This is a genomic window from Phaeodactylibacter xiamenensis, from assembly GCF_000759025.1.
Taxonomy (GTDB): domain Bacteria; phylum Bacteroidota; class Bacteroidia; order Chitinophagales; family Saprospiraceae; genus Phaeodactylibacter; species Phaeodactylibacter xiamenensis.
Map to the genome: position 1 here is coordinate 1 of NZ_JPOS01000080.1, position 57,671 is coordinate 57,671.

At 45.0% G+C, this 57,671-nt stretch carries 36 protein-coding genes, 1 pseudogene and 1 CRISPR repeat array (1 of these 38 running past the window's edge); of the genes and pseudogenes, 34 read left to right on the plus strand and 3 right to left on the minus strand.

Annotation, left to right across the window (positions count from 1 at the left end):
• Positions 1 to 88 precede the first annotated feature (88 nt).
• The 3 genes and pseudogenes from IX84_RS34175 to IX84_RS21185 all read left to right on the plus strand — a co-directional run bounded on the left by IX84_RS34175 (position 89) and on the right by IX84_RS21185 (position 5,204).
• Positions 89 to 556 (plus strand): annotated as a pseudogene (locus tag IX84_RS34175) (ISL3 family transposase).
• A 1,661-nt stretch (positions 557 to 2,217) separates the two neighbouring features.
• On the plus strand, positions 2,218 to 2,850 hold the full coding sequence (locus IX84_RS21180; RefSeq protein ID WP_044225501.1) for a hypothetical protein: 633 nt from the start codon (positions 2,218 to 2,220) through the stop codon (positions 2,848 to 2,850).
• 608 nt (positions 2,851 to 3,458) lie between these two features.
• Positions 3,459 to 5,204, plus strand: a complete 1,746-nt coding sequence (locus IX84_RS21185; protein ID WP_044225503.1) for an AIPR family protein — start codon at positions 3,459 to 3,461, stop codon at positions 5,202 to 5,204.
• A gap of 45 nt (positions 5,205 to 5,249) precedes the next feature.
• Here the strand turns inward: IX84_RS21185 and IX84_RS34690 are convergent, their stop codons facing one another.
• Positions 5,250 to 5,444, minus strand: a complete 195-nt coding sequence (locus IX84_RS34690) for a transposase (protein ID WP_081968875.1) — start codon at positions 5,442 to 5,444, stop codon at positions 5,250 to 5,252.
• Between the two features lie 3,076 nt (positions 5,445 to 8,520).
• Here IX84_RS34690 and IX84_RS21195 point away from each other — a divergent pair.
• The 24 genes from IX84_RS21195 (at position 8,521) to IX84_RS21305 (ending at position 47,755) form a co-directional block, all read left to right on the plus strand.
• A complete protein-coding gene (locus IX84_RS21195) occupies positions 8,521 to 12,270 on the plus strand; it encodes a fibronectin type III domain-containing protein (protein WP_152605179.1) in 3,750 nt (1,249 codons plus the stop codon).
• A 427-nt stretch (positions 12,271 to 12,697) separates the two neighbouring features.
• Positions 12,698 to 13,006, plus strand: a complete 309-nt coding sequence (locus IX84_RS21200) for a hypothetical protein (protein WP_044225513.1) — start codon at positions 12,698 to 12,700, stop codon at positions 13,004 to 13,006.
• 70 nt (positions 13,007 to 13,076) lie between these two features.
• On the plus strand, positions 13,077 to 14,066 hold the full coding sequence (locus tag IX84_RS33075; protein WP_152605180.1) for a hypothetical protein: 990 nt from the start codon (positions 13,077 to 13,079) through the stop codon (positions 14,064 to 14,066).
• Positions 14,067 to 14,187: 121 nt separating this feature from the next.
• Complete coding sequence (locus IX84_RS31310) at positions 14,188 to 17,229, plus strand: BspA family leucine-rich repeat surface protein (RefSeq protein WP_052516264.1); 3,042 nt, start codon at positions 14,188 to 14,190, stop codon at positions 17,227 to 17,229.
• A gap of 50 nt (positions 17,230 to 17,279) precedes the next feature.
• Positions 17,280 to 18,503 (plus strand): hypothetical protein, encoded by a 1,224-nt coding sequence (locus tag IX84_RS31315; RefSeq protein WP_052516265.1) that lies wholly within the window; start codon positions 17,280 to 17,282, stop codon positions 18,501 to 18,503.
• A gap of 109 nt (positions 18,504 to 18,612) precedes the next feature.
• Positions 18,613 to 18,987: a hypothetical protein gene (locus IX84_RS21215; RefSeq protein ID WP_044225516.1), complete on the plus strand. Its 375-nt coding sequence runs from the start codon at positions 18,613 to 18,615 to the stop codon at positions 18,985 to 18,987.
• A 636-nt stretch (positions 18,988 to 19,623) separates the two neighbouring features.
• On the plus strand, positions 19,624 to 21,393 hold the full coding sequence (locus IX84_RS21220) for a CFI-box-CTERM domain-containing protein (protein WP_044225519.1): 1,770 nt from the start codon (positions 19,624 to 19,626) through the stop codon (positions 21,391 to 21,393).
• The gene (locus tag IX84_RS21225) at positions 21,390 to 22,355 is read left to right on the plus strand and encodes a coiled-coil domain-containing protein (RefSeq protein ID WP_044225522.1); all 966 of its coding nucleotides are present in this window, start codon (positions 21,390 to 21,392) and stop codon (positions 22,353 to 22,355) included. The genes IX84_RS21220 and IX84_RS21225 overlap by 4 nt, the downstream gene beginning before the upstream one ends.
• 10 nt (positions 22,356 to 22,365) lie before the next feature.
• The gene (locus tag IX84_RS21230) at positions 22,366 to 24,888 is read left to right on the plus strand and encodes an Hsp70 family protein (RefSeq protein ID WP_044225525.1); all 2,523 of its coding nucleotides are present in this window, start codon (positions 22,366 to 22,368) and stop codon (positions 24,886 to 24,888) included.
• Positions 24,889 to 24,930: 42 nt separating this feature from the next.
• Positions 24,931 to 25,563, plus strand: a complete 633-nt coding sequence (locus tag IX84_RS21235; protein ID WP_152605181.1) for a hypothetical protein — start codon at positions 24,931 to 24,933, stop codon at positions 25,561 to 25,563.
• A gap of 17 nt (positions 25,564 to 25,580) precedes the next feature.
• Positions 25,581 to 27,386 carry a protein kinase domain-containing protein gene (locus tag IX84_RS21240; protein ID WP_052516268.1) on the plus strand — a complete coding sequence of 602 codons (1,806 nt, stop codon included), beginning with the start codon at positions 25,581 to 25,583 and terminating at the stop codon, positions 27,384 to 27,386.
• 16 nt (positions 27,387 to 27,402) lie between these two features.
• A complete protein-coding gene (locus tag IX84_RS21245) occupies positions 27,403 to 27,921 on the plus strand; it encodes a hypothetical protein (protein ID WP_044225532.1) in 519 nt (172 codons plus the stop codon).
• 232 nt (positions 27,922 to 28,153) lie between these two features.
• Positions 28,154 to 28,384 (plus strand): hypothetical protein, encoded by a 231-nt coding sequence (locus tag IX84_RS21250; RefSeq protein ID WP_044225535.1) that lies wholly within the window; start codon positions 28,154 to 28,156, stop codon positions 28,382 to 28,384.
• Between the two features lie 3 nt (positions 28,385 to 28,387).
• Positions 28,388 to 28,918 (plus strand): J domain-containing protein, encoded by a 531-nt coding sequence (locus IX84_RS21255; protein WP_044225539.1) that lies wholly within the window; start codon positions 28,388 to 28,390, stop codon positions 28,916 to 28,918.
• A gap of 265 nt (positions 28,919 to 29,183) precedes the next feature.
• Positions 29,184 to 36,386: a T9SS C-terminal target domain-containing protein gene (locus IX84_RS21260; protein WP_044225542.1), complete on the plus strand. Its 7,203-nt coding sequence runs from the start codon at positions 29,184 to 29,186 to the stop codon at positions 36,384 to 36,386.
• A 154-nt stretch (positions 36,387 to 36,540) separates the two neighbouring features.
• Positions 36,541 to 37,479 (plus strand): NARF domain-containing protein, encoded by a 939-nt coding sequence (locus IX84_RS21265; RefSeq protein WP_044225543.1) that lies wholly within the window; start codon positions 36,541 to 36,543, stop codon positions 37,477 to 37,479.
• Between the two features lie 182 nt (positions 37,480 to 37,661).
• Positions 37,662 to 38,045, plus strand: a complete 384-nt coding sequence (locus IX84_RS21270) for a hypothetical protein (protein WP_052516269.1) — start codon at positions 37,662 to 37,664, stop codon at positions 38,043 to 38,045.
• Complete coding sequence (gene cas10, locus IX84_RS21275; protein WP_044225545.1) at positions 38,038 to 39,837, plus strand: type III-A CRISPR-associated protein Cas10/Csm1; 1,800 nt, start codon at positions 38,038 to 38,040, stop codon at positions 39,835 to 39,837. Before IX84_RS21270 ends, cas10 begins: the two co-directional genes overlap by 8 nt.
• A complete protein-coding gene (gene csm2 / locus IX84_RS21280; RefSeq protein ID WP_044225547.1) occupies positions 39,830 to 40,228 on the plus strand; it encodes a type III-A CRISPR-associated protein Csm2 in 399 nt (132 codons plus the stop codon). The genes cas10 and csm2 overlap by 8 nt, the downstream gene beginning before the upstream one ends.
• Before the next feature lie 2 nt (positions 40,229 to 40,230).
• Positions 40,231 to 41,085, plus strand: a complete 855-nt coding sequence (gene csm3 / locus IX84_RS21285; RefSeq protein WP_044225549.1) for a type III-A CRISPR-associated RAMP protein Csm3 — start codon at positions 40,231 to 40,233, stop codon at positions 41,083 to 41,085.
• 4 nt (positions 41,086 to 41,089) lie between these two features.
• Positions 41,090 to 42,181 carry a type III-A CRISPR-associated RAMP protein Csm4 gene (gene csm4, locus IX84_RS21290; protein WP_044225552.1) on the plus strand — a complete coding sequence of 364 codons (1,092 nt, stop codon included), beginning with the start codon at positions 41,090 to 41,092 and terminating at the stop codon, positions 42,179 to 42,181.
• Positions 42,168 to 43,403 carry a type III-A CRISPR-associated RAMP protein Csm5 gene (gene csm5, locus IX84_RS21295; protein WP_044225555.1) on the plus strand — a complete coding sequence of 412 codons (1,236 nt, stop codon included), beginning with the start codon at positions 42,168 to 42,170 and terminating at the stop codon, positions 43,401 to 43,403. Before csm4 ends, csm5 begins: the two co-directional genes overlap by 14 nt.
• A gap of 10 nt (positions 43,404 to 43,413) precedes the next feature.
• A complete protein-coding gene (locus IX84_RS21300) occupies positions 43,414 to 46,962 on the plus strand; it encodes an NACHT domain-containing protein (RefSeq protein ID WP_044225557.1) in 3,549 nt (1,182 codons plus the stop codon).
• Positions 46,963 to 47,059: 97 nt separating this feature from the next.
• Positions 47,060 to 47,755, plus strand: a complete 696-nt coding sequence (locus tag IX84_RS21305) for a CRISPR-associated endonuclease Cas6 (RefSeq protein ID WP_044225559.1) — start codon at positions 47,060 to 47,062, stop codon at positions 47,753 to 47,755.
• Positions 47,756 to 48,237: 482 nt separating this feature from the next.
• A CRISPR array of direct repeats spans positions 48,238 to 49,037; the repeat unit is 36 nt; unit sequence GTCAGAGCGAGCATCCAGAATAGATAGGACTGCGAC.
• Positions 49,038 to 51,689: 2,652 nt separating this feature from the next.
• On the opposite strand, the gene IX84_RS31320 is transcribed toward IX84_RS21305, so the two are convergent.
• Positions 51,690 to 52,376 carry an SPOR domain-containing protein gene (locus IX84_RS31320; protein ID WP_160213869.1) on the minus strand — a complete coding sequence of 229 codons (687 nt, stop codon included), beginning with the start codon at positions 52,374 to 52,376 and terminating at the stop codon, positions 51,690 to 51,692.
• A 63-nt stretch (positions 52,377 to 52,439) separates the two neighbouring features.
• Positions 52,440 to 52,979 (minus strand): hypothetical protein, encoded by a 540-nt coding sequence (locus tag IX84_RS21320; protein ID WP_044225563.1) that lies wholly within the window; start codon positions 52,977 to 52,979, stop codon positions 52,440 to 52,442.
• Between the two features lie 209 nt (positions 52,980 to 53,188).
• On the opposite strand from IX84_RS21320, the gene IX84_RS21325 reads away from it, so the two are divergent.
• The 7 genes from IX84_RS21325 to IX84_RS21355 all read left to right on the plus strand — a co-directional run.
• Positions 53,189 to 53,533 (plus strand): hypothetical protein, encoded by a 345-nt coding sequence (locus IX84_RS21325; protein ID WP_044225565.1) that lies wholly within the window; start codon positions 53,189 to 53,191, stop codon positions 53,531 to 53,533.
• Between the two features lie 38 nt (positions 53,534 to 53,571).
• A complete protein-coding gene (locus IX84_RS21330; RefSeq protein WP_044225566.1) occupies positions 53,572 to 53,994 on the plus strand; it encodes a hypothetical protein in 423 nt (140 codons plus the stop codon).
• A gap of 212 nt (positions 53,995 to 54,206) precedes the next feature.
• Positions 54,207 to 54,824 (plus strand): RNA polymerase sigma factor, encoded by a 618-nt coding sequence (locus IX84_RS21335; RefSeq protein WP_044225569.1) that lies wholly within the window; start codon positions 54,207 to 54,209, stop codon positions 54,822 to 54,824.
• A gap of 53 nt (positions 54,825 to 54,877) precedes the next feature.
• On the plus strand, positions 54,878 to 55,261 hold the full coding sequence (locus IX84_RS21340; RefSeq protein ID WP_044225572.1) for a hypothetical protein: 384 nt from the start codon (positions 54,878 to 54,880) through the stop codon (positions 55,259 to 55,261).
• A gap of 55 nt (positions 55,262 to 55,316) precedes the next feature.
• On the plus strand, positions 55,317 to 56,360 hold the full coding sequence (locus IX84_RS21345; protein WP_044225575.1) for a reverse transcriptase family protein: 1,044 nt from the start codon (positions 55,317 to 55,319) through the stop codon (positions 56,358 to 56,360).
• An 11-nt stretch (positions 56,361 to 56,371) separates the two neighbouring features.
• Complete coding sequence (gene cas1, locus IX84_RS21350; RefSeq protein ID WP_044225578.1) at positions 56,372 to 57,349, plus strand: CRISPR-associated endonuclease Cas1; 978 nt, start codon at positions 56,372 to 56,374, stop codon at positions 57,347 to 57,349.
• A 72-nt stretch (positions 57,350 to 57,421) separates the two neighbouring features.
• Positions 57,422 to 57,671 carry the start of a PDDEXK nuclease domain-containing protein gene (locus tag IX84_RS21355; protein WP_052516271.1) on the plus strand. 620 nt of this gene lie beyond the right edge of the window, so only the first 250 of its 870 coding nucleotides appear in the window; the start codon lies at positions 57,422 to 57,424; the stop codon falls past the right edge of the window.

Genomic DNA, 57,671 nt, shown 5'->3' on the forward strand with positions numbered 1-57,671 from the left:
AGGGGGGGGGGGGGAGACCATGATTTTTTTAAAAGCATGCAATATTACAGGCTGAAATGTCTGGTGCCACTGACATTTTCAGTCACGGTTGACCGGGATTGCACGAAGCGGGGCCAAGGTCAAAGCCCATAAGTACACCTTATTTAAAAGGAGAGAAGAAGTTGAGCACAAGGCACAAAAAGATAAGCCGGATAGCTTGTTTAAGCTATATCCAACTCTTGGCGAAGCCTACTGGCTTAAAATACCATTTGATGACTTCTGGGAAATGAAGGAAGAACAACAAGCAGAAATGTTTTTAGCTGATTGGTGTGGCCAGGTGGGGGAGAGTAACATCTTCCCATTCATTTAATTCACCAAAACCCTGAAAGCTCACTGTTATGGAATAATAAGTTTTACTACATCTCGGTTAACCAATGGGATATTAGAAGGCATTAACATAAAGATCCAGCTGGCAAAAAGAAGAGCGAGGGGATACCGGAATATCAATAATTTTATCACTATGATCTATTTATTAGCAGGTAAACCCGACCTTAAGCACCCACACAATTCCGCATAGAGCCATTCGTTTTCTACCTGGAAACCTAAGCAAACCCATGGCTGTGAAAACAGAATTAACTTATACTTTACAGAAGTTCCCGTAAAAGTAAGACTAACGGTTCCACAGCCACATAAAAGCAATAAAGAACCATTGTTCAAATAAATATGCACACTTCAAAAAAATCGCAAATATGTAGAAGTTGGAACCGGAAGTCTCACAAGGGCTTATGCGTTCATAAGCCTTTCCCAATTTAAACTAATGCAAACTAAAAGGTGCACAAAGCACACTCACTTAATTTACCCTTCGTTTGACATGCCAAAAATCAGAAAAACCAGAGGGTGCCGTAAAATATATTCTTACTTTTTGTGACAGTTAATTGGAATTATTTACACGTAAAAAACATGATCTCGATATATATTATTCCGAATTACGATTTAAAAAGGAATAATATTCTAAATATCTCAGATACGCTTCCTATATCCCAGCTTTATAAGAATCAAATATATGAAAATAAATTAAATACAAGTAACACATATCCTTCGCCACAGTATGCGCTGAAATAACGCTCAGGTCCCCCATTCATCGAGCAGGTACATAGGGAAATGAGCTACACTATTTTTCAACCTGATTCCAATCTTTAATGCACTGAAGGATCAAAGAACCGAATGATGCAAAAAGCAGTAGCCTTTGGCTACTGCTTGAAGAGGATGTAAAGAAAACAGTCTGACTGGAGCGCTATGTGCTTTTGCCTTGAGTTAAAAAGGTCATGGGCATGTATCGGTTCAGCTGGGAGACTGGAAGAATAAACACACTGGGGGAACCAGCTCGATAGTGTTGAGGGAATTGCTGTACAAACAATTTTATTTTCTTCCTACAAACCTAAACATACCCATGACAACTACTGAATGAACAAACAATACTGATTTAATCTTAGATTGTCAAAGTGTTAAGTGAGACTAACGGTTCCTGTACTTTACAACATTAGCATAAAAAATAAACGATTTCTCAATAACTATACACCAATGAAAGAACAATGTATTGCTAAAGTTGGAACCGAAAGCCTCACAAGACTGATTGGATTCATTAGACCTCCTATAGTATTTGGCTGACAGAGATATGAGACACAAACGGACACACAAGAAAGATTGTACCTCATTCCCTTTCAGATAAATCAAAACAAAGAAGAATCACAATAGGGTGCCATGTAACTAATTGTTTTTTGTGACAGCAAATTGAAATCTGTTACTCAGGCAAATTCTTCTTAAAAGCCTTTTTAATTCGGATTTGTGCTATAAATCCAAATGTTGTTCTTTTTAACAGGTTGAATAGTTTCCAGTTGGTGTTCTCTTTGCTTTATAAATATAAATCACTATAATATGAGTGACATTGACCTTCCCTCATAATGCGCTTTAACAGGACATTTTTTAAACTTTTCCCAATAGGCAGATGCTATTCGGGCTCAGAAAACCCAATAGCGTACGCCGAAACAGTAAGCTCCTTGTACAGGGCGCAAACGGCAGCGTAGTAAAAAGTAAGAGGGGGAACCCGAAAGTCTCCACGTGGAAGGTTATGTGGTTTATCGGCTTGATTATTAGATTTTTTTAAAAAAAGACATAAAAGATTAGCCAAACTCCAAGATTTCCCGGATAAGCTCTTACATAAGTCAAATAATACCGCCCATGATGAACAACAAAAGCTTAGCAAGTATAGCTGCTATAGTGTCTATGTCTACCGTTGTAACATACTTTGGGAGTGAATCATTGTTTATATTTTTGCATGGCTACGGTCTTGACCATTGGTTGTACAGACTCTCAGGTCTGTTAGTCTTATTTTCTGTTTTGGCATTACTGTTTGGACGGCTGCTTCACAGCCTCTTTTGTACTTTTTCGCTTTTATTCTATTTTCCAATAGCCTTTTATGGGGTTAATTCAGTTGTTTTAGCTCCCCAGGCGAATGAGCCAATAACTTGGGTTGAGTATTCTGCTGTAGCTGTATTTTATCCGCTTTTATTAGCGCTTTTACCAGGGTACACATTGTTCTTGCTGTATACAGAGTATTCTAATGCTATGCCAGATAAAACAGACAAGCATTTATTGCTTTTACTAGTTGTAAGCATTTGTTTTAGCGCTATCGCTTCGTTCTTATTAGCCTCTTTATTTCAAATCATGCCTAGATCTGCTTTCTCAGGGTTCTTTTCTCATGGTTACACGGAATATAGCAGACTATTCATTCAATCGTTACTATTTCCTTTTCTTTCAATTGTCATTTTCCCAATTATTATGAATTTTTCAAAGCGGTTTTCAAAGTATTAGTGTAACAGCCCCCAAAGCGTACCGGAATATGGAGCCGCTGCTTACGATGCACCAAATACTGCAACACCAACAGCCACGCTACTTCCAGCGCTCGCGGCATTATGGGCTGCATGCAGGGCTAACCCATAAACGCCCGGAGGGCCGTTGACCCAGCATTGTGCAGCAGGAAGGAGCAACGGTGCGCACCATCATCCAGATACTGTGAATGCCTGCCTGAAAGTGCCGGGCAGTAAAATAGGGCCTTCGGACTTTGAGCGGTGCGCTAAGTTTGACAGGGGAGAGAAAAAAGTATATTTTACAAGCACTTTGTTCGGGAGGAAGGCAAGCGCGTTTCCCCTAAGGCAACCGGACAGCGAGGCAGGCTGGCTTAGTCCAACGGCTCGTCGCCAAAGGCTATGGCCGTCGTCGACTGAAATGTCTGCGCGGGCTGGCTCGGATGCCTGGCGCTCGGGATGTGGGGCGCAGACATTGCTTTGAGTTAGCAGTAGTCAAATTGTTGATAACGAGTTGATTAGCCAAAAGTGACAAACTCTCATTGACTCTTTGAATAAAACTTATATTTGCATTTGATAGCCGTACACTCTTTGCATTAGAAAAGCATAAGGAATATGAGTAACAAAGATCTTTTTTTAGAAGGGTATATAGATAAAATCTCATCAAGTTTTCAGGTAGATAGAGATACTGCTTTTGAAATATTTTCAATTGCAGCTGTATTGGATAGGTCATTTCAAGATGTTTACGATGACACTATCATCAAGGGAAGTAAAGACGGTGGGATTGACGGTGTATACTTTCAAGAGCAAGGTGATTACTACATTATGCATGTTTTCCAATGTAAGAACTCGAATTCCTTAAAGCCAAATCAAATTGATAAGTTTAGAAATGATTTTAACGATATTTTCATTCATGGAAATCAGGTGGGGAAACCAAATGTAGAAGATCTTATCCCTAAGATCAATGAGTATAAGCAACTATCTACTTCAGGATATATAATTGATCCAAGACTATATTTTCTGTATAGTGGAGAAAATGATAACTCTAATTATGCTGGAAATACTCAAGCGTTCAATGCTTACCACAATGTAGATAATGGCTTTGAAATTTGGGATTCGAATAGTATTTACAGTAAGATAAGTGCGTTAATAAAAGCGCAAAATAGAAGAAATGATATTAGATTTGTATTCACACCTGAAAACTCTAATGTTGCGTTGAGGGATAATCAGGCATTATATAGTTATTCTATTCAAAATGTTAGGGCGACAAATTTTCGCATTAGTGCTCTACAACTCTGCGAATTAGTTGAAGAAGAACTAAATTCTAATTCTACATATGACTTTTTATTTTCCGAAAATATTAGGGGGTACTTAGGGATGCGAGCCAGAGCAAATAAAAAAATGTCCCAAACAATTGACGATGCTAACGATGCGATTTATTTCCCTTTCCTGAACAATGGAATAACAATTATTTGCGAAAAGCTAAGTTTACCTAATGGTCCTCAAGATGGAGAATACATAATTCCAACAACTAATCCAGTCATAGTAAATGGACTACAAACGACTAGAGTGATTTATTCTAAATTTAAAGAATCGCCAGCCAAAGTTAGGGATATATTTTTAAACATTAGATTATACGAAACAGATGATCCGACTCTTATTGATAAAATTACAGATGCAACGAATACTCAGACACCGATAAATTTTAGGGATAAAGTTAGTAACAAAGATTTTAACTCTTGGACAAAAGAGTTGTTTGAATTAAATGACATTGCTTATATTACTAAAAGAGGAGAGACCTTCTCGAATAAGTTGAGTAAAGACGGTAAGGAATCAATAAATAGTGATACAGTAATTAAGTATTGGTATGCTACATTTTACGAAAAGCCAGAAATTGCAAAAAACAGTATATCAACAGTATTGGAGACAGTTTTTGATGCTACTAATTCTAATAATCCTTTAAATAAATTGTTCGATGGAAGCGAGGAGTCTCCTTTATATTCACAGTTATTAATTGCTTATAAAATATATAAAAAAGTGCAGGAAAAAAAGAAAGTTAAAAGGAATGAAAATCAATTTGTCCTGTACGCAGATGAACTACTATCATATGGAACTTATAAAAACCTGGAATCAAATTTAACTAAAGTTGATTCAAGTTCAGAATTAGATAGAGCCTATGAGGATGCCTATTCAATTGTGGAAAAAATCGTAAAGGAAGACATAGAGGCACATAATAGAGTAAACAAGACTTTTTCATTTCCAGGATATTTTAAAAGACCTAAATCAAAGGTAGACTATAATAATAAATCCAATATTATAGAAGAGGAGGACTTGGTTGCTGACCTATTAGAGAAAAAATGATGCTGCTAATATTAAAGGCTGAAATGTCTGGTGCCACTGACATTTTTAGCCCCGGTTGACCGGGATTGAACGAAGCGGGGGCAGGGGTGCACGGCGCATCTTCCGGAAGTGTGGGGGCAGTATATGGAAGCAAAACCTGCGGATGAACTCCGTTCCGGGCAGGTCCATCTCCTTTTTGCGTGCGCCATCGGCATAATCCTGGTAGGCAAAGCGTACCGTGTCTTGGCCGATATCCAGGATGGACTTCTTAACTGGGGACTTGTGAAGTTATTTTGAGGCTTAGCAACCATAAAGGATGTCACATTCCCAAATGATTTACATTGTCAATCATGGAAAAAGGCCTACATTTACGCATAACCCAAATGAAAACATGAATTTTATGGTTCGATTATTTAGAAAGCTCTTCTTGGATACTCTTAAGCGTTCAATAATACTCTTTAATTTAGTATTCAAGAAATCATCTTCTATTCTGATTTTTAACCGCTCTAAATTCATTAACGAAAGAGGCGTCATAGAAAAAGGAGTGCAATACACATTTATGCATATGAAAGCTATTTCAAAGGCAGCACTCGTAGCCCTGCTATTATTTCTAATTGTAAAGCCTAATTTTGGACAAAAACAGTTAGGTGAGATTATAACGGGAAATTCAGAATATGGCCTCCTTGGCTCGGATGTAAGTATATCTGACCAAGGGACAGTTGTAATTGGTATACCATTTGACGATTTTTATGATTCTAACGCAGGACTGGTCTATGTATACAATTTAGAAACTGAGGAGTTCGATACCCTAATGGCAACTAGTTTCATTGGAGGCCTACTAGGTGGGCAAGGAGGTCTAGGTCATAAAGTTTGTATTTCTGATGATGGACTAGTGGTTGCAGCAAGTGCACCTTATTATGATGAGGACGACCTGTATGATATTGGTTTAGTTGTAATTTGGGAAAACATAAATGGTGTTTGGCAGCAAAGAGGGGATGCATTTATCGGGAGCGGTTCAAATATTAGGTTTGGAGAGGCAATAGACCTATCCTCTGATGGCTCAGTGTTGATTGTTGGATCACCAAGAAGTGAAATAGGAGGTGATGTGAAGGTATTTGATTGGGACGGTAGTTCGTGGAACCTGAGAGGACAAGCAATTTTAGGGGGGGCAGGAGATCAGTTAGGTACCACAGTGGCCATTTCTTCTGACGGCGGTACCATAGCATGTGGTGCCCCAGGATATGGAACACCTTCAGCTCCTGGTATCATAAGGGTCTACGATTGGACTTCTGGTAATTGGCAACAGAGAGGGAACCAAATAAGTGGAAATTCGGGCTATAGAGTAGCGGGGAGGGTTTTGGCAATGTCTGGAGATGGCAATACTATTGGAATTAATTTAGGGAATGAGGATTTAGTACGAATATATTCATGGGGCTCATCAACTTGGCAGCAGGTTGCGGAAGTGGCAGACACTTGCTGTGTCTATTTTGGTCAGGAGATTTCTTTTTCGTATGATGGAGCCAAAGTCGCTATAGGAGACCCATTTGTTGATATATATGAAAACATCTATGGAAAAGTTAATATTTACAGCTGGGATGGCAACAACTATGTAGCTGAAAAATATTCACTGTCTGGTGAAGTTATAGGAGATAAATTTGGATACTCTGTAGATTTATCTACTTCAGGCGATACGATTGCCATTGGTTCTCCGTTTTACGATGTACGGAGGAATAAGGGGGCAGTAGCGATATTTGATATTGGAGCCTTACAAAAAGAGCAAATATCAGTTTATAATGAAAGTAACAGGTTTCTAGTGAATTCGGATGGAGAACCTTCTGTCTCTAGAGGTACTTATTTCGACTATTCAACAGACAATTCTAACCATGCTTTTAAAATAATTAATACGGATTCTGTAGCTGCTTATATTGATACAATAATTGTTACCAATGGAGGCTTTATTATAAATGGTAGCACCAATTATCATCTTCTGCCTGGAGAGTCCGAACTATTTGATCTTTTTTTAGTTGATCCATCCTCCTATAGTTGCGGAGATACTTTAAAAGGTAATGTTAAGGTGTTATATAACAACTATTTTGGCGAACAAAGAATATATTCCATCCCAATTGGTGCAATTTTTGATTCCTCTCCTCCTGTTGCCCTCTGCAAAAATGCCAGAATATATATACCTGCGGGAGCCAATGATGTCAACATAGATGAAAGTTTAATTAATAATGGGTCGTTTGATGAATGCGGAGATATATCAATAAGCTTATCCACGACAACACTGTCTTCTCAGAGCATTGGCTGTCATGAACTGATAATGAATGTTTTTGATGAATCAGGGCTCCAAGATAGTTGTTCAGCTGTAGTAGAACTTATTGATTCCTTGACTACTCCACACACTACTGGGCTTATATCAGATACAGTAAAAACCATCTGCATGGGGGATAGTATCTCAATATCGTTGGTCAATGATCTTCGTAAAGCATTAATGTTGGATGGTAAAACAGACCTTGTTACAGCAATTTATAGATTCAACGGAAACACATTAAATGCCCAAGGGAAGTATCACTTGAGTTCCAAGCAGGCAGCAGCGTTTTCCGCTGACAGATTTGGCTATGAGAATAAAGCCCTATATTTGAGTGGGGCAAAAGATACTCATTTTGAGCTTTTAGAGCCCATTCTCTTTAACGAAGAAAAAAGGAATGAATACTCATACTCTTTTTGGTTTAGCACCTTAGATAGCCTCTCTGCTGGAAGGATTTTAGGCGGTGCCCCGAGAGGTCCTCACTATGATCTTTCCACTATGTACTATTCAAATAGTGGCATTAGCTTACTCAGAGGAGATGAAATTTTTGGATTCTCAGATCAATTATTTTTTTCTTTACCTAATAATGTAGTTTCTATAGAGCCCTCTAGTATTGACAACTCTGTGTGGAACCACGTTACTGCTGTAAAAAAGAATGACTCCTTAAGTATCTTTCTAAACGGTCAATTAGCAAGCTCGATCGAGTTGGACTTATCTCCATATACAAGTTGTAATTGGTTCACAGGAGCCAATGACTATGATTACTACGACGTTAATGGATGTCACAGTCCCGATGACTTTTTCTTTAATCGAGTAGGAGCTTCTGAAAGTACATCATACTCTGAAAATAGAGAATTAAGAAACGAGTTCTTATTTGATGGTAAACTAGACGACCTAATTATTTGGAATAAGGCTATAGATCCAAGCGATGTAAGTCTTCTATACAGCAATAGTATAAGAATAAATTGGTCTACAGGTGACACATCTTCATTAATAAAAATTACGCCCTCAACTTCCACTACTTATTACGTGACAGTTACAGATGGAGTTTATGTCTTATCAGATAGTATTGAGGTTAATGTGACAGATTTATTTCAAGCTGGTTCAATATATGAATCAGGAGAAACCCTCTGCTACGAGGGCTTTCCATCAGAAATCGGCAGTACGTCCGTTGCTAGTGGCGGTGACGGTAATATCAACTACACCTGGCGATCTTCGGTCGATAACTTTACATCAAATATCGCCGGCGCTACTGGCGCAACCTATACTCCTCCAGCAGGTATTACGCAATCTGTTACATATCGTCGTTATGCCAATGATCAGCTGTGCAATACTGAACCTATTGCGTCTACCGGTGAGTGGGTACTAACGGTACTACCGGAGTTTAACCCAGGCGAGATCAATAACACTGGTGAGACCATCTGTTACGAGGGCTTTCCATCAGGAATCGGCAGTACGTCCGTTGCTAGTGGTGGTGACGGTAATATCAACTACACCTGGCGATCTTCTGCAGATAACTTTACATCAAATATCGCCGGCGCTACTGGCGCAACCTATACTCCTCCAGCAGGTATTACGCAATCTGTTACATATCGTCGTTATGCCAATGATCAGATGTGCAGTACTGAACCTATTGCGTCTTCCGGTGAGTGGGTACTAACGGTACTACCGGAGTTTAGCCCAGGCGAGATCAATAACACTGGTGAGACCATCTGCTACGAAGGCTTTCCATCAGAAATCGGCAGTACGTCCGTTGCCAGTGGCGGTGACGGTAATATCAACTACACCTGGCGATCTTCGGCAGATAACTTTACATCCAATATCGCTGGCGCTACTGGCGCAACCTACATACCGATGGCAGATAACCCACAGACAATCACATATCGCCGTTACGCTTACGAAGGCACATGCAGCACTACTCCCTTAGTATCGTCCGGAAAGTGGATGTTGACCAAACTGCCTGAGTTTAGTTCAGGCAAGATTGATAGTGCTGGAGATACCTTATGCTATGGCGGTACACCTAAAACTATAGGGAGTCTATCGGCAGCTACGGGGGGAGATGGGAATATTAGTTATCAATGGGTTGCTACATCAGAAGAATTTACTTTTTCTACAAGTGGTGGGGATGTTGGTGCTACATATACGCCCTCAGAAGGAGATTTTACGGAAACTACCATTTTTCGAAGATATGCGTATGATGGCACATGTAATACCTCTCCTGCTTTGTCAGAAGGAGAATGGGTACTAATGGTCTTGGATAATAATCCAAGTCAAATTAGTGAATTATGCCAGGATGTTAGCTTTCAAATTTTTCAAGACCAATCTGTCATTTTAGATCCATTGGACCTTATAAGTGATGAACTTCAAGCGGTATTTTGTACGGAATGGGAAGTGACGGCTTCTCTCAATATACTAGACTGTAGTAAAGTAGGTCAAAATGAGGTGCAGGTATCTTTGTTTACACCTATTGATACGTTCAACTGTATCTCTACAGTCTATGTAGAAGACAGTTCTGCTCCAACTTTGGCCTGTAATGATACAGTAGTTAACATTACAGATGGAACACATCTACGTTTGAGCCTCGACCTACTCCAAGCTTCCCTAACCGACAATTGTACCCTAACCGATACCATTATCCTCCCCGGAAAGCTCTCTTGCACCGATATCGGCGATAATGAAGTCGTTATCCTGGCTGAAGATGCGAGTGGCAATATCGGTATGTGCACCGCCACCGTTACGGTCATTAATGAAGAGGTGCCGGTGGCACAGTGCCGCGACCGGGAGGTGAGCCTGAATCAGGAGGGCATGGCGAGCCTGACCGCTCTGGATTTAGATGATGGCTCTTATAGTAACTGCGGTACATTGAGCTATACGGCAAGTCAGCTGTCGTTCAGCTGCGAGGACGGTTCTGCTCAGACCGTTGCGTTGTATGTAGAAGGGGAAAATGGCAAAGCTGATACCTGTACAAGCAACGTTACGCTGAAAGATGTCTACGCGCCCAATGCCCAATGTGCCGACATCACGGTCTACCTGGGAGCAAACGGACAGGTTGCGATCCCTCCGGCCTCCCTGGATGGCGGCAGCGAGGATAATTGCGATATTACCGATTGGGACTCGACTTTCCCGATGGCAGACTGCGATGAGGTAGGGACCCACTTTGCGCTATTGCTGGTTTCAGACGCAGCAGGCAATACGGGTGTTTGCATTTCAGAAATAACGGTAGCGGATACGCTGGGATCCTTGCTCACTGCGGCGATAACCGATACAACGGTAGTCCTTAATGCCAATTGTGAAGCCGTTGTACCGGATCTCACCGGTGCAGTAATGGTTTCCGGTGGCTGTAGTGCGGATATTGGGAGCCTGTCTATTGGGCAATTCCCAGCAGCGGGCACGGCTATTCCGGAAGACACAACCGTGGTCTCTTTATTCATTGAGGGCAGTACCGCTGACAGCCTGGAAATTACGTTGTCGGTTGCGCCAGATACGATTGCGCCGGAACTTTCCATCTACACCCCCTGGGGCAGCCTGCTGGAACAGGACACCCTGCGGGTTTCCACTTTAGACACCTCCTGCGCAACGGTCACTACCTTTGAGCTTGTGCCTTCCGATAACTGCCCATCGGCAGACACTTTTGCTATTACTGCCATACTTACAGACAGCCTCTCAGACGCCTCCCCGGATTTCGGGGTCGTTTACGATGCAGATAATGAACAATACCGCTTTGAGCTAAGCGCCGAAGACGGCTGGTATGCTTTCGATTTTAGTGTAACCGATGCTTTTGGGAATGCCGGTACCGCTTCCCTGATCGTTTTGGTGCAAGATAGCATTCCGCCGGTAGCGGTATGTGAAGACGCGGAGGTCAGCGTAACGCCAACTCAAGGCAGCAGTATCAGTTTTGCGGATATTGGTATTGGCTCGACGGACAACTGCGGGCTGATGGACATCGCCTTATCTCAAACCCAGTTTACCTGTGCTGATGCCGGGCCACAGTCTGTCGTGCTCACATTGACCGATCAGTTTGGGAACAGTTCAGCATGTACGGCTACAGTCACGGTCGTCAATGCCTTACAGGGGCTGCCCTGTGACGATGGAGATGACTGCACCATCAATGACCGGTACCTGATTGACTGCGGTTGCGAAGGCGACCTGCTAGACACCAATGATAATGGTATATGCGACCTGGACGAAGGTTGTATCGAGCCTATCGATCTGGCTGCTGAGGTGAATTCGCCCACAAGCGGCACCTTCTCCTGGTCGGCGGTACCCCAGGCGCAGTCCTATCGTCTCCAGTACCGTCCTATAGGTGGTGATGGCGTGAGCATAGATGTCACCGAAAACGAAGTGCCATTAACAGGCTTCCCCCAGGGCTCGACTATCCAATGGCGGGTACGGGCACTGTGTGATGGAGAAAACTCCGCCTTTGTCATTGGCCCCGCATTGAACCTCGCAGTACCCGGAACCACCTGGACAGAACTGAGCGGCGGGGATGAGGAGTACCAAAACTTCAGTACCCCGGCACAAGCGGCATCGGGCAATCCATTCAAGCTTTTCCCCAACCCTGTACAGGACAAAGCTTACCTGGTCTTCGAGCAGCCCTTCTCGGGCGTAGTCACAGTAAGCAGTATCTTGGGACAACAACTTTACCGCATAACGGCCGATAGCCAAAAACAACTGGAACTGGATCTTTCCGATTGGAAATCCAGCCATCAGCTATTGCTGATTACGGTTGCTGATGGGCACAGTGCCCCGGTGACGAAGCGGGTCTTGGTGGCCCGGTAAAAGCACCGACCCACCATTGCTCCTGATGGGTACTTTGGGGGAAAGGAGATGCCTTGCCCCAAGGGCCCTGTCAGCGGCAGAAACAAAAGCATAGCCAGAGGTTATTCTAGCCGAACTCACTAAAAATAATTTTTAGGCTAGACCTTGGATATTTGCAGGGAAAACGCAGAAATGCCCTATCTTTGACATAAATCATTGTCCAAGCGCAGGCATTGACTTTTCTTAGCACCGATCTATTAACCCATTCATTGTAGTCCCGACGTAAGCGGTGTTCAAATCGTGAACGTGGTCATACCGCACTTTATATTCCCCTTGGCGTGAAATCATGAAGGGAAATGAGGTTAAGGGATCTGCTATACGGATGCGTCTGTGACCGTATCTGACAGATACACCAGGCAAAGTAAATAACACAAAAAACCAAACAAATATGCCTTCATCAAGCATCGCTCCCTTGAGAGCCCTTCACCTGCTTACAGGACTGTGCCTCTTGTTGTGGATCCCCACAGATTTATTCGGAGCCCACCCCTCTAAAATCGAAAATACAGCACCTTTCATCACCACTTGGAAGACCGACAACCCCGGCGTTTCCTGCTCCAGCTGTATAACCATACCTACCACGGGCGGCGGCTACAACTACGATGTAGACTGGGAGAATGACGGGGTGTATGATGACTTTGGGGTTTCCGGGGATGTTATATACGACTATAGTATTACTGGTGCATATCAGGTGGGATAGGAATTCCTTTTTTACTGACCCTCCACAAGCAAAGGAGCCGTTTTATTAAACTTTCTAAAATAAAATATCAATGAGATTATTGATTTTAGCACCGCTTTTTACTTTATTCTTTTTTGCCACATCTTTTGCTCAAGCACCTGAAAAGATGAATTATCAGGGAGTCGCCCGAGATCTATCAGGTTCACCATTATCAGATCAACAAATCAGCTTGCGCATCAGTATACTGGAAGGGTCTACATCTGGTACAATAAGTTATGCTGAAACCCATAATGTTACAACAAATTCTCTTGGATTGTTTTCGGTTCAAGTAGGTAGTGGAGACCCTTTATCAGGGAGCTTCTCAGCCATTAATTGGGCTGTGAGCACACATTATCTGCAACTCGAAATAGACGAGACTGGTGGTGCTGATTATACTTTGGCAGGTACAAATCAATTGCTTTCAGTACCCTATGCGCTTTACGCAAAAAATGCAGGGAATACAGGGTTTTGGTCTCCATATAACGGTGGAATCAGCTATTCTGGGGGTAGTGTTGCTATTGCTGAGGGACTTGGTAGCGACTTTGACCCAAGTCGCCCATTGTCAATAATTGGAAATACACAAGTGGCAAGTGAACGTGATTTTGTTTTTTTAGATAACCAAAATAATTCAAACTTGTCTAATGTGGCCCTAACATTGACTGCTGGTAGCCCTTCAATGCCGGATAGGCCTTTTACTAGGTTATCACATTGTTCACCTAACTATACTGGTGTGCCTGATCAAGCAGGTAAAGGGGTGTTATCTCACCAGAATGGGAATGGTTTGATCATTCGATCAAATCCGGAACTTTCAACAATTAAATTTAAAATAGGCGTTGATGGTAACGTTCCGACAGAAATAGCATCCTTTCAAAAATCTAATTATGTATTCAGTACAGAAGGAGGAATAAGATCAACCTCAGGAGATATCTACATTGAAGAATTAGGAAAAGGGGTGATCATGAAATCACCTAACGGGAATTGTTGGCGGGTAACGGTATCGAACAGCGGAGGCTTTATTAGTACTCAAGTCACCTGTCCATAGAAGTTGGTGTGAGGCTATAAAGACTTTTTAACAAGATTCCCTTTCTCATGAACACATCTTTTTCTGGTTTCTGGGCATCGCTTGCTAAGACTTTAAATCATAAATGAAAACAACTATTAATATGATCTCCAGATTAATAGCTTTATACATTACCTTTTTCATCATTAGTATTGACTGTGCTGGACAAAATTTCACTCCGGTTGTCATCGGATCTTCAGGCAGTGAAGCCCAGGTCGGTGATCTACATATTAGCTGGACATTAGGCGAGCTTGCAACTTCCACTTTAATCAACGGAGGGATAATTGTTAGCCAAGGGTTTCATCAAACTTATGGTATACAAGGCTGCACCAACCCCAATGCCCACAACTACAACCCTGCCGCCACCCAGCATGATGATTCCTGCGAGACCTGCAGTGATGGCATACAAAACGGAGATGAAATCGAAACAGACTGCGGAGGTGCCTTATGCCCACCGTGTAATCCAACCTTTAATGCTTTCATCACCACCTGGAAGACCGACAACCCCGGCGTTTCCTGCTCCAGTTGTATTACCATACCTACCACAGGCATCGGTTACAACTACGATGTAGACTGGGAGAATGACGGGGTGTATGATGACTTTGGGGTTTCCGGGGATATTACACACGATTATGGTACGCCAGGTACCTATCAGGTGGCGATCCGGGGGGATTTTCCAAGGATTTATTTTAATGATGAAGGGGATAAGGAAAAAATCCTTTCGGTTGATCAATGGGGAGATATTTCATGGAGTAGTATGAATTCTGCTTTTCGGGGTTGTACTTACCTTGCCGGGCAGGCAGTTGATGTGCCGGACCTATCTAATGTGGCGGATATGTCACTTATGTTCTCAGACGCGGAGTCCTTCAATCAGGATATAGGCGGCTGGGATGTCAGTAGTGTAACAAATATGTTTGGCATGTTCTCATCTGCGTCTTCCTTCAATCAAGATATAGGCGGCTGGGACGTCAGTAGTGTGGTCGATATGGGGGGGGTGTTCTTTCAAACAGAATCTTTCAATCGGGATATAGGCGGCTGGGATGTAAGCAGTGTGACCAATATGTATGGGATGTTCTGGAAGGCAAGTTCTTTCAATCAAGATATAGGTAGTTGGGATGTCGGCAATGTTAATAACATGTTTTATATGTTCCATTCAGCTATTGCTTTCAGTCAAGATATAGGGAGCTGGAATACCAATACTGTTACAAACATGAAGGCTATGTTCGCCGGAGCAGAATCCTTCAATCAGGATATAGGCGGCTGGGACCTCAGTAATGTAACTGATATAACATATATGTTCAGTGGCGCATCGTCCTTCAACGGAGATATAGGCGGTTGGGACCTAAGTAGTGTAACTGATACAAGATTTATGTTCAATCAAGCGAGTGCTTTCAATCAGGATATAGGCGGTTGGGACGTCAGCAATGTGACCTCTATGGTCCAAATGTTTGAAGGCGCAACCTCTTTCGATCAGAACATAGGGGGCTGGGATATTAGTAACGTGACTGATATGTTTTTTATGTTATTTGATGTTGGGTTGTCCATAACTAGCTATGATAGTACCCTGATTGGTTGGGCCAATCAAAATGTTCAGGGTGGTATTCAGCTCATGGTCCCTAACTTGAAATATTGCGCTGGCGAGGACGCAAGGAATATATTAATCAACGATTATAATTGGGCCTTCGGAGGAGATGAGTTAGACTGCTCCGCAATATTAGGCTGCACCAACCCCAATGCCCACAACTACAACCCTGCTGCCACCCAGGACGATGGCTCCTGTGAGACCTGCAGCGATGGCATACAAAACGGCGATGAGACAGATATAGATTGTGGTGGCGCGCTTTGCAGCCACTGTGCAACGGGCTGCACCGCCCCAACCAACCTCTCTGTCAATAACCCATCAAGCAATACCGCCACCATCTCCTGGTCAGCGGTACCGGGAGCAGTAGAGTACTTTATTCAGTATATTGTACAGGGAGCCCCGCTTAATACGGTCAGCACAGGGACCACCACAATGACAGAGGTAACCCTCCCAGGACTGCTTCCCTCAACAACCTACCAATGGAGGGTCAGAGCCATCTGCAGCGACGAAAATTCTCCTTATTCCGATATTGCTTCCTTTACCACATCTGCCTGCTCAGATATGGACGGTGATGGCATTTGCGATAGTCAGGATAATTGCCCGGACCTCGATGATGCCCTTATCGGGTCGCCCTGTGATGATGGGGATGACTGCACAGAAAATGATGTTTACGGCACAGACTGCAACTGTGCAGGGCAGCTCATCGATACCAACGCAAATGATATCTGCGACCTGCTGGAAAACGGTTGTGAAGCCCCTGTCAACCTACAAGCCATCGACCTCACGGATGACAGCGCCACCCTCACCTGGGACGCAGTGCTGGGAGCTACGGAGTACCAGGTTCAATACCTGGAAAATGGAGCGCCGACCAGTGCAGCGGTTTTCCTAACGGTAACGAGCAATAGCGTGGATATCACTGATTTGACCTTTGGCTCAGGCTATCAATGGCGGGTCAAAGCCATCTGCCCGGACGGTGACACTCCGTGGTCGGAAACGGGCGAATTCCTTATCGGCATAGCCCCATGCCCCAAACCGGCCAATCTGTTGGCCCAGTCCCAGTCCGCCACCTCTGCCACCTTTTCCTGGGATGCAGTAGCGGAGGCAACAGCCTACCGCTTCCAGTACCGTCCTGTCGGTGGGGATGGCGTTTCTATCGATGTCCCGGTCAGTAGCAGCTACACGGTCAATAATCTACCCGTTGGCGCTACGGTACAGTGGCGTGTAAGATCGTTATGTGATGGTGAAAATTCTGGTTTTGAAGTAGGGCCTAGTGTCACACTCTCTGCCCCTATGCCTTTAGCTGGGGGTAGTAATGATAGTGGCTTCACTCTATTCCCTAACCCTAATGACGGGCAGTTTACCGTCTCCCTTCCGTACCGGGAACAGGGCAGCACCGTAGTCGTCCGAAACGCTGTAGGCCAGACGGTCTACACCGCCCAGACCACGGAAACTCAGCTCCTGATTGACCTGAGGGGGGCTTATTCCGCATCAGGTCTCCTTTTTGTAACTGTGCAGGGTGAGGGGCGTGCGCCGGTGACGAAGCGGGTCTTGGTGAGTCGGTAAAAGAAGGAGTCAGTTCTTTAAAAAAAAATAATTCAAAAAAACAGACAGACATGAAAAATATAACACTCACTCTTTTTGTTCTCTTTATTGTAACTGTATCTTTCGCTCAAGCTCCGCAGATGATAAATTATCAAGGTGTCGCTAGAGATTTATCAGGAAACCCCTTGCCAAATCAAAATATCAGTCTCCGTATGAGTGTCCTTAGTGGCTCACCAGCAGGGACTAATGAATATTCAGAGACTCATAGCGTTACAACAAATAACTTAGGGTTATTCACAATTCAGATTGGAAATGGAATTGTACAGTCTGGAAACTTCACTACGATTGATTGGGGAGGAACTTCTCACTACTTACAAATTGAAATGAATGAAAATGGCGGCACAAGCTATACTTTGATTGGAACTACTCAAATGGTTTCAGTTCCTTATGCGCTTTATGCCGAAAATGGTTCTAAATGGAAAGAGGATGGATTTGGGTTGTATTATGACTTAGGAAATATTGGAATTGGTAATATATCTGATAGCCTTCATTCCTTAAGCCTAATCCGAGATATTCCTAGTGGTGCAGGAAGATATTTACTCTCGATTAATAATACATCTACCTCAAATGGTTCTAATGCTAGTATGAAATTAAAGGCTGGAAATGGTACAGGAATAACTCAACTTACACATTGGTCTTCAACCTATACTGCTATTTCTGGGCTAGCGAACTACAGTGGCTTAGTTGGAACGGGCAATGGTATTGCACTAATTTCCAATGGCATTACCAAAATAATGAATGGTTCTTCCAATCCTGTTGAACTAATGAGAATAGACAATAATGGAAATGTTGGCATTGGAACTAGTACACCTGTAAGTAAATTAGAAATAGTTGGTGATAATAATACACTTGTTCAATTTACTGAACATGCAAGCTCTCACCCTAGAATTAACTTAACTAATAGCGCTGCAAGTGTTAATTCTTCAATTTATTCTGTTGATTTTATTAATTCCGAGCCGACTTTGAACTTCGGATTTCCACAAGGCGAAGGTTCTGGTAGACACTTCAATTTTAGATCAAACGGTAGCAATCATCTCACAATTTCTGGCATTGGAAATATTGGTATTTCAACTGGAAATAGCTTGCCTACTTCAAAACTCCAAGTAAAAGGTGGAGATATTCATGTGGATAATATCGGTAGTGGAATAATTCTTACATCTCCTAATGGAAATTGCTGGAGAGTTACAATTGACAATAGCGGCAATTTAATAAAAACTGCTATTACCTGTCCGTAAAAAAACAGCCTCTAACACGAGGAATGTCTGAGCCCGCTGCACACGCTAGTTTTGCTCGGATGCACAGATCGCTAACAAGTATTTAAGAACAGCTTAAAAAATAATAAACATGGGATTATTTGATAGATTCAAGAAAAAGCAACCAGAAACTATGTTGGACAAAGTTCAAGAGCAAGCGGGGGCACTAATCATAAATGGTTTTAGAAGATTAGCTGCAGCAAATGGAACGGCTCCTACTGCTAAAACTTCTGACCTGAAAATAATTGAAATATACAAGCAAGTCGGCAGTGCATTTAGAAAAGCCTCAAAAGAAAGAAACGAACACTTACCAGCCGGCTACCTCAATACGATTGTGTTTAAATTCTTTCAGGTATATGAAATAATGGGAGATACGATGTTTTATGAACACCTTAAATACGAAGTTGCCAGGTATATTAAAGAAGGTCTTCGAGATGATTACAAACAAGACTTGAAACTTTTCTAATGCATGCTAAGATTTGGAGTTCAATGCCCCGTATCTATAATGTGTCTCCCAAAGCAAGCAAGCGTCCTTTCGCAGTTTGGCCAGTTGTTTAGATTTGGTTGAAGCGGCACTGGTTTGGTGTGAAGTTCTATGAAAAGGAAAAAAGGGATTGTATTTCGGATCAATGATGACTCTTTCTGGCAATATTGAAAAACTTAGATTAAATGCTTGCTTGTAATGTTAAGATGACCTATATTGCTAGTCTTCGTATAATACGGCTTGACCTACTAAATTTTCATCTCACTAAGGAATGTTATTTGGGGTTTGTGTAGAGGTTTTTTCTACATAACTCTAGGTTTCTGTACCCGTATTTAACATCCTTTGATTTTCCGTCCTGACTTCGGAAGTGCTTGTGAAAATACGACACTTAAAAGCACGAATCACACTGAAATACAAGACTATAGACAGGAATAATTGATTTTAACGATAAAAGATGAGTGAACCAAGCTGACGACATAAAAGCAGAAATCTACCTCTCTTTCCTGTAATATTTTGTCAGCAGTTACAGCCAATACTTGCAAGGTCTGTAACCCTGGGTTCCCATCAACTGAGCATTAATCAATAGCTCTTTATCATCAACGGACCGAAAAACATATAATGGAATTAATTAAGCAAAATCCATATAATGTCATTGGCATTTTGGCAGGGGCTAAACAACGACAAGTAGAGCGACAAAAAGCAAAAATAAAAGCGTACCAAAGGGTAGGGAAAAGTATTGAGTTCGAAACCGACCTTCACATTCAAGAAAAGCCAATTAGAACATCAGAGGCGATTGATGATGCGCTTTCCAAAATCGAAATCAATCATAATAAGCTGTTCTACTCATTATTCTGGTTCGTAAACAATAGCCATCTTGATGATATGGCAATCGATTACCTTCGTTCCGGTGATCTAAAAAAAGCAGAAGAAATTTGGAGTAAGATCGCGCAGGACCGAGAGGTTTCCGTTAAGAACTTTTCTGCAGTTAACAACCTTGGCACACTTAAATTAGTATCCGCTCTTTCAGAATTTACCCTGAAAACTCAAAGCTTCAAAGAGGGGGTTAGATTAAAAATTGATCTCATCAATTCAGACTACTTTACTGAATTTTGTCATCTTGTCGCAGACGAAACATACAGTGTTAGTCAGGAAAAAGAGATTAGGATTTTCGTGGATGCTTTGCTGAAAGAGTTAGAAGATTCCAAAAAACCCGGGACCGACAAAGCGCCACATTTAATCATTGGAATCTACCCTGCAGTCAAGGCTTACTTAACAGATAAGCTAACCAGCACTCCGATCCAAAATATAGAGCGAAGGACTCAGCAAACCCAAAAACAAAGAATTGCTAATCCTAAAAAGGGACTCCGGCTCGGGCTTGTACTTCACCAAAACACAACAAGTGATTTATCTGCGCTGTCAGAATTACTTGGGAAGTCCGATCTGAAGTATCGATTGATGGCTGACAAGGTAGCTAAGGAAATTTTACAATGTGGGGTTGATTACTTTCTCGAGTTTCGAGAAAAAGAAGATCAGCATTCCGGAGAGGATCTTGGTAAAGACGTAATGAGGCTATTTAAAACCTCTATGTCAACAGCAGTAGGTACCAATACATTCGACCGAATAAATGAAAACATCGAGGGGCTTCAGGAGTGGATAGACCATGCTGACGAGAGGAGGAAGCAGAATCTAATTGGTTCGGAGCTACTATTTATTACGGCCAAGCTGGAACGTTTTCAAAGCCTACGTGATTCTACCGAAAATGCCCTTGAATTAGTTGTCAGCTGTGAGCCTAAACTCCTAAGGATGAAGAAGTTTCTGGGCCACCGGGATGAGCTCTACTTAAAAATAAGTAGTGCTGTGGTGAATAACGCACAAGGCATGTTGGTAACAGTCATTAATCAGACTCAGGAAATGGTGCCTTTGGGGGTTATTACGATTGATACCCTTTCCTCCAAGATCTCTGCAGCACTCCGCGTTTCGGAAAGACTCGGAAAGATGGATATGGTTCCTGAACTACTCAGGAGTTACAAGAAAAACCACCAAACTCTATTATCTATATCTAACCAGATCAATGCCGCCAGATCCAGGGTGTCCAGTAATTTTGGATCTAGCCAGACGAATCGTGTTAGATCCAATGAGTCCAGTAATTCTGGTGGAGGTGGGTGTTATATAGCCACCATGGCTTACGGTAGGTATGATCACCCTCAGGTTTTAGTGTTGAGGAGGTTCCGGGATGAAGTACTCAATTCATCTGCTCCAGGCAGGGCTTTTATCCGATGTTATTATTGGTTGTCTCCCAAGTTGGTAAAGCATTTGAAAGGATATCAAAAAGTCAATTCCCTTATTCGGAAAGTTTTAAACCAGTTTATCAAGCATATCGAACGATGAAATACCTTGTCATAATACTAACTATAATCATTGGAGGGGTAGTCAATATCCATGCCCAAGCTGATACCTCCTCCTTAAAGGATCAACTTCAGAAATTATCATCTGAAATCCAGGCGGTCCAATACAGTAGCGATTCGTTAAAGATGAAAATGGAGCAGCTGGTTTCAAAAGACGAAACGCTTCAACGCAGTGTGAATAATGTAGCAAATATCAATAGCCTCTTGCAAACCAAAATTGATAGCCTGAGCCAAAAGGTTGAAAAGAGCGAACTGGATATCGTTGGTCTGGATCAACAGCTGAACTCCCAAAAAGAAGCGCTAAGCGGAGAAATTTCAGAGACCAGAGAAACCACAAATCAAAGTATATCGGCATTGGATGATGCCCTGAGCAAGAATACTTTGTATTGGATTATTGCAGTTTTAGCTGTTGGGCTGTTGTCCATCCTTGCGTTTCTGTTTTTACGCAGAAAAGTAACGGACAATCAGTCTTCCATTAATGAAAGCCTGGCCAACACCAGAAAAGAATTGGAGCAGGAAGCCATTCGCCTTGATGAAAAACTAATTGGCGTCATGGAAACACAGCTGAAGGTCATTCAGGAAGAACGCAAAGCTCAACCTGAAAGTCAGCAGGAAGAACAAGACCATTCGCTAGCCCTGAAAGTAGCCGATGAGATCGTCCGAATAGAGAAGAATATCAGCCGTATGGACGAAGGCACAAAAGGGCTTAAACAGCTATCTAAAGCCGTCGGCAGGATCCGGGATAATTTTGCTGCTAATGGTTATGAAATGGTTGATATGGTAGGTAAGCCATTTGAAGAAGGACTTAAGGCATCTGTTACTTTTCGATCAGACCCAGATATGGAGGGGGAGCCGCCTAAAATTACTCGGATCATTAAACCGCAGGTAAATTATAAAGGAGTAATGATCCAGCAAGCACAAATAGAAGTTTCTCAATTTGAATGAACAATAAGCAATGACAAGAACAAAAATTGATTATGGAATTGACTTGGGTACTACTAACTCGGCTATTGCCAGAATGGAGCAAGGTGACCCAATTATAAAAAAGAGCGATACTTTAAAGGATACAATGCCTTCATGCGTTGGATTTAATAAAAAGGGGGCAACTCTTGTTGGAGACTCTGCATTCAACAACTATAAATCTGACAAATTGAGGTCGATGAAAGGGGGAAAGACCAAAACTAATACCTTCATCGAGTTCAAGCGGACAATGGGTACAGATAAGACCTACTCAAGCTCCCATATGAACGAGGCATTCAATTCTGAGCAGTTGTCCGCTGAAGTGCTAAAGAAGCTTAAGTCATTCATCACAGATGAAAACCTTCAGTCTGCTGTTATTACCGTTCCTGCCAAGTTTGAGATCCGGCAAAGAGATGCGACCCTTAGAGCTGCAAAGCTTGCCGGGTTCAAATACGCTGAGCTTCTGCAGGAACCCATCGCTGCATCAATGGCTTATGGACTGAATAGCCAAAATAAGAACGGGTATTGGGTGGTCTTTGACTTTGGTGGGGGAACATTTGATGCTGCTCTCGTCAAAGTGGAAGACGGGATTATGCAGGTTAAAGATACAGACGGAGACAATTACCTTGGTGGTAAAAACCTGGACGCCGCTATTGTCGACGAGATCATCATTCCTTATCTGGAAGAGGAGTATGTTATCGACAGTATTCTTGAGGACAATAACAAAAAGCAGATACTTCAATATGCCATGAAGTACTATGCTGAAGAAGCGAAAATACAGTTATCGTTTAAAGAAGAGCATAATATACTTTCTGACTTAGGTGATATTCCAGGAGAAGATGATGAAGGGGAAGAATTCGAATTGGATATCACAATCAACCGGGAAAGATTAAAGGAAGCGATCGCTCCGGTTTTTCAACGGGCTATAGATATTACCAAAGACCTTATCCAACGGAATAACCTTAGTGGCGGAAAATTGGATGCCTTGATTTTGGTAGGTGGCCCAACCCATTCTCCAATTCTAAGGGAGATGCTGGAGGAACAAATCAAAAAACCAGATACAAGTGCCGACCCGATGACTGCAGTGGCTACCGGCGCAGCTCTTTATGCGTCCACCATGGATGTTTCGGATGAGGTAAAAGAAGCTTCGAGGGATCAGACGAAAATTCAATTGGATATCGGATATGAACCTTCAACGGTAGAATTGGAAGAATTCGTGACGCTGAAAATGCTACCGGAAAAAACAGAAGGGGGTATTCCTGCATCAGTATTTGCAGAGATTGTCCGTGGTGACAAAGCCTGGTCTTCAGGCAAGGTCTCCATCAACGAAAAGGGAGAAATGATTGAGGCAAAACTCAATGAAGGCAAGCCAAATAATTTCCAGATCCTTCTATACGATGTGGCAGGTAATAGGCTGGAATGCCAACCCGACAACTTTACCGTTATCCAGGGCTCAAAGGTAGGCAGCGCTACGTTGCCCTATAATATTGGGGTTGAAATTAAACGGGGCAGAGATGGCAAACTCGTTTTCAGAACGGTTAAAGGGCTTGAAGTCAATCAATCCTTGCCTGCAAAAGGAATCATCAATGGATTAAAAACTCAGCAGCAAATACGCCCCGGAAATGCACAGGATACGATAGAAATCCCCATTTATCAGGGTGATTACTATTCAGAAGGTTCAAGAGCATTGTACAACGAACACGTTTATGATGCCAGAATTACGGGAGATGACCTTCCTGCTCTGCTACCGGAAAGATCTTATGTAGACCTAACCCTCATAACAGATAAATCTGGAAGAATAGAAAAGATTGAAGCATTCTTCCCATATTTAGATCATACTGTAGATATTGAGATTCCAGAGACCGTTGGCTCAGAAATTGATGCCGCTTTTCTGGATAAGGAAATACGAAAAGCCAAAGGGGCATTGTCTGGATTGGCTGCTCAAGGGTTGGTAAACAGGCAAGAGATAGAATCCACCGCAGAGGAAATCGAGCGCTTAAAACAATCCCTGGATCAAAGTCGGAATGACTACGATCGCAAGAAAGAAGTGCTAAATAACCTAAAAAAGTCCCTGAGGAAAATTGATGAACTTGAGGATAATATCGAATGGCCTCAATTTGAGAAAGAGCTTAGAGAAGAATTTGACCGCCTTGAAGGAGCTAACGAGGAATTAGGTAACGAAAAAACGACCCAGCACGTAAATCAGTTAAGAACACAAGTCGATGAGGTCATCCGCAAAAAGGACCTTAAGCTTGGGCAATCTGTACTGGAAGAGGTTCATAACTTCTTTATCGCGCTCACCTTTATCTATCAGTTAATTGGGGTCGTACGCCATTTTAGGAATGACTTTGATAGGCTGCATTGGCGTGATCCTCAACAAGCCCGGCAACTTCTTGGACAGGCTACGCAAATTATTGCCGACAATCCAACGAAGGAGCGGTTACATCCGATTGTAGTCCAATTATTCCAGCTCCTCCCGGAATCAGAAGTACCCGACGGAACCGTGTTAACAGAGTAAACAATCAGAATTATGCAGCACTATATCAAAGGCCTGGTCTTTTTGGTCCTGATTGCTTTTTTCTTTTCCTGCGAATCTGATGAGGCCCGTCGGGAACGTCTTGCCCGGGAAGAACAGGAAAGGATAGAGCTGGTCAAACGTCAGAAAGCAGAAGAGGCTGAGAAAGCTCGAAAACTCGAGGAAGAAAGGAAAAAAGAAGCGGAACGGATTGAGAAGGAACGCAAGGAAAAAGCAATCTATGAAAAGTATATCAATAATACTTTAAGAACCGGTGCGACTCCTTACGCCTATTGTTATGGGAGAAACCGTTCCTGTTCTGGAAGCAGATGCTCTGAAATCAGCGTCAGGACCCCTTCAACCTCAGATGTCTTGGTCACGATCAAAAGCGATGGGGAAGTGGTCAGGCATGCTTTTATCTCAAAAGGCTCTACCTACAAGTTTAAGTTGCCCAACGGTACTTATCAGCCTTTCTTTTATTACGGGAAAGGCTGGAATCCGGAAAAGGTTATGAAGCAATCTAAATGCGGAACGATCAAAGGAGGGTTTTTGGAACGGGAGGTTTTTGGAAAGGATTCCCCGCAAAGCCTTGTCAATAACATTCTGTCTTATGAACTGATCCTGACGCAGAATGGAAACTTTAGCACAAGGCCTAGTAATTCGAGTGAGGCTTTATAATAAATGGCTGATATGATATGAAAAACTCCGGAGTAGCCATGTTGACAAGGTCTGAGACTATCGCTGATAGGTATACTGTTCTTTTTTTCATCAAGCATGGAGATCATGCAGAAACCTATCGGGTAAAGGACGAAGAGGGGAAGGTTGGTTTTCTAAAGTTATTCCACTTGACTAAACTCCATCGCACCCAATTCGACGGAGAGAGAAATATTAAGGAGATTGAATTTCTGAAGTCGGTTAAGCACCCCAATATCGTTCAATACAGAGATAGCGGGGAATGGGTGAAAGGCAATCAGCGTTTTGCCTATCTCGTCCTGGACTTCATTAGTGGGGAAACGCTGGAAGAACGGTTAAAAAGAGCACATACCCTTACTTCGTATGAAGTAAAGCAAATCGTTACACCTGTTTTGAATGGGCTGAAGTATTTACATAGCCGAAGTCAGCCTTTGGTTCATAACGACATCAACCATCAAAACATCATGCTGGATTTGAGTGGGAATATCCCGATTCCAAAAATCATTGATTTCGGATATGCCCGGGCTTTTCATAATTCTACAAAAGTATATTACAGGCAAGGGCTTAACCCTTACTATCTGGCTCCGGAGTGCTTTAACAGCATTTTCTCGCCACAAAGTGACCTTTTTTCAGTTGGAGCTTTAATGTTTCATTTGCTTACAGGACTCCCACCCTGGTTTGTCGATTTATCAGATTATAAAAAAAACAACACCGATTTAGAAGAAGTAGTGTTGGAGGCAAGAAAGAAAAAGCTGAAAATCCCCTACCTGTCTAATTCAACAGTCCCTAGTCCAGACAAAGATCAACTGCTGGCCATTGCAAAAAAAGCAATGGAAACAGATATCAACTATCGTTTCCAGTCAGCCGAAGCAATGCTTCGAGCTATTGAGGGTGATTTTTCCAATGAGGCTTCTCATCCTTCATCCAGCCCCCCAAGCTCTGAAGTCGAGTCTGAAAGTAAGGCTAAGAAAGCGGGGGGAGGCTTTAACGAGATCGCAGGAATGGATGAACTGAAAGAGGTGCTGTACCATGATGTAATCAGAGCTTTAGAGGAAAAGGAGTTATACGAAGAGTACGGGCTGACTATTCCAAATGGCATGTTGTTGTACGGTCCGCCGGGATGCGGAAAATCCTTTTTTGCACAAAAATTGGCTGAGGAAGTCGGGTACAATTATGTGGAGGTCAAACCCTCCGAACTGGCAAGTATTTATGTACATGGATCTCAGGAAAAGATCGGAAAGCTGTTTGATGAAGCAAGAAAAAATGCACCGACTATACTCAATTTCGAAGAGTTCGATGCCCTTGTGCCTAACCGGGATAGCCATGCCGGAAATCATCAATCCGGTGAAGTGAATGAATTTCTGGCTCAGCTCAACAACTGCGGGAAAGAGGGCATTTTCGTCATTGCAACCACTAATCAGCCCGGGCTCATTGACCCGGCCGTACTTAGAGCAGGGCGTATCGATAAAATCTTCTTTGTCCCTCCACCCGATTTTAAGGCCAGGAAAGAACTTTTTAAGCTCCTCTTAAAAAAACGGCCCTTAGATTTTGGTATTGACTTCGATTTGCTTGCCGAAAAGACCGAAAATTATGTTGCGATTGATATCGAGCATCTGGTCAATGAGGCATCAAGGGAGGCGTTGAAGAGCCGGTCAAAGATCACTCAGGATATACTGTTGGGGACTATCCAAAAAACCAGGCCCTCCGTTAGGTTAAGTGAAATCCAAAAATATGAACAAATAAAGGGCGTATTAGAGGGCCAGGATCAAAGACCTTCCAGGCCAAGAATTGGCTTCAGAACAGATTAGCAAAAACCAAAAGTATATGGCACAACCTACTTTCAAGTCATTGTTACTTCAGACAGCCTTCTCCTGCATGGCATCTGATGGCGAAATAGATCAGTCAGAAGTTCAGCTTATAAAGAAACTCGAACAAGAGGAGAAGTTATTTGGATTCGAGAATATCGGAACTGAGCTTAACCGCCTTGTGGAGGAAATCAACAAGAACGGGCATGCCTTTCTTCGTACATACCTCCATCACTTAAGCCAGGCAGACCTTACCGAAGACCAGGAAATTGAAATTGTAAAAACTTCGGTGAAAACCATAAAGGCGGACAACGATGAGAAGTATAGCGAGATTAAGTTCTTCAAAATCCTTCGCTCAAAACTGTCTGTCAGCAACGAAAAACTAATTGCTGCACTTCCAGAATTTGAAAATCTGGAAGAAGACTATTTGCGGCAGGACATCATTTCTGAAAGCTATCTTGAGAAATTGACAGCGGATTACTTTGACGAGCAGGATATCCCAGAGTTTGCGCCAATCGATTTGCAAGGGACTGAATAGTTACAAGCTGTGAGGAATTAGATGCAATAGATTGCAGAGTGCTATCTATCCCATTTTGATACGGCTACTCAACGATTTCTATTGCTGCATTTTTGAGTTTTCCAACATGATCATAGATGAGGATCATCTCAAAACTTCAATAGCTTAAACTATTTGGCATCCGTGTTCAATGAATGGGAATAGCTTAGTACGAGAACTTAATAGCGCGAGATCATTAACTAAAATAATTAATATGAGAATTGTAATTAAAATCGTCCTTATGATAGCAGTATTTATGATTGGTATCGTGATTATGGCAGCTTTAAAAGAGAGCACTGGGAGACAGTCAGGCTCCGGCGGTCCCTTAGGCTTGGTGCTAATTTTCGGAATGATTGCTGCTTTCAGAGCAATTTGGAGGTATGGCAAAGAAGACGAGAGTAAAGAAACAGAAAGCAGTGATCTTCAGAAGCTCGATAAAAGCTAGCGTATGGGCTTTGTTGATTATTATCAGGTGTTGGGAGTGCCATTAGATGCTGACTTAAAGGCATTGAAAGCGGCTTTTAAAAAGCAGGCATTGAAATGGCACCCTGACAAAAACCCAGGCAAGGATACAACGGAACAGATGCAGCTGATTAATGAAGCTAGATTGATTTTGTTCGACGATGAAGCCCGGCGAAAGTATGACCTGGAATACCAGAGATACAAACGGTTTAAAAGGGAGCAGTCGCGGGACAAAGAACAAACAAATCGCACCAGAACTTCAACGAATACTACATTTGACCAATCATGGGATTGGCAAAATGATTACAAAGTACAAGATGAGACCCTGGAACGATGGATGAATAATGCCAAACGCCAAGCGGTAGACTTAGCTAAACAGACTATTGAAGACTTTAAAAATATTGCCTACGCTGGGGCTAAAGCAGGACTGGAAGAGTCTGGTCGACAACTGATGATACAGGTTGTCATAGCAATATTTTTTTCAATTCTATTTGGGTTGGGAATGTGCGGAAGCTAAGTCAAATCTGAGTGGTAATTAGATCCTGACTACAAGAATTAATTTAAGATTAAATTTTTCTTAGCACCAACCTATGAACCTATTTATTGTAGTCCCGAGGTAAGCTATGATCAAATCGTGAACGTGATCATACCACTTTTTATATTTCCCTTGCCGTGAAATCATGAAGGGAAATGCGGTTAAGGGGGCTGCTATACGGATGCGTCTGTGACAGTATCTGACAGATACACCAAGCAAAGTAAATAACACAAAAAACCAAACAAATATGCCTTCATCAAGCATCGCTCCCTTGAGAGCCCTTCACCTGCTCACAGGACTGTGCCTCTTGTTGTGGATTCCCACAGATTTGTTCGGAGCCCACCCCTCTAAAATCGAAAATACAGCACCTTTTATCACCACTTGGAAAACCGACAACCCCGGCGTTTCCTGCTCCAGTTGTATTACCATACCTACTACGGGCGGTGGCTACAACTATGATGTAGACTGGGAGAATGATGGGGTGTATGATGATTTTGGGGTTTCCGGGGATGTTACACATGATTATGGAACGCCGGGCACGTATCAGGTGGCTATTCGGGGGGATTTTCCGAGGATTTATTTTAATGACGAAAGCATATCTAGTCCCCCAACAAGTGATGCAGAAAAAGTCCTTTCCGTTGATCAGTGGGGGGATATTTCATGGAGTAGTATGAATTCTGCTTTTCGAGGTTGTACTAACCTTGCCGGGCAGGCAGTCGATGTGCCGGACCTATCTAATGTGGCGGATATGTCATTTATATTCTCAGGCGCGGAGTCCTTCAATCAGGATATAGGGGGCTGGGATGTAAGCAATGTGATCTCGATGTTATGGATGTTCCAGAACGCAACGTCTTTTAACCAAGATATCGGAGACTGGGATGTAAGCAGTGTGAAGAATATGTTTGGGATGTTCTCAGGCGCGGAGTCTTTCAATCAAGACATAGGTGGTTGGGACGTTAGTAATGTGACTGGTATGTCATTTATGTTCTCAGGCGCGGAGTCTTTCAATCAAGACATAGGTGGTTGGGACGTTAGTAATGTGACTGGTATGTCATTTATGTTCTCAGGCGCGGAGTCTTTCAATCAAGACATAGGTGGTTGGGACGTCAGCAGTGTGACTGATATGCAGTGGATGTTCGTTAACTCAGAATCCTTCAATCAAGATATTGGTGGTTGGGACGTTAGCAGTGTGACCGATATGCAGTGGATGTTCTTTGGAGCATGGTCCTTCAATCAAGATATTGGTGCATGGGACGTTAGCAGTGTGACCAATATGGGGGATATGCTAAATAATAGCGGGCTTTCCAGAATAAATTACGACAGCACCCTAATCGGTTGGGCTAACCAAAACGTACAGGATAGTGTAGGGCTTGGTGCAATTGGCCTTCTCTACTGCGCCGGAGAAAATGCGAGAAATACGCTAATCGGCGATTACAATTGGACCATCTACGGAGATGCCTTGGATTGCTCGCCAATCAACGGTTGTACGACACCAACCGCGTTTCTCACCTCAGAAATTTGCGAGGGTGGAACTTACTTTTTTCAGGGCGAACCAATCAGTCAGCCCGGCCAATATGAGGCCACGCTGCTCAATGCAGAAGGCTGCGACAGCACCGTCATCCTCAACCTAAGCGTCCTGCCTAAAATCCCGGAAAATTTTGATACAACAGCGCTAAGCTTTTCTTCCTGCCAAACTGTAGAAGGGGAAGGGCTGTATGACCTGGCAGGGATATTAACGGACATGCCGGATGGGTATAACGGATTGTTCTATTCTGCCCAGGACACCACTGCGTTAATTGTCAATCCAGGAGCCTATTATAGCGAGCCGGGAATCGTATACCTGAAGTTCTTTTCCGGTACAGACTGCTCTTCCGGTTTCATTCCTATAGAATTAGAGCTGGAAGATGGGCTTTTGCCACCGGTAAACTGCGCGGGCACCACCTGCGAAGGGGAAATCGGCGTATACACCACTTCTGCCGCTTCCGATTGCCAGCCTTACCTGTGGGAAGTCAACGGGCTGGGAGAAATCCTAAATGGCGGGTCTCCCACCGATAGTTTCATTGTGGTGCAATGGCATACTGCCGGTGAAGGCACACTGGCCCTTTCGCTGGGCGGGTGCCCCGATGCCGGTTACTGTCAGGCCACTTACCGGCAGGTCATCCCGATTATTGGGGATGCTGCGGGAATTGAAGGGCCGGAGGTCGTTTGCAATGGCACCGTGGGCAATTACAGTATTCCTCAATTTGAAGGGACTGCGATCCAATGGTCGGTCTCTCCCGGCGGGCAAATCATAGCCGGACAGGGCACCCCCAATGTTTTGGTGCAATGGGAGGTCTACGATTACGGTAGTCAGCAATCGGTAGGGGTCAGCTATGAGAACTGCGTATTAGGGTGCAGTACCTCGTCTTCCCTTGATGTCACCTTACTGCAGGGGCTGGCTATTTCCGGGCCGCCAGCGCTTTGCCGGAATGATTCCATAGATATGACCATCTATGATATCGGGGCAGGCACACCGGTACCAGCAACCTGGTTTTTAAAAGATATATCTGATGCGGTTGTGGGGCAATGGCTTGCTCCGGTAAGTCATCTGAATACGCCTTTCGATTTTCCTCCCGGGGCCTACGAGCTGTTGGGGGTTACAACTGAAGGGGGCGCTTTCTGTGCGGATACGGTTAGCAAGAGCATAGAAATATACGCTATTCCACCCGCCCCTCTGGGCATAGAAGAAGACCTGGCCGTATGCAGCGGCAGCTACGATGTGATCACCGTAGTGCCGGCTGCTGATCAGTTCGACACACGATGGGCGATTTATGATGGCACTGGCGCAGTCAGGTACGGTAATCAGATCAACCATGAATGGGGCGATGAAACGCCGTACAGCCTTGAGGTCCGGCATGTCAGCCCGGGCGGGCAGCAGTGTCTTTCTCCTCCCCTCCTGATTGAGTTAGAGGAGGTGCCCTCAGCTACTGTTTATGGGACTGAAACCCATTGTACAGGCGACACCAGTGTGTACCGGGTGGAGAATAGCCATCCCAATGGAAGCTGGGATATTGCTCCGGCAAATTCAGCTATAGTGCTGTCCACTTCGCAAGACTCCATCGTAATCGAGTGGAAAAAATCGGGAGAGGCAATCGTAGCCTACTCCTCCTGTAGCAAAGCAGACTCCCTGGAGGTCCTGGTCAGCGGAGTGGATGCCATCGGGCTCCTCCCATTGGACACCCTTTGTCCTCAGGAACCCGTCAATATCGAATTTACGCAAGCCTATGCCGCTTACGAATGGTACAATACCTCAGACAGCCTGATCAGTACCTCACCTGCTCCGGTGCTCGACACCGGGCTCTACTGGCTAAGTGTGGAAAACGAATATGGGTGTTCCCGGGATACCTTTGTAGGGGTTTTCCGGCACCCCGAAAGGGCGGTCCCCATTTGGGACAGTGAATCTAATTTTTGTGCCAATGGTGCTGATACCCTCTTTACCAATGATGCCGTAAATATTATTCATTACCAATGGCTAAGGAATGGCACGCCAATTGGGCAGAATCAGCCTCTTTTAGTTATTGGGCAGGAAGGCAGTTATCGGGTGGAAGTAACCACCCGGGACAGCTGCCAGTTTGTATCGGATACCCGGTCCTTTTCCTGTGGCGGAGGTGGTACCAGCTACAATTGTTTCAATCAAGGGCTCAGCTTCACTGCCGAGCGCCTGCCCGACTGCTCAGCGTACCGGGTCTACGCGAATTTTGATACTATTCCCATTGATTTTGAATGGAACGTGGAGGATTTCACTGGTAATGATGCCGGTTTTACCTCAAGCACGGATACCTTGAATATTGATATTGAAGAGGGCGCCCTCTGGCGGGTCACCCTAAGTGCAAATTTTTATGACCCTGCTTACCCCGATAGCATTTGGCTGCGCTGCGCGCGGCAGATCATTGGGCACCCGGTGAAGGCAAATTTCGCTGTCACCCAAGGGTGTAAGGGAGAACCCTTGGCATTCTACAATACTTCCCATAAGCTCCCTGGGCTTAACAGCGATATTTCCTGGTCCTGGGCATTTGGGGATGGGCAGGGTGCCGGGAATACGATGATCGAGTCGCCCTTCCATACTTACACCGAGGCGGACACCTTTTCCGTTACACTGCTGGCCACGCTGGGTGCCTGTTCCTCCTCTTTTACCCGCGATGTAGTGGTCAACTCTGCAACAACGGCTGGCTTTGAGCTGCCTTCGGAAACTTGCCCGGGTGTACCGCTTGCCCTGGAAGCCGAAATGCCTGCTGATAATAGCATAGGCATTAGCTACACCTGGCAGCAATCGGGCCTGGCCCCAGGAACACTACAAGGCTCGCCTGTCTCTACAGTTCTTGCGCCCCTTGATGACGCTACGATAACCCTGGTAACCATCAATCAATTTGGGTGCCGGGATACTTTACAGCGTTCCATTACGGCACCAGATACCCTGGGAGGAGCGATAATAGCGTTCCCCAACTTGCCAGCCTGTGAGGTGGATACGGTCACCCTGACGGCTCCTTCCGGCGGGCAGAGCTGGTCCTGGAGCAATGGAGCGTCCACAGCGGAAATTTCCACTATGCTGCGCGGGCCCTACACCGTCGAGGTTACGGATACCAACAACTGCACCTACACCTTCGGGCCCATCAACACCGACTTCGATGAGCTGCCCTTCTTCCCGGTCCGCGCCATCCTCTACGATGAGAATGGGGACATCGAAGGCTACGCCTACGACAGCCTTACGGTCTGCGAAGGAGAAGACGTATACCTGGAGACGCTTTCCGAGCCCCCCTTCGATATCGAGTGGAGCAACGGGAATAACAATGATCAGATTGAGTTTTCGGACGACCGGGGTAATCAGCTGGCAAGCGGCGTGCATGATATCTTTATTACAGTGGGCTCGCCCTACAGCCAGTGCCGGGACACGGTGCCCATCCGCATTATCGTCAATGCGCCGCCCCCGGCACCGGAACTGCAAAGCGATACCCCGGGGCCGTTGTGCGAAGGTACGCCCTACACCCTGTCCGTATCCAATCCGGTGCCGGGCATCACGTACACCTGGCCCAATGATTCGGTAGGGACAAGTTTTACCACATCAGAAGCCGATGCTTACGTAGTGACCGCCATGGACAGCACCGGCTGTGCTTCTACCGGCGATACCCTGCTGGTACACGCCGCTCCCAATACCGGGCAGGTCGCATCGGGCTGCCTGACCCGTTGCCGCCCGGATACGCTCTGCTTCCCCGGTTTGGAAGGGGCGACTACGTTTGCCTGGTACTTCAATGGAGAGCCCTTTTCGGCCGACAGCCTGCTGATGGCCACCGAAAGCGGCACCTATCAGTTTTATGCGGAGAATGATTTTGGCTGCTCCGATATTAGTGAGCCGCTGGACCTCACGCTCTACGATGGGGTGGGCACCATCACCGGAGAGGTTATCCTGGACCTGAATGAAAACGGCATTGCTGATGCAGCCGACAGCCTGCTGAGCGGAGTGGGCATTGACTGGTCGAGCCCGGAGTGGGGCAATGGTGCAGATACCACAAATGAGAATGGGTTCATTATTCTTCCTTTCATCTCGGCTGGCGACTATCAATTGGTACTGGATGAAAGCTCGCTGGATTTTTCAGTGATCAATGGCACGACGACCGCCTTTGATACAACAATTACGGGCTGTGACAATACCTACAGCTTTACCTGGCTGCTTACCCCTCCGGCATGCGTCAATACAACTGATACCTTACAGGTGGTACAATGCGCGGAAGAACCGTTTGTCTTCAATGGCATTTCGTATTATGCAGACACGGCTATTGTTTCAGAAAATCAAACGTTAGCAGGCTGTGATTCAACTGTGGTAGCGCAAATCAGCTTTTTGCCTTTTCCCGCCCGCTCATTGGATACTACGCTATGCCAGGGCGAGGCTTTAGAGTGGATTGGGAACACTTATACAGCTGCGGGCGCTTATACGGATACTTTAGTATTGCCTAATGCCTGCGATACCATTTGGTCCATCAACCTGGCGTACATTGAGCCTGACACCGTCCTCCGGGAGCTCATTTCCTGCGATGGCGGGCCTGTTCAATTTGGAGAGGTCTGGATAGTACCCGGTGATACAGTGCTCGTTGCTCAAAATAGCTTTGCCTGTGATACCTTGTATGAGGTGAGGGTAAACACAGCAACTATACCGGAGATTTCAGTAACAGCACAGCCCACCTGCACCGGCCAGCAAACAGGGGAGGTCACCGTATCGGTCAATGGCATTGATGCTCCGCAGTATTCGATTGACAGCATCAATTTTCAGTCAACGCCAGGCTTTAATGAGCTGCCAGCTGGATTCAATTCCGTGTACGTCAGGGGCAGCGAAGGCTGTGTGTTCCAAGAGCCGTTTTTCATTGACACCATCCCTGTCCTTAACGCCTGGGCGGATACCTTCTCCATAGATTGCCCCGGTGACTTAGTCACCATTTATCCGGCCTATCAAATCACCGATAGCAGCTGGGTGGACATTATCTGGGAAGATGGGCAGAGTACGCCTGTATTAGAAGTAGAAGGAAATGGCACCTATCCGGTAATCGTAACTAATGGTTGCGAGTACTTTGATCTGGTTATAGAAGTAGGCCCCGCTATCGTTTGGGAGCAAGCAGCAATTTTTGAAGAAGACACCCTGTCTGGCTGCCTTGACTCTGTTACGTTGTATGCTAATTTACCTTTAGGGGCATTGGGCTTATGGGAAACAGACCCCGCATCAATAATTACTTCACCTACTACGCCAGCGACAACAATAATATGGGGAGGCGCTGGAGCTGGCTGGGCAACCTGGTCTTTATCAAGAGGGGACTGTCCAATGTATAGTCAGGATACCGTATGGTTTGCAGCCCCATCAGATTTCATAGCGTATGATGATCAGTTGGACATACCACTTGACAGCACGGAAATGGCCATTAATATCCTCGAAAATGATGAGCTCCCTGGGGAGCCTTATACGGTATCTATTGTGGATAGCACCTTTGCGGACTACATATCCTTATCGAATACCGGGCAATTCATTGTTTCTGTTTCAGCAGGGCTGCCTGCTATGCTAGAAGTTCCATACCAAATCTGTTTAATAGACTGTCCGGACATCTGCTCCGAAGCAACTATCCGCATCTCCGTGGAAGAGGCATCGGACGAATACGAAGCGTGGAATGGATTTTCACCAAATGGAGATGGCATTAACGAAACACTGGTATTTGACCAACTGGAAGAAGCCCCCGACGAATATCCCAACAACGAGCTGATCATCTTCAACCGCTGGGGCGACATCGTCTTTCGAGCCCAGCCCTATCAAAATGACTGGGGCGGTACGAACCAAAAAGGCGGCCGGTTGCCAGACGGAACTTACTACTACATCTTACGCCTGGATATCGGTGATGGAGAGATCATCAAGGGGGATGTGACGATTTTGAGGTAGGAGAGGGGGGAGGCTACCGTTTGCCCCTGAGATCATTAAAGAGGCATGGCCTACTAACTACGCCCTATTCTAACAGTAAATATGATTTTACTGGCTCCGTTTATTTGTCAAGTAAATAGGATTGCCTTAAATTTCAAAAATAATTTTACACTTCATGGCAGTACAACCTTCAGAAAACAAAACGGTAGTATATCTCCTCTGGTTTTTTTTGATCTATTCTCTATTGCTAGCAATAGGGTGGTTTGCTCTAGCCTGGCACTTTCAAGGGCGGCAGCAGGAAATCATTGACGAGGCTGTAAATGATATTGTCTTTGTCGACATTAGTACTCTTGATGCAGCAATTTTAGATTCGAAATCAATAAGTGCGCAAAAACTCGATTATCAATTTAAGCGGGTTGAGCAAAAGATTGCCTCGGTTGAATCAAAGCTGAAAAAAGAATACAATCAGTTTATCGTGCTTGGAATTCCTGCTACATTGATCGGGTTGATAGCTTTCTTTATTTCGGTTTATCGGTATGTAGCAAACCAGGCAAAGGAAGCTGTGAATAAAAATATCGCCGAAATCGTCAAAGACAGGGAGCATTCGATCATCAATCTGATAGAATCCTACGACGATGAAAAACAGTTATTCAAACAAAAGGTAATCAGTGTATACGGAGAGGATGATGACAATGACTTGCGAAATGTGCTTAGAACGGTAGGTTTCGATATGGGGAATTACCATCGGAGCCAAGATATCAAACAAGGTCAGAAATACGATTTGTTGATCATTAATAATGTGAACGGAAAGATATTGTCAAAACATCCACAAAAACCCAAAGACGAGAATTCCTCAGAGGAAGAAGAAAAACATTACCAAAAACAAAAAAATGACTACGATTCAAAATGGGATAAATTGCAACGTGTTTTAAATGAACAGGCCGAGGACGTTTGTATACTTTACTATTGTAAGAAATTTGTTCCTCTGCCAACTCAAAATCTAACGGACTCGAACCTACAGTCTAGGATCAACTTCGCTACCAATCCTGCTCAGATATATGGTAATGTATTGAATTCTCTCAAGTATCAGCATCATTTATCTTCCAAAGAGTAGATAACACAATTTTTTTGCTTCCTAACATAATATTTTCTGTAATCCAATAGTTTTCTATATATTGGCAACATTGCTACGCTATTTTAGCCGCACTTCTGCACCTGTAACACAACGAGCCAAAACAACAGCCTGAATAAAGTAGGACTCTGATGAGTCGCTTTGTAACCACAAAAACCAACCCCATGCAGCAAATACGCCTCATCAGCGTTGCTTTTGATACCGAAATTGCGCCCCACGAGACCGCCGCCTTCCGCGGTGCCGTTATCGAAAAGGTGGGGTACGAACGGGAGCTTTACCACAACCACAATAACGATCCTGAAGCGGAGCGCCTTTACCATTACCGCTATCCGCTTGTGCAATACAAGCGGCAACGGCGGCGACCGGCCATCCTTTTCATTGATGAAGGGGTCAACGAGGCACAGCACTTCTTTTCCAACCCGGACTGGCAGCTCAACTTTGCCGGGCGGGACTATCAGGCGTCTGTGGCGGACCTTAGGGTGAAGGGCAAAACAAATAAGATAAATTATTTTAGGACTATTACCACAGCAAATACTGAACATGAATGAATCCTATTCAGAGCAGCTTGATATGCTGTTTGAAGACATCAAACTACCCGAAAAAGACTACTCTACCTTTCTTAAGATAGATATTTCAGGTATTCAGGACTATATCTTCCATGTGCAGTCGGATAAAGCCGCACGTACCCTTAAAGGGCGCTCCTTTCTGGTACAGGCATTGGGTTGGCTGGCGGAGGAGAATATTAAGCAAGCGGTTAATGATGATTGCTATACCATTTACAATGGGGGGGGCAATGTGTATATGTTGGTTAATGAGGAGGAAGCGCTACTAGACGGCATGGAAGGCCGGCTGAATGATGTGCTCACGCCTTATTCCTTATATATTTGCATCAGCACTGTATCTTATGCTGCCAAGGATTTTAGGAACTGTAAACGAGCGCTGGAGCAACAGTCTGCCAAAGATAAACAGCGTAAATATCAGGGGCAGCATGAAGCTTTCCACTCCTTTGAGTTGCCTCGGGACCTTCCCGATAGAGAAGAAAAGAACCAAGAGGACAAATGGCATGTACTCACCAAACAGCTAGTAAAACATAAGGGGTATACAATTGAAACGGCAGACGGTTCCCAGCAGGACTTGCTAGGTGCTGATGGGGTGATCCGCTTAGGCGATTTCCAATTAAAAATAGTACGGAACCCCACTGAAGACAAAAAGCTGGACAAAAGCATTCTGGTTAACCTGCCCACTTGGGATAATGATTTGTTAGATGACGGCCGCCTAAAAGAGCGTATAAATAAAGAATACAAGAGGCAAGCGAAACGGGACGGTACACCTGAAAGAACGGTGGAAGCAGGTCAAATACTAGAATTTTCAGTCTTAGCCGCCTTGGCAGGAAAGCGTACTGGCACCCCCAAGCTGGGCATACTAAAGATGGATGTCGACAATCTAGGTATGGTCTTCGGTGATTTGCCTGATGCGCAGGCAATGACTTATTTGTCCAAAGCATTCAAATGGTTCTTCGAGGAGCGATTCTGTGAAATTTGGAATGAAGCGTTTGAATATAACTGCCATGCTCGGGGTAGCGATGGGAAGTATCAAACCAAAGGAAACCCTCAAAAAAAGCCATACTCGCAAAACTTGTACGTTGTCTTTGCCGGCGGTGACGATTGCTTTGTGTTAGGAGGCTGGGATACAATATTGGCCTTTGCTGACCGAATCGAGTCCGAATTTCAGCAGTTTGTTTTGGAACTTAAGCAGCATAAACGTACCGAATTCTTGTCCGACAGGAAGGTAACCTTATCCGCCGGCGTAGAGCTCGTAGGGCCTAAGCATCCGACCATCTTATTTGCCAGGGCAGCCAATGAAGCCATTGACACGGCAAAGGATTACGAAAAAGAACGTAAGGACGAAGCGGGTAAACTTAGCAACGGTAAGCACCGTATTTGTTTGTTCAATGAGGCGCTGTCATGGGAGGATTATCGCAATTGTCAAACATGGAGGGATAGGTTAGCAGGGCTGATTAGCAGTAAACGATGCAACCGAAGTTTGTTTTACCGCATTCAGCACAGCAGTGCAGGATTTCAAGAAATGCCGCATCCCAGTGCATTGCAATATAAACAAGATAAGTTTCCAGAAGAGTGGCACCTCTATCATTTTCTGGGACGGATGCGTAACACGAGTTCAGGCACCTTCAAAACGGTAGATGAATTGGTCAAAGCTTATGCTCCTGCTTTGTTGAAAGTATACAAGAATAACGGAGGCAACACACACATGACTTACCCGCTGGCAGCTCGGCTGGCGGAATTCTCAACCCGTACGATAAAACTTTCTTCCGATGAGTAAATCACTATATAACCCAAAGGACAACACCTTTGATGAAGGGGCTGCAAGCAAGCTGCTCCAAATGAATGAGAATACTGTGGAAGCAGTCAAATTGTTTATGGAGCGCAATGCTCGTTTTGTTACTGCCAATCAGTTGCGGAATGTGTATGCCCGCATTCGCGCTAATGAAGGCAAACAAGACGAGTCCCAATTAGCGATGTTACGGGTACAACTCGCCTTTATCAGGGGCAAATCCGATCGCCGTAGTAAAGGCTTCCATGCTCTGCTTAAGCTGCTGGATGAAATGGTGCAGGAAGTGACCGCTCAAAAGGCTGAGCTTAAGCAGTTGAAACAGTTTTTTGAAGCTATTCTGGCCTATCACAAATATTACGAAAACGTCAAAACCCGCTAACTATGAGTGAGAACGATAAAAGAAAAAAAGACAGCAAAAGCTTACCTCCCCTGAAAGGTAAGATCATCATCAAAGGAAAGATTGTAGCCGTTACAGCTTTGCACATCGGCGGGTCAAAAGACGGTATAGACATTGGAGGGGTAGACCTCAATGTAATCAAAAACCATCACGGAGAACCGTTTATTCCGGGATCCTCGCTCAAAGGCAAGCTGCGTTCTATGCTGGCCCGGTTGGAAGGGACCCTGCAGGCAGAACGCCGCCCTGCTGATGATGAAAATATACATACGGACCAAGACATCCGCTACCTGACTAATCTCTTCGGTATAGCCGCCAATGAAGATGGGCAAGGAGAAGAACCATTACAGCCTACCCGCCTGATCGTAAGAGACTGTCTGCTTGATCTAGAAAACTCTCCCAATCAGGAGAAATACAGTGAAATGGACTTTCCCTATACCGATGTAAAGTTTGAAAACAGCATAGACCGTCGCCGAGGCGTTGCTCAGCATCCCCGTCAGCTGGAGCGCGTACCGGCTGAAGCCAAGTTTGATTTTGAGCTGATCATGGACGTGTATGAGGATGATATGGAGCCATATTCCGCTAAAGAGGGTGAAAAGCTTGAGCTAAGCACGGAAGGGCCAGCCCGCAACCAATACCTGAAAGCGGTATGCATGGCCATGGAAATGCTACAGGATGACTATCTCGGTGGTCACGGTAGCCGAGGCTATGGCAAGATCGCTTTTGAAGTTGAGTCACTTATCTATAAGGAACTGAATGGGCTAAACTACGGCCCTGTTGCTCTAGATGGCGAGTTGGCAGAAATATCGGAACAATTCGTGGCATTATCTACACAAAACTAAGTCTATGCAGACCATACTTTTGCGCTGCCCCCGCCGGGCGCGTTTTCATTTTGGGCAGGTAGGGCTTGGTGAGAATATGGCATTGAGTGATACGGCTGTCTTAGCCCATTCAGATACTTTGTTTTCTGCTATCATCAATACGGCGGCTGTATTCCCGGATACGGCTATGTTGGATGATCTAATTGATGCCTTTAAGGAAGGGGAAGTTGGTATTTCTTCCGCCAACTTTTGCTGGCAAGTATCCGATTCCAACTATATCTGGTTTTTGCCTAAACCGGCCATTTCCAATGAATCGAGGCAAAACAGCAGCACACAAATAGCTCAAAGCTTAGATACCAGCCGGCGCAAAGAATTTGGCAAAGTAAAGTTTTTATCCAAAGGTGTATGGGAGTCTGATTTTACGCCCAATGACTGGTTCGACCCTGATAAATGTCTGATTTTGGATGGCAAATTTGTGGTTACCCAAACGGAAGCGCTAAAGATACCAGAAGTATATCGCCACGCTCGTACCAAACTTTACGAGGTTGTCAATCTACCCAAGGTCCGGGTTCATGCTGCCGATCAACAGCAAGGCTTTTTTGGGCAGGCTGCCGTGCAGTTGGGCTATTGGGACGAAAACTGTAGGGTACATTATTACATGTTGGCTCAGATGCCGGAAGACGAGCGTTTGGCCGCTTTTTTCCGTACCGTGATGCAATTGTTGATAGATCAAGGTATTGGAGGTGAACGACGTGTGGGCTGCGGGCAGTTGACAGAAATAGAATGGCGAACGGATTTGAATGAGCTGCCAACCGAGCCAACAGCCCTACAAATGAGTTTAGCCCTTTTAAATCCGGAGAGTGTGGCTGAACTAGGCGAATGCTTGAGCTACGAGACGATCATTCGCGGAGGCCGGCGTATCACAGTGGCTGGTGAGAATGAGGTCTACCTTAATCGGATTCGGATGATTCTGGAAGGAGCCATCAGTCAAAAAGCCCTTGATGGGCGGGTTGTCAATATTAACCCTTACGATGAAACACCCCATCCTTTTTATCGACTGGGGCGGCACTTCAGCATTTCTTTACCGCAAAACCTGATGCCCTATGTCCAGCAATAAAACTGAAAATACAATCTCATATCAACTGGAAATACAGGCTATTTCTCCTTTGCACATCGGTACGCAAGACTTACTTGAGCGCTCGCCCTATACCGATTATTATGTGGATGGCGATAAGGTATGCTATATAGATGAGCAGAAGTTAATGGCTGCAGTGCAGAAAAAGGGACTATTGGATGAATATCTTGACATCGTCAGCGAGTTTGACAACAATCGCGCTAAGGAGAGTATCGGCACTTTCATCAGTAAACATTTGGACGGTGGCGATTTCAGTGCCTATGCCCACGAGAATCATGGTCTTGAATCCGATATGCGTTTGCCCATTGCCCCTACCATTAGCAGCAAGGGGCAGGCCTATGTTCCTGGAAGCAGCCTGAAAGGGGCCTTGCGTACAGCTATTTTGTACCATTGGCTGTGCAAGAAGGGAAGCAGGGTACTCAAGAAGAGCTTTCGCGAAATAGAGCGCTTGCAAGCCACTAACAGCCGGAAGCGTCAATTGCGACGTAATGACCGTCATGGAATGCGGGATATACGGCGCGAAGAAAACCGCATCCTGCGCAATATCTTTCCCGAAGAGGAACTCTTTGGTCGTATCACCAGCTCCGATGCGCGCCGTATCCGGGTACGCGACTGTACACCTGTAGCCCAAGAGGAGGTAGGCGTATACTTAGCACAGCGTCATCGGCTAATACCACAACGAAGCCGTTATAACAACCGTAATCAAAACAGCATCCCACAACCACGTCAGGCGATTTTGCCAGGCACCACCTTTAGCGGAGAACTCAACCTACTCTTACCCTTTGCCAACCCGGACTTAAGGTATTTGAGTAATAAGGAGCAATTCATAAACGATATTAATTATCTGGCGGAAGATGCCATAGACAATGAGATTTACCAGCTGGGCATGGCGCTTCATGAAGGTGGACAGTTTAAGGAAGGAGCGGAACTTCTCATCCGCTTTTACGAAGAAAACTTAAAGCCTATATTAAAGGAGTCTGATACCATCCTCTTGCGCCTGGGCGGCGGCAAAACGGTCTATGACAACAGTCTGTTGCTGGCATTGATCTACGGGGATGAAAAAGAACGGGAACGGGAATATTATTTCCGTATACTGCGGGAGGCGCTCTTTGGGGTGCGGGAGGATCATGACCTTTTTCCGGTTACGCGTACGCTGGGCCCGGGTGGGGAGGTGTTTGGGTGGGTTAAGATTAAGGTGAGCTAAATTCAATCCTATGGCGACTACATTCCAAGATGGATATGAAATAGAGCTATCTGATGAGCTATGCAAGATTGAGGCAGGACCTTTTAAAGAGTTGGTTATAGGTGGCGTACGATCTTTGCTAGATCCGACAGTTGTAGGTACTGTTGCACATATACCTAAACTAGTGAATATCGAAAAAGATATTTCTGCTGAGATAAAGGATGTATTGTTTAGGACTTTTAAAGCCACTATTCAATCTTTATTCCAAGACGAAATTGAACCTGATGCTCGTAAGAAGCTTAGAGAGGAGAGTCTGATTGAGTGGAATACCGAAATGCGCCAATCAGATGAGGTAATAACTGTAACAAAATCAGATTTAAGGTATCCTGGCTCTTCTAAATTTTGTGTGCAGGCGTATATTATATTGAGCGACACCTGCGCTCATTATGGTATTACATTTGAGCATGGTTGGCTTGATTTTGCAAGAATGTTTTCTGCGATTTATAGTCACCAAATACAGAAAGCCCCTGAAACCCTTGATGTATTTAGAAATGAAAGCCTCGATATTCATGTCAATGATGAGAAAAACTATTATGCAGAGAGCTTAAAGAAAGTAAACCAGTTTAAGGCTAGAACATCCATTCTATCCGATAAAGAAGGAGCAAACATCCTTCTCTCTGAGATTGAAGTGCCTTCTGAAATTCGTATTTACAATACAGGTGGATTTGTAGAGTCAAACGCAAATAATCTTTTACCGTTATTTCTTGGGAGTGATCATGAGTACCGTTTGAGTATTTTGGAAGCTGATAGAGGTATGGGGAAATCCGTTTTATTGGAAAGATTATTTATGCAGCTGCAAGAAGAGGTATCTGGTCAAAGCAATATATTTATTATTAAACCGAACGATATAGGAGGCTTCTCTGGTAAGGTGTGCGATTGGAAAGCCCTATTCGGTAAATATGAAATAGAGCTCAGTAGTCGGTTGAAATCACGACGAATTTATTTGCTCATAGATAGCGTTTTTGAGGTATTTCATGGTGAGGCGCAGGTAAATGTTTGGAATCAGCTACTCGAAGTAATAATTGAAGAGCACCCACAATTGTTTCTAATTACCACTTGCCGGAAGCACGGACTAGACAAGAGGAGTTTAAAGAATAAGGATAATGTACAGGTGCTAGAGATAAATGGGTATTTGCCTGATGAACTGAAGAAATACGTAGAGAAAGTCCGGGAAAAGCGGGGTGAAGTTTGTCCAGAACTTGAATATATAGAAAACCAAAGCCCGAAAACTCGCTATGAAGAGGAAATAATAAAACTAGCTACGTCCCCCATGTATGTCGACTTGATAGAGATCAGGGGGGAGTCTAGTAATATGCCTGAAAAGCAAAACAAAATTGCCTTAATTAATGATACCATAGAACTGATGGTTGATAAGGCTATAGAAATAGAAAAGCTACCTAAAGAAAGCATATGTAGTGAAATTGAAAAAGCCCCAATGGATTTAGCTATTGCAAGTATGGGGCTAATAGAACAGCCCTCGATTCCTGAAGATATAAGGAGACTTTTAAAGAAGATTTCCTGTTTTACTGTAGACTTGTATTTCGTACATGACTCTTTTAAGGAGGCTCTTGCAATGAAGTTTTTATCGGAAATGTTTATAAGTGACGATGATTCATGGACAAGTGGCGATTTTGATAAGGCCGTTCAAATTATTCATGAACTATTAGAAAAAGAGGATACAAAGGAGGAGTTGACAGTGTATTTGGAATATAGATTCAAATCTTTCTCACAAGAAAATACAGTGAAAAACTTTATCAGTCGGTTTTTCAAATTTTACGCAAAATTAAAAGAAGGTAGGCTTAAACTAAGTGACTCTCCACATAGCAATATTTATGGGCAGATTAGGGTAGTACATATTTTTATCGAGGTATATAACCTCATTTGCGCGAATATAAACGTAGAGGATATCAATTTCAGACGACTCGGCCGATACATCGATGATACTACGATATGGCTGATAGATATGAAGGATGCTTTGAAGGAAACAGAGGTTCCTTTCTACTTTGTGGAACTAGGCAAAGACACACCACCGTCTTTATTGAGATTGCAAGTACTCAAACTGATTAATCCTGAATTGGACGAATTTCAATTTGATGTTGAGAGCTGGAAACATGGAAAATCTTTGACAATAGAATCTGCTAATAAGGGTGCAGTTTCTATTGGTAAAGAAATACGTAGGAGTTTTTCGGGGAAAAGCAGTAGGCGTAGAGTACCTATATCAAAAGACTACGAGGTTGAAGAAGTTAAAATTGTCGACTCTAGTTTGAGCTTAAAATTGTTGAGCACAGAAGCTAAAAGGTTTTTAATCACTCAGTGGTCTGATATAGAAGCTCAGAATAAAACTATAAAACTGATACTATCTAATGCCAAAATTGGTCTTCTAGACTGTACAATAGATTTAAAAAATACTCGTGACGTTGTCGACCAGCTCAATGACGACACCCAAAAACATTATACCCTTGAGTTGAAAACTATAGCAGGAAAATCAATTATAAGAAAGGCTAGCATTGATCAGTTTCAATTACATCTATTTAGTGCCGAAAGTTCAGACTTCGTTATTGAAGAGACCGAGTTCAACAACTGTCACTTCACTAGCGAGAGTAGCTTCAAGGGCATAACCCTAAAAAAAGTAACCTTTAACGAATGTGAGTTCACCGAGGAATCTATTTTGAGCATTTCGAATGATAGTGAGCAAATTCATTTTAATGCTTGTTGGTGGCGCGCGCCAGATAGAGAAATATCGAAGGATCGAGAGGACATAAGTAATAGGAAAAGGGAGTTTTTGAAGTTCACTACTAATACCAAGCTTCTTTTAGTCAAAGACGAAACAAACAATACCTGGACTTTTCAAGAAGATAAAAGCATGGAACAACATCAAGTTTTGACAGAGTGCAAGGAGCGTGTAAAGGCAGAGCTTGAAGTGAATATAATGAAGAGCTTGCAAACCCTGGGCAAGTACCTTAAACCGAATTCTGGCTATACTGACAGAATCTATAAGTTGCTAGATGAGTTTGATACAGAAGCTAGGGAAGTTACGAAGTCGACTATTGAAGACATCCTTGATGATTTATCTTTTGAAGATATCAAGCTTGAGTATGCATTTAGCGATAAGATGTACGATCATATTTGTGTTATAGCTCCAGCCTCAGCGCATGAGGAGATAAAGAAAAATGATTTCCCTAAGAATCTGTTTCCTAATTCCTCCTTTGCTGATTCGGCACACAGTATCCCCAAAGAAGCTAAGATTTTGGTGTTTTATGCAAAAAAGGAAGATTTAGTCAACAGCGAGGAAGGAAAGACTCCATGGGAGAAATGTCTTTCTGATGTTCTCAATCTAAGTATTTCTGAAAGTAATAAACGATACGTGCTGCTTTTCACGAATGGTCGTTCTAATGAAATAAGTAATGAAAAATACAAAAGAAATACCGTATCTGCCAATTCTTATATCCCCCTTTACGCTCGCTTAAGAGAACTTCAAGATCACATTAGGCAACGTGCCGCACTACAGCTAGACGACTAAAATACGGTTACTACGCCAACTCCGATTCCTCCGTCTACGCCCGCCTACGGGAGATGCTAGACTACCTAAAATACTTTGACGCTGACAAACCATCTACATGACCCTTCAATACCTGCAAGCAGAATTTTCACTCCCCCTCCGATTCAAAGAAATTGCACGCTGGCGTGGTGCCTGGTGCGAACTTGTCGGCTGGGACGTTGATTATTTCCATAATCATAATGCGAAAGATGGCAGTGTTATTTATCGGTATCCATTATTGCAATACAGAGCTTGGAAGCGCCGTGCAAGTTTCGTTGCTTTTCAAGAAGCAGTACCTGCGATCCAAGAGGCTTTGATCGATATGGATTGGGAACTTCGCTGGGAAGATACTCTGACCACGCTTAGTCTGCAGCAGATGCATATGCGTACGCATGAATTGTATTTAGACTCAAAATGGCATTATTACAAATTACATAACTATCTTCCGTTCAACTCCAAGAATTTTGCCAATTGGCAGGAACTGGAATTACTCACTGATAAGGTTCAATTTCTAAATAAGCTAATACCTAATCATATCTTGGGATTTGCTAATGGTATTAATTGGCGTCTTGAAGGGTATTTCGATGTTCAGTTGACTAACTTCATAGGTCAACGACCAATGACTTTACACAATATCGTATTTCCCACTTTTACACTCGAATTCAGAACCCAGCTCTTTCTACCTTCTGGCGTGGGGCTAGGTAAAGGTGTAAGTCATGGTTTTGGTACCTTAGAACATATTGGAGCAAGTACTAAGTCAGAACTGGAAGAATAATGCTCTCTCCTTTATTAATCTTGTAAAATAGCCTATATTAGTTTACCAACGTTCTTTGAAATACCAAATTCCAATGTCCAAATACCGGACAAAACCATCCACTTTTTGATGACAAAGTGTACGCAAGGAACACCAAAATTGCAAAATTACATTATCACTAACAATAATATTAACATTGCAAAATACTGTTTTACAGACAGCTACACAGATAAAAAACCGCTATGCACTAGAAGTTGAATATAGTAAAAACGGCTATGTTTTAATTTCGGCGCATTTTGGGATAAAGACCTGTTAGTCAGTATTTTGTATAGTTTTGGTGTACTCATTTCCACTAAAAAGCAGCATTTTGTGACAGCTCAAAGACACTAAAAACACTTTATACATTGTTAAAATATGGGCATATTTCTCCGGATTGGTGTTAAAGTGATAATGTTTTGTATATTGGAGGTCAGTTAGTTAAGTGGCTTTTTGAGAAGGGCAGGGTCAGAGCGAGCATCCAGAATAGATAGGACTGCGACGTTGGTGCATCTGCAGGTGTGGTTAGTCCCTCAATGTCAGAGCGAGCATCCAGAATAGATAGGACTGCGACCTTAGCGTTCTAGGGAATTTCCTGCTCACTCCATGTCAGAGCGAGCATCCAGAATAGATAGGACTGCGACATCATAAGTCGAAAGTTTTTTGCCTAATACTAAGTCAGAGCGAGCATCCAGAATAGATAGGACTGCGACAAATTTTTAGGCTCGGGTTTTGGGTTGCCCTGAGTCAGAGCGAGCATCCAGAATAGATAGGACTGCGACTACTCTCATGTGTAGTCTAATTTATTAAAAAAGTCAGAGCGAGCATCCAGAATAGATAGGACTGCGACAGTCATTTATGACTGTTTTTAGTTTGAACATTATCGTCAGAGCGAGCATCCAGAATAGATAGGACTGCGACCCGCGCGGACCAATCCAACCGAACTCAGCTTCAAGTCAGAGCGAGCATCCAGAATAGATAGGACTGCGACAAATCACTCAGTCTTGACTTATCTGAGAAAAGTCAGAGCGAGCATCCAGAATAGATAGGACTGCGACTACATTCAATGTTCTCCTGAGCTTCTTGAATATCGTCAGAGCGAGCATCCAGAATAGATAGGACTGCGACAATACTGAAAAACGTTTTCATTCTTTTATAAATTGTCAGAGCGAGCATCCAGAATAGATAGGACTGCGACGCACCGCTGCCGCCGTAAGGGCTTCAAAAAGGGTCAGAGCGAGCATCCAGAATAGATAGGACTGCCGAAGCGCAGCGAAGGCCCGTATGGGCGATCCCGGTTAAGATGTACTATCTGGTTCCAGGCTACTTCAAGTACATCTAAGACCGGGACTAAATCGGCGCTGTTTCTGTCCTAATCCTGCCGATTTAGCTTTACTTTTGAATTGGTTTATAGATAGATGATGTATTTTTGGTCAGATGCCCGCTTACACCGCATCCCTAGATACTGACAAGCGCAGCTTCGTCAGTAAGAAAGGGCATACCGTGGGAAGCGTGAGCTTTTCCGGTAGAGCGCATCCAGAATAGATAGGACTGCGACAGTTAAAGCTACTTCCACGTATCCATACACAGTCAGAGAGCGCATCCAGAATAGATAGGACTGCGACCGAAAGATACATTTGTCAATAAGCAAATAGCGTCAGAGCGAGCATCCAGAATAGATAGGACTGCGACAACGTTGCAACACCTGTGTTCTCTCCAGAAATTGGGTCAGAGCGAGCATCCAGAATAGATAGGACTGCGATTCCCACTCTCCAAAAGCTTTGTCGCGGTACTTGTCAGAGCGAGCATCCAGAATAGATAGGACTGCGATACTCTCTCTAAGGAGGTTTTGTGAGGCGGTGCAGGGTCAGAGCGAGCATCCAGAATAGATAGGACTGCCGAAGCGCAGCGGAGGCCCGTATGGGCGATCCCGGTTCAAGACTTACTAAGGCTCGCTTTTAGAGCTCACCAAGAAAGTCTAAGACCGGGACTAAATCGGCGTTGTTTCGTCCATGGGGTAGCCGATTTAGCTAAAATTGTATTTTCTTTCTTGATTCAGCTGGAGCGCCTTAAAGGGACTGCATAGGCAGCGGAAGTCCCGGTCTTAGCGTAGTAGCTGAAGTGTAACGAAGCGTCACGTAGCTTCACCGGGAAGAGCGCATCCAGAATAGATAGGATCCCGGTTAAGATTTACTAAGGTTCGCCTTTGGGGCTCACCAAGAAAGTCTAGGGCCGGGACTAAATCGGCGCTATGGCTATGGCTGGGGCAGCCGATTTAGCTTTACTTTTTGTATTGGAGTATAGATGATATATTTTTGGTCAGATGCCTGCTTGCACCGCAAGTAAAGGCATGCCGCGTAAAGCGTGAGCTTTTCCGGTAGAGCGCATCCAGAATAGATAGGACTGCGACAGAGTTCGACAGATTTCGAGAATTTTTCTCTCGTCAGAGCGAGCATCCAGAATAGATAGGACTGCGACCAAAAGCTCCATAAATTACGCCTGTTGTTTGTGGAGTCAGAGAGCGCATCCAGAATAGATAGGACTGCCGAAGCGCAGCGGAGGCCCGTATGGGCGATCCCGGTTCAAGACTTACTAAGGTTCGCCTTTGGGGCTCACCAAGAAAGTCTAAGACCGGGACTAAATCGGCGCTGTTTCGTCCATGGGGTAGCCGATTTAGCTAAAATTGTATTTTCTTTCTTGATTCAGCTGGAGCGCATTTAAGGGACTGCATAGGCAGCGGAAGTCCCGGTCTTAGCGTAGTAGCTGAAGTGTAACGAAGCGTCACGCAGCTTCACCGGGAAGAGCGCATCCAGAATAGATAGGATCCCGGTTAAGACTTACTAAGGTTCGCTTTTAGAGCTCACCAAGTAAGTCTAAGACCGGGACTAAATCGGCGCTATGCCTGTACTAGTTCTGCCGATTTAGCTTTTATGAGCTGCTTTTGTTGCACTGGAGCACCTCGTGCTGCAATAGCGTGGAGTGCTCCAGTCCCGGTCTAGCGGAGTAGCTGAACAGTGTGAAGCGCCTGTAGGGCCCGTATGGGTTACGTAGCTTTGCCGGGATCCAGAATAGATAGGACTGCGACTCAGCGGCAGTAATAAGGCAATGTTTCCTACATGTCAGAGCGAGCATCCAGAATAGATAGGACTGCGACTTTACTCGCAACATGGATGGGGCGCAAAACCGCCAGTCAGAGCGAGCATCCAGAATAGGTAGGACTGCGACCATGGTAATACAGTGAATGTGGTAATGAAATATCGTCAGAGCGAGTATCCAGAATAGATAGGACTGCCGAAGCGTAGCTAAGGCCCGTATGGGCGATCCCGGTTAAGATGTACTATCTGGTTCCAGGCTACTTCAAGTACATCTAAGACCGGGACTAAATCGGCGCTATTCCTGTCCTTGGTCTGCCGATTTAGCTTGATTGCGAAATTACATTTTGTGTATGCAGCTCTGGAGGCTCCGCATTGGAAGAGGGGAGATCTGGTATGCCCCATATGGGTACGGAGCTTAACCTGGAAAGCGTAGGGCCATGTAAAGCGCCTGCCTGATACCGTATGGGCGTAGCGGCATCCCTTTGCATAATACACATTCCGCACCTACGGCGCGGGGAAGCTGCGGCTTTACTGTGTTACCTACCTATAGCCCCTAACGGGGCTTACATCGATTGACTGCTACTTGCATTGGGCACGATGACCGCACTAGATTCAGCTGCAGTGCGTTAGATTGAGCTATGTCGGCAATGCCCCGCTAGGGGCAAAATGTCGGTAACCACAAGACAACGCTCTGCCACCGCGCCGTAGGTGCGGAAGGTGAGCTGCGGCCCTGCATGGAAAACGCACACCACAAAAAACCACCGGAGCACACAAGAAGCTCCGGTGGCCAACTCAAAGGAAAGGCAAAAACAGGCAACTCTTTATCAACTCTGGTAGAGGCGTATTTCATCCAAGGTGCGGGGGAAGGCTTTTAGGCGCTGAGCTTTCTTGAACTCAATGGCAGCACGGCGGCTGCGGAAGGGGCCGATCAGCACTTTGTAGGGGACCGCATCGTAAGTGTGGTGACCTACCCATACCGGGCGGCGGTAGTGTGGTGCGACCCGGTGCTGCATTGCCCAGGCGGATTCATAGTTCCTGAAGGCGCTGAGCTGTAGGTACACGGGTGTCTCAATCGGTACAGGTGGTGGCTGCGGGTTAAAGTAGGGCTGCGGCTTGGGTACGGCAACGGCAGCTTTCTCGGGTTCACGGAGCTCAGGAGCTGCTGCGGGGGCTTCCGGGGCAGGCTCTATAACTGGCTGCTTTGGCGTTGGCGGGGTTTGAGCAGGGGCGGGTAAAGGAGCCAATTCCTGCGCTGCTTTACCGGGGGCTTCCGCGGTCATTGGGACTACCCTGACGTAGGCGTAGTTAAAGGCCAGTAAGGTAGCTGCAATGATGCCTACGCCAACGATCATTGTGATGCGTGTCTGCATGGCAAAGGCTTTTTGCGAAAGCCTCACCTTCAGGGGCATTAGCCGCAGTACCAGGCTCATAATCAGGTGGCGGGTGCGGCGGGCTATCCAATAGCCAATCAGTAAAGGGAGTACAACCCTTATCAGGATAGAGTAGGACATAAACATAGGTTTAGAAAGCAGTTTCAGAATTCGTTTTGCCTATGCTTGCCTTGCCTTTCATTGTCAATTGAAATAGACGACTCTGGCTTTTAAGCCGTTACGGGCCATATGGGCTTCCGCTGCTTCCGGCCCGCGGAAAGGGCCAATGACGAGGTGATAGGTGGTGCCTGAAGACTGGCCTCTGACCAATTCCAGGTTTTGTTGGTGTATGACGGATAGCCTCCGCTGTGCATCATTGGCGCTTTCCCAGGTCGGGTACCGCCCGATTTCCAGGTAACAAGTGCGCAAAGTGGTCGTGGCGGATTTTACTGGTGTAGTGCCCATATTGCCATACCTGGCGGGAGCCGCAGGGGCCGTTGGGGCGGCAGGGTCACGGTCTGCAAAGAAGAGTATGAGTGCAAACAGGCTAACCACAATGAGTACAAACAGGAAAATGCCGCTGCCGTACGGCCGCTCTCTGTATCCATGATAAGGTATTGGTGGCGGATGATAATACCGGTTGTGGTAATAATCGTCGTAGTGCCGTTGGTTACTCCCTGTGAGCAGTGCACCAATCACGGCGCCTATGATAAGGATGATCAGGATTAAGCTTATGTTTTCCATAGGTGCTTTAGTTTGTTTCCAGGATTCGCATTAAACACGGAGCTGAAGGGCTTTTTATTCCAATACTGCTCAAGCAAACAATGTCTGCCTTAGGAAAACCCTTATTTCGCAGGGCATCTGGAAACAGGAATAGGAAAAATTAAAAAAAGTAGCCTCCTGATGTAAGAAAAGGAAACCCCGCTCCGTGATACAGCACAAAAGGGGAGTCAATGAATCACATTTTATCACTTCTTGAAGGTATGAAAAAATACAAGGAACACCGGGAGGCCGAAGAGGAGCCTCCTTCCCAATCGGGACATGAACGATTAACAGAAAAACTGGTAGAGCTCAACATGAAGGCACTGGACGACAACTGGAACCTACTCTACCTGGTTGCAGTAAAAAACATAAAAGGTAAAACCAATTCAAATTCAGAGCTGCCACAGTTTATTACCCAAAGAAGTTTCTCGATAACGCTGCAATTTGCTGATCAGCTCCGTCATAATCCTATCTCTAACCCAACTCTGAACAATATCATGAACGCACTAAATACATTCATCAACCAATATCACTAAACGTTTTCTATTTACTAATTATGAAAACACAAGAAAACATGACTGCAATTTTGGCAAACAGGCCCCCGGGCAAAGACCATGCCGTAGACAGTAGCGTGCTAAGCAATGCACTGAATACATTGGCCCCGGGTGCAGTCCGGAAAGCTCCCGATTTGATCGGGCACATCAAAGCTTACATTTTTAATCCTCATCATATCTCTTCCGATTCCTTAAGGCGAAAGATCAGGCAGGTGGCCCGCCTGCATAAATCACTGGGCCTTACCCAAACGGCCATTGAAGCCCTCCTCGATACCCTTGAGGGGATGAAAATCATCGTGGAAGAGCAGCAGTTGCAGTCCCTGCATGATATAGACGCTTTCATGAACGCTAAAAAAAAGTACTTCAAAAAAAGCCTGGATACCATGGGAGAGACAGGAGACAGCCCGGAGCATTCCGGCCCGGTGGAAGGGAGCAGGCCCTGACTTTTTTCACAGTGTTGAAATAAACCGGCCATCTGCTCCGTATTATGATTGTAGAGAGACAAAACGATAGCCACTAAGCCTCTGCGTCGATTGGAAAGTGCAGAACGACAGGCTTAAAAACAAACTGTAACCTGCTCCAAAAGTGGAGCTGAAAAGCATATATGGTGCCTTTAGTACCTCCTCATCATTATTAACTTTTCAATCCAGTTGTTATGTCCTCAGATTTCCAATCTTCGTGGAGTCCAGATGACCAGGAGTTTGTACGCCAGGTCTGGCAGGTTTACTTTGAGCCGCTTTATCTTTCAGCCGTTAAGTTGTGCAGCGGCAATAGGGTAAGCCCGGATGATCTGGTCATGGACTTGTTTTACAAAATTGCAAAAAAGCCAGACTTGTTCCGGAACAACCTGGAACAAAGAGGAGCGGGGTACCTGTTTTCGGCACTTAAAAACGAATTCCGTGACACTTTGCGCTCGGACAAAAGCCGTCGGCAAAACGAACAGGCCATTGGCACGCTCCGTACGGGGCAAACTTCATTGTATGCCCATTGTGCTAATATCTGGCAGGAACATATCGAGCATTTTCTTGGCCTGGTGCTGAAAGGGCGGGAACTTGATATCATGGTCTGGTTTTCCCGTGGGTTTAAGTACAGGGAGATCGCTGAGAAGCTGGGTATGAACATCAATACAGTGGGGGTGTCCATAAAGCGGTCCAGGGAGAAATTAATCAAAGCCCTGGGGGATGCGGGGATGGACCGGTTCAAAAACATTGATATCAAGAAGTGGCGGCGCAAGCGGCCCCGCGATCCCGAACTTTTTGACGAAGAGGAATAAGCGCACCTCTAGACGCATTGGTTTGGTCATTTTTCCCTCAAAGTAATCCTATCATGACAAATATAAAAGCAAGCAAAATCAACCCGGGAGTAGCCAAAACACTCTTTACCCTATTTCGCGATAACCCGCATTGCGATATTGCAGAAGTCCCTCTGCTTCGGCAGTTGCTTGTGGCTCATGCCCCGGAGTTGCTGCGGCACACCAACGAAGCGCAGTTGCTGCGCAACCGGATCAGAGCCTATCTTTTTGAGCAGCCTCAGCTTAAAGATACCGGCCTTCAAAGAGCAGTGCCCGAGGATCTTTTCGACGGGCTATACGTCCTTAAGAAAATGCTGCGCGATTTCAACTGGGTAATCGTTGAGGAAAGCATGAGGCAAAAAAAGATGGTATTTGGCCTGTGGCTGGATAACATCCTAAAAGAAGAAGAGGAAGAATAACCAAAGGGCCCCGGCAAAACAGGCTGTAAATCTTACAAAACCAAACTTTACAGCCATGGATAAACGTACCCGGCAGCGGCACCTGCAGCTCAAAACGCAGTTCTGCAGCCTGCGCTCTGTAACGGAGTTCAGTATGCTCGTGAAAACGGAAAAACGCAAGCTGCAACTGCTTGCCGCCCAGCCTGCTTACAACACCTTCACCGTACCCAAAAAGGACGGCGGGGAACGCCTCATTGAAGCGCCTGCTCCTGCACTCAAGAAAGCACAGGGCTCCATCAACCGCTTCCTGCAGAGCATTTACTACCTGGAAAAGACCACTGCCGCTCATGGTTTCGTGGTAGGCGTACGCAATGATGATGACCGGCGTAACATTCTTACAAACGCCAAGAAGCACCTCAACAAAACTTACCTGCTCAACATCGACCTGCAGGACTTCTTCCATACGGTAACCAGGGATGAGGTTTTGGACGTCTTTATGAAGCCGCCCTTCAACTTCAAGCGGCAATTGCCGGACCTGCTGGCGGATTTGCTCACCTACAGCGGCCGCCTCCCGATGGGTGCACCGACATCACCGGTATTGTCCAATTTTGCCTGCCGTGAAATGGACCGCCGCCTTACAGCCATGGCAGAGGATATGCTCTGGGCATACACCCGCTATGCTGATGATATGAGCTTTTCCTCCAACCGGAACATTGATGAAGAAACCGTCAATACCGTCATCCGAATCATCCGTGAAGAAGGCTTTGTGCCCAATAAGCGGAAAATCAAAGTCTATGGCCCCAAAGACCAGAAAGTGGTCACCGGGCTGCTCATATCTGACAAGGTCAGTTTGGAGGACAACTACCTGGCACAACTCGAAACGGACATCCGACAACTCGGTGACGTGCTGCTGGCGCAAAACGAGCAGGGCCAACTGGCTACTCGCTGGGTGGAACAGCTCAAGCAACAGGTGCGCGGCAGGCTAAGCTTTGCCGGCTTTGTCCTGGGGCGCCGCCATGAGCGCTACAATCAGCTTAAAGATGCCTACTACAATGCCGTCAACCCGCCTCAGGAAGAGTTTGGTGCGATCAGCTGGCGGGGATTTCCTTACAATTTTTAATACCTCCAATCATGCAATTAGTTCTCGATACGCCCGGTACGATAGTGACGCACAAGGATGGCGCTTTCCGCATACAGGGCAAAAAAGGCGGGCGTACCTTTGGCCCGGGCAAGCTGGACAGCATCGCCATTACGGCAAACGTCCAGTTGTCGGCGGGTGCCATTCAGCTGGCCATCCGGAACGGGATACCCATCTTGTTCTTCGACTACATCGGCAAAGCACAGGCACGGCTCTGGAGCCCTTACTTCGAGTCCATCGCCACCCTGCGCCGTCAACAGGTGCACTTTGCAGAGTCGACAGAAGCCACGCAGTGGATGATTGACTTGTTCCTGCTGAAAACGGAGGCTCAGATGGCCCATTTGAAATACCTTAAAGGTCGGAAAGTCGCAACGGGCATTGGAGCAACAGTAGCCAAAATGAAGGTGGAGTCCCGCAATTTTGAAAACTTTCGCGGGGCCCTGCTCGAAGAAGTGCGGCAGCAGATGATGGGGGTGGAAGGCGGGCTTGCACGCCTGTACTGGCCAGCCGTCAGCAGTGCATTGCCCAGGGCGTTCCGCTTCAAAAAGCGTACCCGGCGCCCGGCGAAGGACTACTTTAATGCCGCCATTAACTACGCTTATGGCATGCTCTACAGCGTAGTGGAAGGTGGGCTTTTTGCTGCCGGGCTCGACCCCCACCTCGGCCTGCTGCATGCAGATGAACACCGGAAACCTACCCTGGCTTTTGATATGATAGAGCCCTTCCGGCCCTGGGCCGATCAGGTGGTGTCAAGGGCTTGCGTACAGGGGCAAATGCAGCCGGGCTTCTTTGCGAAAAACCAGTACGGGTTCTTCCTGAACAAACACGGCAAAGCTTTCCTCATCCCCGCATTCAACGACTTTCTGCGGCAACGGGTCACCTACCTGCAGCAGGAAGCTACGGTCAAAAACCATATTTACTTCCTTGCTGCCCGCCTGGCTCAGCGTATCCGGGCTACGGCAGGGGAGTAGCGAAGGGCCATCCGATGCTTTATAAGGGGGCAACAGCAGGCACCGCTATTTCTTCATCCAAAATCAAGTCCCTTGCTGGCCAAAAAAATTGAAGCTCACCTGCTGAAAAACTATGCTCAAAGCAGCCGCCTGCTGCCGAATGCGGCCTGGGAGATCGGCGCCCTGCTCAGTGAGCATTCCGCCGCAGAGCTGAAGGAAGTCTCTGAGGAGCTGCAACTGCTCGGGTATGCCTTCCGGATAGCGCAACTGAGGCAGATGGTCCGTCTATTCCGGGCTTTCCCGCATCAATCAGACCTCAGCCACCGCTTATCGGTTACGCACC

What these genes read in the sequence shown, in the direction of transcription:
- IX84_RS21180 (WP_044225501.1), top strand. Translation starts at nt 2,218, where the DNA reads ATGATGAACAACAAAAGCTTAGCAAGTATAGCTGCTATAGTGTCTATG.
- IX84_RS21185 (WP_044225503.1), top strand. Translation starts at nt 3,459, where the DNA reads ATGAGTAACAAAGATCTTTTTTTAGAAGGGTATATAGATAAAATCTCA.
- IX84_RS21200 (WP_044225513.1), top strand. Translation starts at nt 12,698, where the DNA reads ATGCCTTCATCAAGCATCGCTCCCTTGAGAGCCCTTCACCTGCTTACA.
- IX84_RS33075 (WP_152605180.1), top strand. Translation starts at nt 13,077, where the DNA reads ATGAGATTATTGATTTTAGCACCGCTTTTTACTTTATTCTTTTTTGCC.
- IX84_RS31310 (WP_052516264.1), top strand. Translation starts at nt 14,188, where the DNA reads ATGATCTCCAGATTAATAGCTTTATACATTACCTTTTTCATCATTAGT.
- IX84_RS31315 (WP_052516265.1), top strand. Translation starts at nt 17,280, where the DNA reads ATGAAAAATATAACACTCACTCTTTTTGTTCTCTTTATTGTAACTGTA.
- IX84_RS21215 (WP_044225516.1), top strand. Translation starts at nt 18,613, where the DNA reads ATGGGATTATTTGATAGATTCAAGAAAAAGCAACCAGAAACTATGTTG.
- IX84_RS21220 (WP_044225519.1), top strand. Translation starts at nt 19,624, where the DNA reads ATGGAATTAATTAAGCAAAATCCATATAATGTCATTGGCATTTTGGCA.
- IX84_RS21225 (WP_044225522.1), top strand. Translation starts at nt 21,390, where the DNA reads ATGAAATACCTTGTCATAATACTAACTATAATCATTGGAGGGGTAGTC.
- IX84_RS21230 (WP_044225525.1), top strand. Translation starts at nt 22,366, where the DNA reads ATGACAAGAACAAAAATTGATTATGGAATTGACTTGGGTACTACTAAC.
- IX84_RS21240 (WP_052516268.1), top strand. Translation starts at nt 25,581, where the DNA reads ATGAAAAACTCCGGAGTAGCCATGTTGACAAGGTCTGAGACTATCGCT.
- IX84_RS21245 (WP_044225532.1), top strand. Translation starts at nt 27,403, where the DNA reads ATGGCACAACCTACTTTCAAGTCATTGTTACTTCAGACAGCCTTCTCC.
- IX84_RS21250 (WP_044225535.1), top strand. Translation starts at nt 28,154, where the DNA reads ATGAGAATTGTAATTAAAATCGTCCTTATGATAGCAGTATTTATGATT.
- IX84_RS21255 (WP_044225539.1), top strand. Translation starts at nt 28,388, where the DNA reads ATGGGCTTTGTTGATTATTATCAGGTGTTGGGAGTGCCATTAGATGCT.
- IX84_RS21260 (WP_044225542.1), top strand. Translation starts at nt 29,184, where the DNA reads ATGCCTTCATCAAGCATCGCTCCCTTGAGAGCCCTTCACCTGCTCACA.
- IX84_RS21265 (WP_044225543.1), top strand. Translation starts at nt 36,541, where the DNA reads ATGGCAGTACAACCTTCAGAAAACAAAACGGTAGTATATCTCCTCTGG.
- IX84_RS21270 (WP_052516269.1), top strand. Translation starts at nt 37,662, where the DNA reads ATGCAGCAAATACGCCTCATCAGCGTTGCTTTTGATACCGAAATTGCG.
- cas10 (WP_044225545.1), top strand. Translation starts at nt 38,038, where the DNA reads ATGAATGAATCCTATTCAGAGCAGCTTGATATGCTGTTTGAAGACATC.
- csm2 (WP_044225547.1), top strand. Translation starts at nt 39,830, where the DNA reads ATGAGTAAATCACTATATAACCCAAAGGACAACACCTTTGATGAAGGG.
- csm3 (WP_044225549.1), top strand. Translation starts at nt 40,231, where the DNA reads ATGAGTGAGAACGATAAAAGAAAAAAAGACAGCAAAAGCTTACCTCCC.
- csm4 (WP_044225552.1), top strand. Translation starts at nt 41,090, where the DNA reads ATGCAGACCATACTTTTGCGCTGCCCCCGCCGGGCGCGTTTTCATTTT.
- csm5 (WP_044225555.1), top strand. Translation starts at nt 42,168, where the DNA reads ATGTCCAGCAATAAAACTGAAAATACAATCTCATATCAACTGGAAATA.
- IX84_RS21300 (WP_044225557.1), top strand. Translation starts at nt 43,414, where the DNA reads ATGGCGACTACATTCCAAGATGGATATGAAATAGAGCTATCTGATGAG.
- IX84_RS21305 (WP_044225559.1), top strand. Translation starts at nt 47,060, where the DNA reads ATGACCCTTCAATACCTGCAAGCAGAATTTTCACTCCCCCTCCGATTC.
- IX84_RS31320 (WP_160213869.1), bottom strand. Translation starts at nt 52,376, where the DNA reads ATGTCCTACTCTATCCTGATAAGGGTTGTACTCCCTTTACTGATTGGC.
- IX84_RS21320 (WP_044225563.1), bottom strand. Translation starts at nt 52,979, where the DNA reads ATGGAAAACATAAGCTTAATCCTGATCATCCTTATCATAGGCGCCGTG.
- IX84_RS21325 (WP_044225565.1), top strand. Translation starts at nt 53,189, where the DNA reads ATGAATCACATTTTATCACTTCTTGAAGGTATGAAAAAATACAAGGAA.
- IX84_RS21330 (WP_044225566.1), top strand. Translation starts at nt 53,572, where the DNA reads ATGACTGCAATTTTGGCAAACAGGCCCCCGGGCAAAGACCATGCCGTA.
- IX84_RS21335 (WP_044225569.1), top strand. Translation starts at nt 54,207, where the DNA reads ATGTCCTCAGATTTCCAATCTTCGTGGAGTCCAGATGACCAGGAGTTT.
- IX84_RS21340 (WP_044225572.1), top strand. Translation starts at nt 54,878, where the DNA reads ATGACAAATATAAAAGCAAGCAAAATCAACCCGGGAGTAGCCAAAACA.
- IX84_RS21345 (WP_044225575.1), top strand. Translation starts at nt 55,317, where the DNA reads ATGGATAAACGTACCCGGCAGCGGCACCTGCAGCTCAAAACGCAGTTC.
- cas1 (WP_044225578.1), top strand. Translation starts at nt 56,372, where the DNA reads ATGCAATTAGTTCTCGATACGCCCGGTACGATAGTGACGCACAAGGAT.